Genomic DNA, 55230 nt, shown 5'->3' on the forward strand with positions numbered 1-55230 from the left:
TTAGCGTTAGCGGAACGGGACTCGGGGGAGAACCGCAGATGAAACGCTTAATCGCCGCCGTGGGCGTCTTGGCCGCCGTGGCCGGTCCGGCTCAGGCTCAACTCGTCACGCGCGCGCCCGTCGGCGCGGCCGTCGGCAGCGAAGGGCCCCGTGTCGACATCACGCGATCCAGCGCCGGTTACGCCTATTTCAACCGCGCGGGCGCGGACATCGACCAGCACGACGCCGCCGTCCGCGCCTGTGTGGTCGAGGCGCGGCGGATGCGCCAGCCTGACGACAACGGAGCGGCGGGCGCTGCGGCGGCTGGGGGCCTGTTGGGCGCCCTGGTCGTCGGCGTCATCCAGGGCGCCGTCAACGGCATGCAGGAACGGCGGGGCGTCGCCGCCAATCTGGAAAACTGCATGGTCGTCAACGGCTGGCGCGTCGTGCGGCTGGAAGAGGCAGACGGCAAGACCCTGGCGGACTTGGAGCAGCCGGCCCTGCGCGCCGCACTGGCGACCCGCGTCGGCGCCGATCAGCCCGCAGGCGAGGTGGTTCGGGTCTACGACAATGACGCCGCACGCGGCACGACGGTGGTGATCGGTCGTTCGGGCGACCTCGACAAGCCGTCCCTCAGCCTCCAGTCCCTGGCGCCGGACACGACCGAGCCCGCTGCCGCGCGGAAGGGCCCCGAGGCGCCGCGCAGCGCCCGCCCCCCGCGCGCCCTGAAGCCCGAGGATGTCGCCCTGACCGAGGGGAGCGCCCTTGTGACCGTTCGGTTGACCGGAATGGCGGAGCAGGGCGGACGCACCCTGTTCTTCACCCGCGCGGGGCCGCGACCCGACGTCTATGGCTGGGAGGCCGACGGCCGGCCGGCGCTGTTCGCCGTCGCCTTGCCGACCCGTGGCGCGGTGCGCGGCGACCGCACGCGCGCCGTGACCCAGACCTTCTCCGTGCCGCCCGGCCGCTGGCGGCTCAGCGCCCTGAATGTCGGACAGTACATCACCCACTTCTGCCTCGGCGCCACCGGCTTCGACGTCAGGGACGGTGAGGCGGTCTACGCCGGCGCCTTTGACCTGTCGGGCGAGCGGCTGGCGCCGGACATGCGCGTGCCGGACGACCTGCTGGCGCCGTCGGCGCCCGCCGCCACGGCCGGAGTGCGCCATAGGGCGGCCGAATGGTCCTATGGCGACCGGGAACAGTGCCAGGGCGCCTATCTCTACGCCCTGGACGTGACTCCCGCCCCAGCGTCGCCTGCGCCTTCGGTCACGGTCGAAGCGACGCCGGTCGTCGTGGTGGAAACATCCCCAGCCGAGGCTTCGCAATGATGTCCGAGCCCGTTTGGTTGACGCGCTGTTAAGAACCTGCGCGGCATCCAGACAGCTCTGGAGCCGCCGATGACCCGCGCAATCAAAGACCTTCATGTCGCCGTCCTGATGGGCGGTCTTTCCGCCGAGCGGGAGGTGTCGCTGACCTCCGGCGAACAGTGCGCGCAGGCGCTGGAGCGGCAGGGCGTGCGCGTCAGCCGCGTGGATGCGGGCCGCGACCTGGCCAATGTGCTGTCGGGTCTGATCAAGCCGGACGTGGTGCTGAACTGCCTGCATGGGGCCTGGGGCGAGGACGGCTGCGTCCAGGGCGTGCTCGAGACCCTGCGGATCCCCTATACTCATTCCGGCGTCCTGGCCTCGGCCCTGGCCATGGACAAGAACAAGTCCAAGGCCGTGCTGAAGGCGGCGGGCGTCAAGGTTCCAGGCGGGGGTCTGTACGACCGGCATGAGGTGGCGGCGCGCCACGTGATCGAGCCCCCCTATGTGGTCAAGCCCAACGCCGAAGGCTCGTCCGTCGGCGTCTATCTGGTTAGCGAGGGCGCCAATCGGCCGGTCGCCGAGGTGGGCGAGCCCGGCTGGGCCTATGGCGAACAGGTGATGGTCGAACCCTATATCGCCGGCAAGGAGCTGGCCGTCGCCGTGATCGGCTATGCGGACGGGCCGCGCGCCCTCACCGTGACCGACATCACCCCGACCAAGGGCTTCTACGACTACGAGGCCAAGTATGCGCCCGGCGGTTCGGTCCATGTCCTGCCCGCCGTCCTGCCGCCCGCCGTGTTCGAGGCGGCCCTGCGTCAGGCGGAGGCGGCGCACGTCGCCATGGGTTGCCGAGGCGTGTCCAGAAGCGACTTCCGTTATGACGATGTTAAGGACGATCTGGTTCTGTTGGAGGTCAACACTCAGCCGGGCATGACGCCGACCTCGCTCGCTCCCGAGCAGGCCGCCCATACCGGAATGAGCTACGAAGACCTGGTTCGGTGGATGGTGGAGGACGCCTCATGCCCGCGGTAGTTCGCGGCGGTCGGCGACAGAGTTCGGGTTCCTCGCGTGGCGTCGCCTCCAAGAAGGGCGGGCGGCCGCGCGGCGGCGCGCCCAAGCCCGCGTCCGCCATCCCCGGCAAGATGGCCGCCATCGGCCGTATCGATGTTTCATCCCGCACCGTCATGATCGCCCTGGGCGCCAGCGCCCTGCTGGTGATCGGGGTTCTGGCGACCGGCGCCCGCGCCGAACGGATCGGCCAGTCGGTTTCGCACGGGATCGACGGGGTGACGGCGGGCATGGGGCTGACGCTGAAACGGGTTCATATCACCGGCGCCTCGGCCGAGGCCGAGCCGGCGATCCAGCAGGCCCTGGGCCTGTATTCCGGCCAGCCGATCACCAGCCTGGACCTGAACGCCATCCGCGAACGCGTGCAGGGCGTCGGCTGGGTGCGCGAGGCGCGCGTGGTGCGCCTGTTGCCCGACACCCTGATCGTCGAGATCAAGGAACATGATCGTCTGGCCGTCTGGCAGGACGCCGGCCAGATCAAGGTCATCGACGCCCAGGGCCAGGTGATCCAGGGCGCCGACGCGCGCCGCTATCCGACACTGCCCCTGGTCGTCGGCAAGGGCGCCGACCTGGCCGCCGGCGAGGTCCTGCCCCTGCTGGCCCAGCGCCCGCGCCTGATGAGCCGGGTGGACGCCCTGGTGCGGGTGGACGAACGCCGTTGGGACCTGCGCCTGAAGGACGGCAGCCTGATCCAGCTGCCCGCCGTCGAACAGGAGGCGGCCCTGATCCGTCTCGACGCGCTGGATCAGCGCGAACGCCTGCTCGACCTGGGCTTCGCCCGGGTCGATCTCAGAACGCCGGACGAGGTCGCCGTGCGACCCGCCGCCGACGCTTAAAGGACCAGTACGACATGTCGGGCAAGCAGCGCGGATCGGCGAATGACCAGGGCCGGGGCATGGACCCCCGCGCCGGCCGCGCCCCCGTGATCGCCGCCCTGGACATCGGCCAGTCCAAGGTCTCGTGCTTCATCATGAAGCCGGACGGCGTGCGTCACGCCGACCGCACCATCCGCGTCGCCGGCGCCAGCCATGTCCAGTCCAAGGGCGTGAAGGGCGGCGCCATCATCAATATGGACGAGGCCGCCCAGGCCATCGGCCACGCCGTCGAACGCGCCGAGCGTGCGGCCCAGAGCCCCGTCTCCGGCGTCGTCGTCACCACCGCCATCGGCCAGATGGCCAGCCACCGGGTCCAGGCCCGGGTGTCCCTGGGCGCCAATCCGGTCGGGGACGCCGATCTGGCGCGCGCCATCGGCATGGCCCTGGCCCAGATCCGTCTGCCCAACCGCCGCCCGATCCACGTCCTGCCCATCGCCTGGTCGGTCGACGGCGCGCGCGGCGTCCATGATCCGCGTTCGATGCGCGGGGGTTCTCTGGGGCTCGACCTGCTGGTCGTCTCCATGGCCGAGAATGTCTTCACCACCCTGAGCCACTGTCTCGAGCTGGCGCACCTGGACCTGCAGGGCGTGGCCGCCGCGCCCGTCGTCTCGTCCCTGGCCGCGCTGGAAGAGGACGAGATGGACCTGGGCGCCGTCTGCATCGACATGGGCGGCGGCTCGACCAGCGCCGCCGTCTGGGGCGGCCGGTCCCTGCTGCACATCGAAAGCCTGAACGTCGGCGGCGACCACGTCACGTCGGACATCGCGCGCGGCCTGTCGACGTCCAAGGCCGGCGCCGAACGGCTGAAGACCCTGCACGGCTCGGCCATGGCCAGCGCCAACGAGGACCGCGAGATGCTGGAGGCCCCGCCGCGCGGCGAGGACGCCTCGGCCGGCCCGGTCATCGTCCCGCGCGCCATGCTGAAGACGGTCATCGCGCCGCGCGTGGAAGAGACGCTGGAACTGCTGCGCGACCGGCTGAAGAACGCCGGCGTGGGCCTGGAGCCCGGCGCGGGCCTGGTCCTGACCGGCGGCGCCAGCCAACTGAACGGGGTGCGGGAGCTGGCTGTGCGGGTGTTCGACCGCCCGGTCCGCCTGGGCAAGCCCCAACGGGCGCCCCATTTGGCCGACGCCGCCTCCGGTCCGGCCTTCTGCGCCACCGCCGGAGTCCTGCTGCGCGCCGCCTACGGCCCGCGCGAAGCCGTGTCGGCCAGGAAGCTTATGGCGCGGCAGATCACGGCGGCGGACGCGCCGAAAATCCATCGCGGGAATGTGGTGGGGCGTGTCGCGGGCTGGTTGCGCGACAACCTATGAAAACGGGTGGTGTCGCTATCAGAACTGGGCTTTCGCAGCAATACAGCGACCATCGAGAGCTTTGCGCCGTTGACCATTGGCGATCAGTATCTTCATGATCTATCCTTGGCTTAAACTTGGGAAAACAGCTTCGGCATTGGCGCGCGTGATCTCACGCCCGTCTCCAAGTGTGCAATGTGCTCGACAGCGAGCCGCTCCTTGTGCACTAACTGCGTGGGCGTTTATGACCTCACCGGACGCTATTATCAGGTCGGCCTGACGGCTCGCTTCTAGGTCCAGTCTTTCTAAAATAAGGAAAGGGCTGCTCTCACGGGCCGCCCTTTTTCCTGAAGGTCGTCGTTTTTCGAAGAAACTGCAGCCAAGCTCGCAGTTTGTGCTTTCCTCGAGTCCGACTCACATTATCGCCGTAACCTTCTCTTAACCCTCATGGGTGCAATCCTTAACACGCTCATAACCAATGTGATTCGGCGGGGCGGTCGCATCGGTTTGAAGGGGTCAGGGTCGGAAGGTCGGAAAAGAAATGTCGCTCTCATTGGTCAAGCCGCAACACACTGAACTGAAGCCCCGTATCGTCGTGTTCGGCGTCGGCGGCGCCGGCGGCAACGCCGTGAACAACATGATCGACGCCGGCCTCGAAGGGGTCGAGTTCGTCGTGGCCAACACCGATGCGCAGCACCTCAGCTTCGCCAAGACGGATCGCCGCATCCAGTTGGGCGAGACCATCACCCAGGGCCTGGGCGCCGGCGCACACCCCGAAGTCGGCATGAACGCCGCCGAGGAATCCGCAGACGAGATCCATCAGCACCTCGAAGGCGCGCACATGGTGTTCATCACCTGTGGCATGGGCGGCGGCACCGGCACCGGCGCGGCCCCCGTCATCGCCAAATGCGCGCGCGATCGCGGCATCCTGACCGTCGGCGTCGTGACCAAGCCCTTCACCTTCGAAGGCCGTCACCGGATGCGCCTGGCCGATGCCGGCGTCGCCGAGCTGCAACGCTATGTCGACACCCTGATCGTCATTCCGAACCAGAACCTGTTCCGCGTCGCCAACGAACGCACCACCTTCGCCGACGCCTTCGGCATGGCCGACCAGGTGCTGCACTCGGGCGTGCGCTCGATCACCGACCTGATGATCCTGCCGGGCCTGATCAACCTCGACTTCGCCGACGTCCGCGCCGTCATGTCCGAAATGGGCAAGGCGATGATGGGCACCGGCGAGGCCTCCGGCGACGACCGCGCCCTGCTGGCCGCCCAGAACGCCATCGCCAACCCGCTGCTGGACGAGACCTCGCTGAAGGGCGCCAAGGCTGTGCTGGTGAACATCACCGGCGGTCTGGACATGACCCTGCTGGAAGTCGACGAGGCCGCCAACGCCATTTCGGCCGAGGTGGACGGCGACGCCAACATCATCTTCGGCGCCGCCTTCGATCCGGCGCTGGACGGCAAGATCCGCGTCTCGGTGGTCGCCACCGGCATGGACGAGAGCGGCGTGCAACGCGCCGAACCCTCGGCTCCGGCTGCGCCCTCCCAGACCGCGCCCCTGGCGGATCACGGCGCGCGCCGTTCCGCCGGCGGCCTGTACGGAACCCAGGCTTCGCGTGCGCCCGAGCCCGCCCGCGAACCCTACCGTGAGCCGGTCCGCGCCGAACGCGCGCCGGAACCGCGTCCTGAGCCCCGGATCGAGGCGGCCCCCGTCGTCCCCAGCTTTCAATCCCCTCCCGCGCCGGAGCCCCGGCCCGAGCCGGTGATCCGTGTCGCGGAACCGACCCCGCGCGCCCTGGACCCGATCGTCGATCCGTGGGTCGAGGAGTACGAAACCACCCGCGCGCCGGCCGCGCAGTCGAGCCGCGCGCCCGAGCCCCAGGGCGACCTGTACGCCGCCCGTTCGCCCGAGCCGGCCGTCGATGACTATGACGACCGTGACCACCGCCGCAGCGGCTGGAGCCTGTTCGGTCGCGGCAAGCGCGCCCAGCCGCAGCCCGAGCCGACCTACAGCCCCCGTCCGACCTCGCAGATGCGGTCGGCGGCCCAGCCGCAGGCCCAGGCCGAGCCCGAGACGGGCCATGCGGACGACGATCTGGAGATTCCTTCTTTTCTCCGCCGTCTCGCAAACTGACCGACTGAAATTCTGAAAGCCGCGCCCCGAAGCCACTGGCTTCGGGGCGTTTTCAATTGCGACGGTCCCATAACGAAACAATCCGAAACCCGACTTTCATTTCGCACTTGCGGGGGCAGGGCTAGATCACTCGAGGGGCGTAATCCGCACTTAGAGGCGGGACCCAATCAGATTGAAGCGAGTTTGAGTTTGTCGGTCAGAAACGACCATCACGAGCGCACCATCATCGCGCCGGCCATCATCGCCGGCGTCGGGGTGCACACCGGCCGCCGGGTGCGGCTGGCGGTTCGTCCTGCGCCTGCGGGGGCGGGGATCGTCTTCGTGCGCACCGACGTGACCGACCGCGACAACCGCATCCCCGTCTCGGGCGAGGCCGTTGTCGACGCCCGCCTGAACACCATGATCGAGAACGCCGCCGGCGTGCGGCTGTCGACCATCGAACACCTGATGGCGGCTTTCTGCGCTCTGGGCGTTTCGAACGCCGTGGTCGAGGTGGACGGGCCGGAACTGCCGATCCTGGACGGGTCGGCGCTGGAGTTCGTGCAGTTGCTGGACCGGGCGGGCTTCCGTCCCCAGGCGCAGCCGCAGCGCTATATCGAGATCCTAGAGACGGTTCACGTCACCGAAGGCGACAAGCACGCGGCCCTGTTGCCGTGCGACCGCTATGAAATGCGGTTCGAGATCGACTTCCCTTCGGCGGTGATCGGCAACCAGATCATCGATTTCGTCGTGGACGAGCCGACCTTCCGCAAGGAAATCATGGCCTGCCGCACCTTCGGCTTCGCCCATGAGGTCGAGGCCCTGCGTCAGGCGGGTCTGGCCCGCGGCGGCTCGCTGGAGAACGCCGTGGTCATCGACGGCGACGAGATCCTGAACCCCGGCGGCCTGCGCATGGAACGTGAGTTCGTGCGCCACAAGGCGCTGGACGCCATCGGCGACCTGTATGTCCTGGGCGCGCCCCTGCTGGGCCGTTACGAAGGCTACAAGGCCGGGCACGCGGTCAACAACAAGCTGGTCCGTGCGCTGCTGGCTGCGCCCCATGCGTGGCGCGAGGTCACGCGCGTGCCTGAGATGGCGCAGGCGGGCTGACAAGCGCATCAGCCTTTCCCTCCCCAGCGGGGGAGGGGGGGCGAAGGCGTAGCCGAAGCCGGGTGGGACGGGCAGGGCGCCGGTCCACTGATTTATCTTTTCGGAAATAGTGCGTCCCTGCCGGGCCGCCCCCACCCCGTCGCTGCGCGACGCCCCTCCCCGGACGGGGAGGGAGAATTATCGTGCGCGCGCCTAAACCCCGATCACGCTGATCAATCGGCCGAAGTCCGGTTCGCCCTGCTGAAACGCCCGGCGGTTGGAGTAGAAGCGCGCCGCGTCGGCGCAGGTGTCGTGGCCGGTCCAGACGGCCTGGCCGACGCCGGCCTGTTGCAGGCGCCACAGGACGAAGCCGGGCAGGTCGAACCGGCGTTTGTCGTCGGTCTCGCCGGGGTGGAAGAAGCGTTCGCTGCCGGGGTCGTGGTGGGCGAAACGGTCCTGGAAGTCGAGGCCGACCTCATAGCTGGCGGGGGCGATGCAGGGGCCGACGACGGCGCGGATGTGACGGGGATCGGCGCCCAGGGCCTGCATGGCCGCGACAGCGGAATGAACCACGCCGCCCAGGGCCCCCTTCCAGCCGGCATGGACGGCGGCGACGATCCGCGTCTCGGGATCGGCCAGCAGAATCGGCGCGCAGTCGGCGGTCAGGACCGAGCACAACAGGTCGGGTTCGGCGGTGACGACGGCGTCGCCCTCAGGCCGGTCGCCCTGCCAGGGGCCGTCGGCGACGCGGGCGACGGCGGAATGGATCTGGTAGCAGCCGTTCAGATGATCGACGTCGGCGCCGAAATGGGCGGCGACGCGACGGCGGTTCTCGGCCACGGATGCGGGATCATCCTTCGAACCGACGCCGGCGTTCAGGCCTTCATAGATGCCGGTGGAGACGCCGCCGGCGCGGGTGAAGAAGCCGTGGTCGAACCCGGCGGCGGTCAGCAGCGGATGGGTGATGGGGGCCAGGTCGCTCACAGGTCCCACCCCGGCACGATCAGCGCGCGGGGGGAGAAGATCGCGGCGGCCTTGAACAGGCTTCCCATCTGGTCCTCGGCGGTCAGGCGATGCAGTTGGCGGTCGATCACGGGGGCGGCGTCGGGCCGTCCCGCCTTCAACCGTTCAGCGCGCGCTTCGATCCCCAGCCGTCTCAGGAACTCGCCCTGGGTCAGGCAACCGGTGACATCGGCGCCGGCGCGGACGGCGGCCTCAAGCACGCGCGGAAAGTCGGCCCACTGGGTCAGGTCGGCCTCGCCGGGACTGTCCAGCGGATCGACCTTCTGGTGGCGGCGCAGGGCCTGAAGCGTGTCGCCGGCCTCGGGCCGTGCGCGGCCGTAGTCGATGAGCAGGGCGGCGCCCGAGGCGGCCTTCATCAGCCCGGCCAGGTCGCGGCCGAAGATGGCTTGTTGTTCCGAAATCTCGAACACCTCGCCGGGCGCGATGTCGAAGCCGGGTTTTTCGAACCCGCCGGAAATCGCGGTCAGGCCGAAGATCAGGTCATTGTCGTCGGTGACGCCGATGCGGCGCTCGGCCCAGCCGCCGTCGGTGCGGACGAACTGGCGTGCGGGCAGACAGTCCAGAACCTCGTTGGCGATCAGGATGACCGGGGCGTCGGTCTCGATCCGCGTCAGGTCGCGCACCCAGCGCGGCGACAGGTCGGCGCCGGCCAGGGCCTTGGCCTGGAGGTCGCGCAAGGGGCCGCTGGGCTCGATCAGGATCAGGTCGCAGGCTTCGAGGAAGCCGGGGACCAGGCGCGCCGCGCGCAAGGCGTCGCTCATCAGGGTTCCGTCGCCGGGCCCGACCTCGACCAGGCGGAACCGTTCGGGCGCGCCCAGCCGGTTCCAGGTCTCGACCGCCCACAGGCCGATCAGTTCGCCGAACATCTGGCTGACCAGGGGCGCGGTGATGAAGTCGCCGCCTTCCCCCAGAGCAGGGCGCGAGGCGTAATAGCCGCCCTTGGGATCATGCAGGCAGCGGGTGACATAGTCGGCGACCGTCATCGGCCCCGTCAGGGCGATCTCGCGCGCCAGACGGGTTTTCAGGGTTTCGGCGTCGCTCATGCCTGGACGGGCGGCCGGTTCCAGGCGCGCCAGATCAGCCAGCCGCCGACCAGGATCATCGGGATGGACAGCATCATCCCCATGGTCAGGCCCAGCGGGAAGTCGGGCATGCCGAAGTCGGGCTCGCGCACATTCTCCAGCGCGGCGCGGCAGACGCCGTAGCCGACCAGGAACAGGCCGGTGATATAGCCCGGCTTCTTCAGCAGATCGAACTTCCAGATGCCCAGCGACAGGATGGACAGCAGGACGATCCCCTCAAGGCCCGCCTCATAGAGCTGGCTGGGGTGGCGAGGCGCGTCGCCGGCGGGGCAGAAGCCGTACATCTGCTGGATGCGGGCGTTGCAGAAGCGGACGGCCCAGGGAACGGTCGTCTCGCGACCCCACAGCTCGCCGTTGATGAAGTTGGCCAGACGGCCGAACATCAGGCCGATGGGCACGACCGGGGCGATGACGTCGCCGAGGCGCAGCATGTCGATCTTCTGGCTGCGGGAATAGAGGACGATGGCCAGGCAGACGCCCAGGAAGCCGCCGTGGAAGCTCATGCCGCCGGTCCAGAGCTGGAACAGTTCGAACCGCTCGCCCAGGGTCTGGCCGGTGAACAGCTGGGCGTACATGATCGGCTTGTAGAACAGGGCGTAGCCCAGGCGGCCGCCCAGGATGATGCCCAGCACGATCCACAGGACGAGGTCGTCCAGCTGGGTGGTGTTGATCGGCGGCTTGCCCGGCGCCCACAGGCGTTCGGTCTTGACCAGACGGGCGGCGTACCACCAGCCCAGGACGATGCCGGCGACATAGGCCAGGGCGTACCAGCGGATCGGAAGCGGTCCGAGATGGATCAGGACCGGATCGAATTCGGGAAAGGGCAAGGGGCGTTCCTGTGCAAGCCTGTCTCAGAAGGGCGGTTTAGCAAGCGTCGCCGGCTGCGTCGCCTGTGAAGAAAGATCACGACGCCTTGATGGCGTCCGCGAAGCAGCAGAAAGAAAGGTTTCATTCACCATAGTCGGTGAAGCTTCGTTAACGACGTTGAAGTCGGAGACCGCCATGCAGACCCGCAATCCCATCCTGGGCGAGTTCGCCAAACTGACCACCGGCGCCATGGGCCTGGCCCAGGCGGCGGGAGAAGAGGCCAAGACCGCCTGGCGGGCCCAGACCGACCGGATCGCCGCCGAGATGGACCTGGTCCGCCGCGACGAATTCGATGTGCTGAAGGACGAGATCGCCGCCCTGCGGGCCGAGATCGCCGAACTGAAGGCGGCCCAGAAACCTGCCAGCAAGCCCGCCGCCAAGGCTTCCGGCAAGCTCGCGACGGGAACGTCCACAGATGGAACTCAACCCGGGGACGCAGCCGGTTGAGCCGAATCCGCGAACAGGCTTACCACTCTGTTAACGGCCGCGATTCTCGCGGACGCAGCGCGAATCGAGAGACTTGATGGACATCGCCCGGCCCGAGGAAATGGACACGCCCTTCGACCCGCTTGAGGTCGTCGAGCATGTCCTCACGGCCGAGAACCTCCCGTTCGACCGCACCGACGACGGCGACCTGGCCTTCGCCCTGGCGGGGGACTGGAAGGATTACGAGCTGTGGTTCGCCTGGCGGCCCGAGGGCGATTGTCTTCAGCTGTGCTGCGCCCTGGATCTGCGTGTGGCCAAGAGCCGCAAGACGGCCGCCTATGAACTGGTCGGCCTGATCAACCAACGCACCTGGATGGGGCATTTCGAGGTCTGGGCCGAGGACGGGGAGATCGTCTTCCGTCATTCGCTGGCCCTGCCGATGGGCGAGCGCCCGACCCTGGCCCAGGCGGCCTCGATGATCGATGCGGCCATCGAGGCGGCGGATCGCTATTACCCCGCGTTCGACTTCATGGTGCGTGGGAACAAGAAGCCGCAGGAGGCCATCGACGCCTGCCTGTTCGAGACCGTCGGCAACGCCTGATGGCGGGGTCCGTCCGGTCCGGGGGACCTGTCGTCCTGGTGGGCTGCGGCCGGCTGGGCTCGGCCATTCTGGAAGGCTGGCTGCTGACGGAGACGGTCGCGCCGGCCGATCTCATCATTCTCAGTCCGTCGGAAAAGCCCGCCGCCGAGGCGGCGCGGGCCCACGGCGCGCGGATCAATCCACCGCTTGAGGCCCTGACGGAGGCGAGCGTGATCGTGCTGGCGGTCAAGCCGGCGATCTGGCGCGAGGTGGTGAGGCCCCTGGCGCCCTTCCTGAGCGATCAGGCCGTGATCCTGTCGGTCATGGCGGGGGTGACGGCGCCCACCCTGGCCGAGGGGATCGGCGGCTGGCCCATCGTGCGCGTGATGCCGACGACCGGGGTGTCGCGCGGGCGCGGCGTGGCCTCGATCTGGTCGGCGGATGATCGCGCCCAGGCCCTGGGACGGGCCTTGTTCGAGCCGATGGCCGAGACGGTCGTTCTGGCGGACGAGGCCCTGATGGATGCGGCCACGGCGGTGGCCGGATCGGGCGCGGCCTATTTCTACGCCTTTACCGAAGCCCTGGCCCGGGCGGGTCAGGCCAGCGGCCTGGACGCGGCGACCGCCGACGTCCTGGCGCGAGCCACCCTGCGGTCGGCGGCGGATTCGATGGGCGACGATGATCTGGAAGCCCTGATCGGCCGCATCGCCTCGCCTGGCGGCTCGACCCGCGCCGGGCTGGACGCCCTGGCGAAGGACGGCCGCCTGACGCGGATGCTGGACGAGACGGTCGCGGCGGCCGTGCGGCGAAACCGCGAGATGGGCTGAAACCCGGCGCCTCTCTCCCGTCGCGAAACGGGAGTGAGGCCTGCGGGATCAGAATCGGCCCTGTTCGATCTGGTCGCCCAGACGTCCGAAGGCGCGGTCCGCGTCATGCCAGACGCCGTAGCCCCAGACGTCGCGGATGTTCGGCGAAAAGTAGGAGAAGTCCACCGGCCGGGACTGGCCGTCAGCGGTGACGATCTCGCCCTTGATCGCCGCGCCGCCGATGGACACGCTGCGGATCGGGTCCAGGCCCGGCGTCTGGCGGATCTGTTCGAAGGTGGGGCGATTCGGCTTCAGGTCGACCAGGACCAGATTGGCGGTTGCGCCGGGATAGCGGTGCTCCAGCGCCTGACCGACTTCAGCCTTCAACTCGTCGATCTGTTCATTGACTTCACGTTCGCCGAGCTTCTCGATCTGGCGTTGCAGTTCCGGGCCGACGGTGACGTTGACCGTGGGGGTTTGCGCCTGGGCCATGGCGGCGACGGCGAGCGCCGCGGCCAGAGGCGCGAAGAAGGCGAGTTTACGCATCGTGTTTTGTCTCCATGCCCTGTCGGCATGAAGATGATCCTTCCTGCACGGTTCCGCTAGACGCCGGACATCCAAATCTCGCTCCGTCCGCCCGTTTCAGCGCCCCGGTTCAAAAAATACGCCGTCAGGCGGCGGGAACGACGGTCGCCTGGCCGGGCACGCGGATGATCGCCTTCAGCCCGCCGAGGTCGCTGCGCTCCAGGGTGACGTCGCCGCCGTGGCCGCGCGCCACGTCGCGGGCGATGGCCAGGCCCAGGCCGACGCCCTTGCGGTTCTGGTTGCGGGACTCGTCCAGACGGGAGAAGGGGCGGAAGGCCTCGTCATACAGATCTTCGGGAATGCCGGGGCCGTCGTCCTCGACGGCGATCTCCAGCCCGCCCGAGGCCAGCGACCGCGCCGAAAGACGCACATGCTCGCCGTGAGAGGCGGCGTTTCCGGCCAGGTTGACCAGGGCGCGCTTGAAGGCGAGCGGGCGAAGCGAAGCGGTCAGGCCCTGGGCGACCGACAGTTCGACCTCGGCCCCGGCGCGCCTGGCGTCTTCGCCCGCCGCCTTCAGCAGGTCGAGGATCGACACCGGTTGGGGCGGTTCGCCGGCCTCGCCGCGGGCGAAGTCCAGATATTCGTCGATCATATGCTCCATCTCGTCCAGGTCGCCGCGCATGGCGGCCTGACGCTTGAACGGCGGGGCCAGGGCCAGTTCCAGCCGGAGCCGGGTCAGGGGGGTGCGCAGGTCGTGGCTGACCGAGGCGAGCAGGGCGGTGCGCTGGTCGATGTGGCGCTGGATCCGGTCGCGCATGGCCAGGAAGGCCACGGCGGCGGCGCGAACCTCGCGCGCGCCGTGCGGCTTGAACCGGGGCACGGTCTCGCCCCGACCGAAGGCCTCGGCCGCGTCGGCCAGGCGTTCGATGGCGCGGACCTGATTGCGGATGAACAGGATCGCCACCCCCATCAGCAGGACGGTGGCGATGGTCAGCCACAGCACGAAGATATGGGCCTGGGTGGCCACGGCGCGCTCGCGCGGGGCGATGATGCGCAGCACGCCCTGCGGCTCCTGCACCTGGATGTCGACATAGGCGGGGTAGCGGGTGGTGTCGAACCAGTAGGGGCGGTCCAGTCGGGCCGCCAGCGCCTTGTCCAGCACGCGGTCCACCACCCCGATGGGGCCGCGCCTCTGTTCCGTCGGCAGGGTTCGCCCCTCCTGCAGCGCGATCGACAGGGACATGGACCGCTCGGCCCGATCGGCCAGTCGCTCCAGATTGCGTTGGCTGGGGTCGTCCTCATAGCTCTCGACGGCCCAGGCGATATCGCCGGCCAGGCCCTCGGACAGGCGCGCCGTCACGGTCTGCCAGTGGGCGTCGAAGAAGATCCAGGTCACCACCACCTGCATGACCAGCACCGGCAGGACGATGATCAGCAGCGACCGCCCCCAGAGCGAGGTCGGCAGGCGCCGCTTCAGAAAGCGCGGCCACAGATAGGCGGGCAGCAGCCGCATGGTGTTCGTCGCCGGCTCAGTCGGGCGCGAGCATATAGCCCACGCCGCGCACGGTCTGGAGATAGCGCGGATTCTTGGGGTCGGCTTCCAGCTTGCGCCGCAAGCGGGTGACCTGAACATCGACGGCGCGGCCGGTGATGTCGGCCGTGTCGGGCGACAGGCTCATGCGTTCGACCGGGGCGTGGGCGTGAAGCGCCAGGGTCTTCAGCAACTGGGCCTCGGCCTCGGTCAGGCGCTGGGGCGCGCCGTCGCGGATCAGCTCCAGCCGTTCCATGTCGAACACGGCCGTGCCCAGCTTGATCTCGCGCGGGCCGATGGGCTTGCCGCCCGTGCGGCGCAGGATGGCCTCGATCCGCAGCACGAGTTCGCGCGGTTCGAACGGCTTGGACATATAGTCGTCGGCGCCCCGCGACAGCCCCTCGATCCGATCCTCGGGATCGCCGCGCGCCGTCAGAAGCAGGACCGGCGTCTTCGAGGTCTCGGCCTTGGCGCGAACCCAGGAGGTCAGGTCCAGGCCGCTTTCCCCCGGCATCATCACGTCCAGAACGACCAGGTCGAACTCGATCAGCTCCATCATCCGCTTGGCCGCCGCCGCGTGGGCGGCGCCGGTGACGCGGTAACCCTCGCGCGACAGATACTCCTTCAGCAGTTCGCGGATGCGGTCGTCGTCGTCGACGATCAGCAGATGGCGACCCACGCCCGGCCCGGCGATGGGACCCGAGCGGCCATATGCGCGCGTTTCGGCCATGCTCATCCGCGATTCTCCCGATCCCGGCCGTTGACCTGAGCGATTCGGGGAGCTCTAACAGACAGAGTTCTGCAGGAGACGTGTTTCAATGGCCTTCGTTCCTTTCGACGATCGTGATGGATGGATCTGGTTTGACGGCGATTTCGTGCCCTGGCGGGAAACGAAGACGCATATTCTGACCCATGCCCTCCACTATGGCTCGTCGGTATTCGAGGGTGAGCGTATGTACGGCGGCGAAATCTTCAAGCTGACGCCGCATTCGGAGCGCCTGAAGCGGTCCGCGAACCTGCTCGATTTCGAGATACCTTACAGCGTCGCTGAAATCGACGCCATCTGTAACGAAACCTGCGCCAAAAACGGCTTGCAGGACTGCTACGTGCGCCCGGTCGCCTATCTCGGCCCGGAACAGACCAGTGTTTCGGCCCTGAACAACAAGGTCCATCTGGCGGTGGCCGTCTGGGACTGGCCCAGCTATTTCGACCCTGAGGTCAAGGCGCGCGGCCTGCGTCTGGAATGGTCCAAGTGGCGTCGCCCCGATCCGAGGACGGCGCCGACGACCGCCAAGGCGGCCGGCCTGTACATGATCTGCACCATGTCCAAGAACACGGCCGAGCGGAACGGCTTCGCCGACGCCCTGATGCTGGACTGGCGCGGCTATGTGGCCGAAGCCACCGGCGCCAACGTCTTCTTCGTCAAGGACGGCGTGCTGCACACGCCCAAGGTCGAGCACATCCTGGACGGCATCACCCGCCAGACGGTGATCGAGATCGCCCAGGCCAAGGGGATCGAGGTCGTGGTGCGCGACATCCTGCCGGAAGAACTGTCGGACTTCTCGGAGTGCTTCCTGACCGGCACCGCCGTCGAGGTGACGCCGGTGGCCGAGGTGGGCGACTATCGCTTCACGCCGGGCGCCCTGTCGCTGGACCTGATGGAGACCTACGGCCGGCTGGTGCGCCGCCAGGCCTGAGGCGGCGTCACCAACGCAGGGCGAAGCGGCCGACGGCGGCGCCGATCAGGCCGGCGGCCGCGACCCCCAGCGTATACCAGGTGGCGACGAAGGCGGCGGTCGCCTCGCCACAGTGCAGCAGACCATAGGCGGTGGCGGCGATGCCGCCCGTCGCCAGGCCCAGCGCCAGACCGGCCGTCGTCGGCCGTGTCGGCGCCAGCCGTCGCGCCGACAGGAAGACCAGCGGCGCGGCGAAGGCCGAGACCAGCACGATGTTGCGTCCGCAGATGGTCCAGGTTCGGCCCAGCCAGTCGGCCATCCGCTGTTCGGGCGGCGTCAGGCTCATCTCGATCAAGCCCCAAAGCACCGCCCCAGCCACGACGGCGAGCAGGGCGAAGGCGGCCGGGCGCGGATCGACGCCGGGTCGCCCGAGCCGTGTCGCCAGCCAGATCCCGGTTCCCGCCAGGGCGGCGGTGTAGATTCCCTTCAGCCAGGGGATCGGCCCCTGCAGCGCCTGCGCCAGATCAGGCCGGACGCCCAGCAGCAGGGCCACGGCCGCCACGGCTGCCGCCGCGGCGGCGCCCAGCAGGGCGGGGCTGGGCCGTGCGGGCTTGGCCGGCTCAAGTCCGGCGGCCAGGGCGTCGATCAGGTCTTCAGTCTTCATTTGGGTTCACGCTGGCGACCAGCGTCTTCATGGAGCGGTGGACGCTGACCTTGGCCGCGCCCTCGGTAAAGCCGTTGCGTTGGGCGGCCTCAGCCAGGCTGAAACCGCCGACGCGGACATCCTCGATGAGGCGGCGCTGGCGCAGCGGCAGGATGGACAGGACCTTCTTCAGATCCCGGCGGACGACGCCGTCCTCGACCGTGTGATCTGCCAGCAGGACCGACGCCTCCTCCAGCGGCACGTCGTGACGGCGGCCCTGGCGGCGGAAATGATCGATCAGCTTGTAGCGCGCGATCGCATAGGCCCAGGCTGTGAAGGGCAGCGACCGGTCATAGGTCGCGCGCTTGGCGTGAATGGCGATCAGGCAGTCCTGCACGAGATCCTCCGCATCGGCTTCGCAGCCGGTCAGCCGACGTTTGAAGAAGGGGGTCAGGGCGCCGCGCATTTCGGTCAGCAGGGCGCGCCAGGCCGCGGGGTCGCCGTCGAGACCCCGCAACATCAGACGTTTGAGCTCGGCTTCCTTGTCGACCACGCAGCATCCCATTCGCGCCGGACGGGGCGAAGGTTACACGCCCGGCGGCGGACGACGACGAAATATTTCTCGTAACCTTCGCCGCGCCGGGACCGAAACCTCTGCTGTCAGGCCGCTCCGCCCCGGACGGCTGTCACACAGGAAATCGTCCCATGAATATCTCCGCCAAGATCCTGGTCGGCGCCGGCGCCTTGCTGGCCCTGGGCGCCAACGCCGCCGCCGCGCAGAACCGGCCTACGGCCCAGCAGGAAAACGCCATGGAGAAATGCTATGGCGTGGCCAAGGCTGGCCAGAACGACTGCGCCGCCGGGCCCGGCACCACCTGCGCCGGCACCTCGGTGCGCGACTATCAGGGCAATGCCTGGAAACTGGTCGCCAAGGGCACCTGCGCCTCGATCCAGACGCCCAAGGGCAACGGTTCGCTGACCCCGATCCCGAACCGCTGATGCCCCCGCTTCCGACCGCCGGACTGGGCCTGAAGCCCCAGCACTATTCGGAGGCCGCGGCCTGTCCGGCGGCCGGAGCCCAGCGCGGCCTGTGGTTCGAGGTTCATCCCGAGAACTACATGGTCGCGGGCGGCCCCCGCCTGTGCTGGCTGGAGACGGTGCGCGCCGTTCACCCGCTGTCGCTGCACGGGGTGGGCCTGTCCCTGGCCGGTGACGAACGCCCGGATCGCGACCATCTGGCCCGGTTCCGCGCCCTGATCGACCGGTTCGAGCCCTTTGTGGTGTCCGAACACCTGGCCTGGTCGCAGCGCGGCGGCGTCTATCATCCCGATCTCCTGCCCGTCCCGCGCAGCCGCGAGATGCTGAACCTGGTGTGCGACCATGTCGACGAGGCGCAGCGCGTCCTGGGGCGGCGGCTGCTGATCGAGAACCCGTCCGCCTATCTGGCCCTGGCCGGTCATGAGTGGGACGAGGTCGAGTTTCTGGTCGAGATCGCCCGGCGGACCGGGTGCGGCCTTCTGATAGACGTCAACAACGTCCATGTCAGCGCCTCGAACATGGGCTTCTCCGCCGAGGCCTGGCTGGACGCCGTCCCCGGCGAGATGGTGGGCGAAATCCATCTGGCGGGCCATCGCCCCGATCCGGTCTGGGGCGAGGCCCTGCTGATCGACAGCCACGACGCCCCCGTGTCCGAGACCGTCTGGGCGCTTTATGATCGTCTGATCGCGCGCATCGGCCCTCGGCCGACCCTGGTGGAGCGTGACGGCGATGTTCCCGAATTCCCGGTCCTTCTGGCCGAACAGGCGCGCGCCGCCGCAGCGATGACCGCCGTGGAGGCCGTGGCGTGACCGGGTTTCACGCCGCTTTCGACAGGGCGTTGACCGGCGACCTGGAGCCTTTATGGCCGCACCTGGAGGCCGGGGACCGGACGCTGGGGGCGCTGGCCGTCTATCGCAACACGACGATCAAGGCGCGGATCGACGCCCTGGAGGCCAGCTATCCCACCGTGTTGCAGATGGTCGGCGAGGACTGGTTCCGCGCCGCCGCCGCCCCCTTTGTCGCAGAACAACCGGGCGATACGCCGGTCCTAGCTGACTACGGCGCAGGCTTTCCCGACTGGCTGGCCCGCTTCGAGCCGGCGCGGGACATGACCTATCTGGCGCCCTGCGCCCGGCTGGACCGGGCCTGGACCCAGGCCCATCTCGCGGAGGATGCGGCGCCGTTAGAGGCGCAGGAGGCCGCCGCGCTCGGACCCGCCCTGGCGGGGGCGACGGCGGCTCTGCACCCATCGGTCCAGCTGTTCTGGTTCGAGTGGACGGCGCCCTCGCTCTGGCTCGCGCATCGCTATCCCTCCCCGGACGCGTCTCTCGAATGGCGGGCCGAGGCGGAAGGCCTGCTGGTGCACCGCTCGGGCGCCGAGGTGCAGGCGCGGCGGTTGGGTCGCGCGGAATGGGTCTTTCTGGACGCCTGCCGCCTCAGCCGGCCGTTCGGCGTCGCTGCGGCTGCGGCCCAGGCCGCCTCGCCCGGTCTGGATTTGTCCGCCCTCTTCGCCGGCCTCATCGCGCTCGGCGTCTTTACTTCACCCTCGATCCCGAAGGACCGACCATGAACCGCATCGCGGATATTCACAGCCGCATCACCGCCGCCGCGCCCGAGGCTGGTCTGGCCCTGCTGCTGCGTGTCGGCATAGCCACGCCCTTCTTCCTGTCGGGGCGGACCAAGGTCGAGGGGCTGCTGACGATCACCCCCTCGACGCGCTATCTGTTCGCCGAGGAATACCGCTTGCCCCTGCTGCCCGCTGACCTGGCGGCGCATCTGGCGACCTATGCCGAACATCTGGCGCCGATCCTGATCGTGCTGGGTCTGGCGACGCGGCCGGCGGCGGCGGGCCTGCTGTTCATGACCCTGGTGATCCAGGTCTTCGTGGAGCCGGGCGGGTGGCCTGTCCACCTGCTTTGGGCCGGACCGCTGGCCTATCTGATCGCGCGCGGGCCGGGTGCGATCAGTCTGGACCGTGTGCTGAAGATCGACTGATACGCGCACGCCCCTTGTCAGCCGCGTCACTTTGTCCTTGAAGCGGATGAAGCCGGCGCGGGCCGGTCAGGGATCCATCTTTCATGTTCAGCCTTCTGAACCTCCAGAGCCTGTTCGGCCTGGTCGTCATCATCACCCTGTGCTGGGCGATTTCAGAGAACCGCCGTGTCTTTCCCTGGAAGCTGGCCCTGGGCGCCGTGGCGGTTCAGGCCGGGCTGGTGCTGGCGCTGTTCGGCATTCCGGGGTCGCGCACGGTGCTGGCGGCGGTGACGGGCGCCATTGACGGGCTGGCGGTTGCGACGGCCCAGGGGACGCGGTTCGTGTTCGGCTATCTGGCCGGCGGGGACCAGCCCTATGCGGTTCAGAACGAGGGGGCGCTGTTCACCTTCGCTTTCAACGTCCTGCCGCTGATCATGGTGATCTCGGCCCTGTCGGCCCTGTTGTGGCACTGGAAGATCCTGAAGTGGCTGATCCGCGGCTTCGGCCTGCTGTTCCAGCGCACCATGGGCCTGGGCGGCGCCTCGGCCCTGGCTGTGGCGGCCAACATCTTCCTGGGCACGATCGAGAGCCCCATCGTCATCAAGGCCTATCTGGACAAGCTGAGCCGGTCCGAGATCTTCCTGATGATGACCGTGGGCCTGGCGACCGTGGCCGGTTCGACCATGGTCGCCTACGCCAGCATCCTGTCCCAGACCCTGCCCAACGCCGCCGGCCACGTCCTGGTCGCCTCCATCGTTTCGGCCCCGGCCGGGGTGCTGCTGGCGCGGATCATCGTGCCCGAGCCGGACAAGGAGGCCATCCAGTCGATCAGCTATGACTCGGCCCTGAAGTATGACAGCGCCATCGACGCCATCTCCAAGGGCACGTCGGACGGCCTGATGGTGGTGCTGAACATCTCGGCCGTGCTGATCGTCTTCGTGGCCCTGGTGGCCCTGGTCAACCTGATGCTGGGCGGCATCATCATCTTCGGCGAGCCGCTGACGGTCGAACGGATCCTGGGCGTCCTGTTCACCCCCTTCGCCTGGCTGATCGGGATCGAGGCGCGCGAGGCGGCCCTGGGCGGCTGGCTGCTGGGCGTCAAACTGACCCTGACCGAGTTCGTGGCCTTCATCAATCTGGGCAAGCTGCCGGCCGAGGCGATGAGCGAGCGGACGCGGATGCTGATGACCTACGCCCTGTGCGGCTTCGCCAATATCGGCTCGGTCGGCATCACCGTAACCGGTCTGTCGGTGCTGATGCCTGAACGCCGGCACGAGGTGCTGAGCCTGATCTGGAAGGCCCTGTTCGCCGGCTTCATGGCCACCCTGATGAGCGCGGCCGTCGTCGGCGCCTTGCCAGCGGCGGTGTTTGGGCAGTAGGTTTTTCAAAAGAACGGAGGCGCCCGATGAAGCTCTACACCTCGCACCGCGCGCCCAATCCGCGCCGGGTCCGCTGGGTCATGGCCGAGAAGGGCGTCGAGGACGTCGAACTGGTCGAGATCGACATTCTGACGGGTGATCACAAGAAGCCGGAATATCGCGACAAGGTCGGGGTGCCCCACCTGCCGGCGCTGGAGCTGGACGACGGCACGACCATTTCGGAATCCGTGGCCATCGGCCGCTACCTGGAAGCCCTGTATCCGGAGCCCAATCTGTTCGGTCGCGATGCGCGCGAACAGGCGGTGGTCGAGATGTGGACCCGCCGGTGCGAATTCTATCTGTCCAACCCGATCATGCTGAACGTGCGCCACTCGCATCCGGCCCTGGCGGCGCTGGAGGCGGTGCAGATTCCCCAGGTGGCCGACTACAACCGGCTGTCGGCGGAACGGTTCATGAAGACCCTGGACCGGCATCTGGCCGAGCGGGAGTTCATCGCCCTGGACCGGTTCACCATCGCCGACATCGTCGCGGTGGTCGGCCTGGATTTCGCGCGGATGGTTCGCTATCGCCCCCCGGCCGAGTTCGAGAACCTGCACCGCTGGTTCGACGCCTGCCGAGACCGACCGGCGGCCAAGGCCGGGGTCTGAACGGCCTTGCGGTTGCTGACGCCTTCGGATCGTTGGCTGGCCCTGCTGCTGGCGGGGTTGGCGGGCTATGTGGACAGTCTGGGCTTTCTGCATCTGGGCGGCGTCTTCGTCTCCTTCATGAGCGGAAACTCCACCCGGTTCGCCGCCAGCGTGGCCGAGGGACAGTGGCCGGCGGCGGCGCATCTGGCCGCCATACTCGGCCTGTTCGTCCTGGGATCCTTCGCCGGCGCCCTGGTCGCGGGCGGCGAGGACGTACGCTCGCGTAGTCGGGTGCTGATGTTCGAGGCCTTGCTGCTGGCGCTGGCCGCCGCTGCGGCGGGCGCGGGGCTGACGCCTGCCGCCGTCGGCCTGATGGTCATGGCCATGGGCGCCGAGAACTCGGTCTTCCTGAGAAACGGAGAGGTCGGGGTCAGCCTGACCTATATGACCGGAACCCTGGTCAAGCTGGGGCAGGCCCTGGCAGGCGCTGTGAAGGGCGGAGACCGATACGCCTACAAGGCCTATCTGACCCTGTGGGCAGGGCTGAGCTTCGGGGCGGTGCTGGGCGCCCTGACCTTCGGCCGTCTGGGACTGGCGGCCCTCTGGCCCGCCGCCGGCTTCGCCGTGCTTATGGCCCTGATCGTGCGGCTCAACCGCGCGGCGTGAACTTGCGGATGACGCCCGAGAAGGTCATCAGCAGCCGCTCTCCCGTGTTGATCTGGCCGCGCACGAAGATCAGGCTCTTGCCCGCCTTGGTGACCTGGCCGGTCGCCTCGATCAGTTCGCCGACATAGGCGCCGTCGATGAAGGTGGAGTCCAGCTGGACCGTGACGCCCGAGGCGCCCTCCATCTCCTGATAGGCGATCTGGAACATGGCGATGTCGGCGAAGGTCATCAGGCATCCGCCATGCATCCGCCCGCCGGCGTTCATGTGCTTCTGCTCGGCGCGGAAGGCGCAGCGCATGTGACCGTCAGGATCGAGCTTGCCGTAGAAGGGCCCCACCACGACGTCGAAGGTGTCGTGGAGGTCATAGGTCTGCCAGCCGGCGAATTCGCCCTCGGTGACGGTGATTTTCTTCGGCATGACGACTCGGCCTTACTTCTGGTCTCGCTGTGCAGCATATAGGCGCAATGAGCGATCCGATCGAAACCGCAATCCTGAACAAAATCGCCGGGCTGGAGCCCGGCAAGAGCATCGAGCCGGCTGAAGTGGCCAAAGAGCTACAGCCCGAGCAGTGGCAGCGCATGCTGCCCAAGGTGCGCGCCCTCGCCCTGAGCCTGATGCGCCAGGGCAAGCTGACCATCACCAAGAAGGGCAAGCCGGTCGATCCGGACAATTTCCGAGGGGTGACGCGTCTGCGCCAGCCGACCGAGGAAGAGACGGCCCTGGCGCTGAGCCGCCGTCCGCCGGTCGTCGAGGATGATGACGACTGATCTCGATGCAGTCCTGAGCGACATCCGCGCCTGTCGCGCCTGCGCGGGCATGCTGCCGCATACGCCGCGCCCGGTGGTGCGGGTCTTTCCCGAGACGCGGCTGCTGATCTGCGGCCAGGCGCCGGGGCGGCGGGTGCATGAAAGCGGCCTGCCGTTCACCGACCCGTCGGGCGACCGGCTGCGCGACTGGATGGGCGTGGACTACGACAGCTTCTACGCCGACCGCCGCATCGGCGTGGCGGCCCAGGCCTTCTGCTATCCGGGCACGGCCCCGAAAGGGGGCGACCATCCGCCGCCGAGCCGGTGCGCCGACCTGTGGCGGCCGCAGTTGCTGGACGCCCTGCCGCAGATGGAGCTGACCCTGCTGGTTGGCGGCTACGCCCAGGCCTGGGCGCTGGGCGAGCGGGCGAAGCGGAACATGACGGAGACCGCACGGGCCTGGCGGGACTATGCGCCGGACATTCTGGCCCTGCCGCATCCGTCCTGGCGCAACACGGCCTGGCTGAGAAAGAACCCCTGGTTCGAGGACGAGGTGGTTCCCTATCTGCGGGAACGGGTGCGTTCGATTCTGACGCCCCCCGCAAGGATGCGCGCATGAAGCCCGCCTTCCCCGCCGCCGCCATCGCTCTGACCTTGGGAGCGTCCGCCTGCGCCGCGCCCCACATCCAGCCGCCGCTGACGCCGCCGCCGGGGTTCGCCGGCGCTCACGTCGAGGACCGCGCCCTGGTCATGTCGGACGGGGCGCGGCTGCCCTATCTGCGCTGGGGGCCGACCGATCGGGCGCCCTGGGCGGTGATCGTGGCCCTGCACGGCATGAACGACCACGACGCCAGCTTCCGTCTGGCCGGCCCGTGGTGGGCCGAGCAGGGGATTGAGACCTGGGCCTATGACCAGCGTGGCTTCGGCGCCGCGCCGGGGCGGGGCGTCTGGGCCGGGCAGGCGCGGATGACCGACGACCTGCGCGAGGTCACGGCCCTGGCCCGCGCCCGCTATCCCGACGCCGTCATCGCCGTGGTGGGCGAGAGCATGGGCGGATCGGTGGCGGCGGCCGCCTTCGGTTCAGACAATCCGCCGGACGCCGACCGGCTGGTGCTGCTGGCGCCGGGGGTCTGGGGGTGGTCGACCCAGGGGCCGCTGAACAGCGCGGCCCTGAACATCGCGGCGCGCGCGCTCGGCGATGTGGCGCTGGAGCCGCCCGAGTTCATCACCCGCGACATCCACGCCTCCAGCAATACGCTGGAGCTGATCCGCAACGGGCGTGATCCGATGAACATTCTCGCGACCCGGTTCGACACGGTCTACGGCCTGGTCGATCTGATGGAGACGGCGTCGCGCAGCCTGGGCCGCATCCGGGGCGACGCCGTGCTGATGTATGGCGCGCACGACGAGATCGTGAAGCGGGGGCCGATGCGTCTGGCCCTGGAGCGGGCGCAGGCTGACGGCGGCGCCCTGAAGACGGCCTGGTATCCAAACGGCTGGCATCTGCTGAACCGCGATCTGGACGCCGAGATCGTTTACCGCGACGTCGCCGCCTGGCTGAGGAATCCCGACGCGGCGTTGCCGTCGGGCGCGCCCGCGGTGCTGCCGGAGCTGGAGAAGCCGGCCGCTCCCGACGGCCGAGCGGCGAGCCGGCGGTGACCCCGTAAACGTCTCTTAACGTGACGTTTACCATCCAGGCGGCATTTTCTGCCTAGCGGGGCGTCAGTGTCTCCCGCGAGTTTGGGGCGGGAACGCGTGGGCGGCTTTACAGCGGCGTTGCAGAAGTTCGGGATCGGCCGTCTGGCGGCCGTCCTCGGCGTCGCCGCAGGCGTGACCGCCGTGCTGGTGGCCGTCATGCTGCGCATGGGTCAGGCGCCGGACGCCCTGCTGTATTCCAATCTGGATCTGCGCGAGGCCGGCGAGATCACCACGGCCCTGCAACAGGCCGGCATCAAATACACCTCGAAGGGCGACGGTTCGACCGTGATGGTGAACCGGGACGACGTCGGCACCGCGCGGATGCTGATTGCAGGAAAGGGTCTCGTGACCTCGGGGTCGGTCGGCTACGAAATCTTCGACAACCAGTCGGTGCTGGGCCAGACGGAGTTCCAGCAACAGCTGAACGAGCAGCGCGCCCTGCAGGGCGAACTGTCGCGCACCATCATGTCCATGCGCGGCATCACCGCCGCTCGCGTCCACATCACCATGCCGCGTCGCGAGATGTTCACCGCTGCGGCCGGAGATCCCACAGCGGCCGTTCTGGTCGGGCTGGGCGGTCGGGATCTGACGCCTGACCAGGTGCGGGCGATCCGCAACCTGGTGGCCTCGTCCGTGCCGAACCTGAAGCCTGACCGCGTCACCGTCGCCGATCAAAACAACCGCACCCTGGCGGCCGGGTCCGATGATGGAACCTTCTCGTCCGCCTCCGCCGCCGAGACCAAGGGCAATACCGAGGCCCAGCTGCAGTCGCGGATCAAGGATATCGTCGAAGGCGTGGTCGGCATCGGCGCTGCGCGCGTCCAGGTCACGGCCGACATCGATCAGAGCCGTTCCACCACCCAGGAGCAGAAGTTCGATCCCGACGGTCAGGTCGTGCGCTCGACCACCGCCAATGGCTCGCAATCCTCGGACACCACGGGCCAGAACGACGGCGGCGTGACGGCCGCCAACAACATCCCCGGCGGCGCGCCGCCTGCCACCACGCCGGCCGGCGCGACCAGTGCGGAAAACGCCGAGACGACAAATTACGAGATCTCGAACACCACCACCACGACGACCAAGGAGCCGGGCGAGGTCAAGAAACTCGCCGTCGCCGTCGCTGTCGATGGCAAGTGGACCCCGGCCGCAGACGGCAAGGGCGAGCCGACCTATGCGCCGAGAACCGCCGAGGAGATCGCCCAGATCAAGTCCCTGGTCGCCGCCGCCGCAGGCATCGACGAGGCGCGGGGCGACAAGATCGAGGTGATCAATGTCCGCTTCAACCACGACACCGGCATCGCCGGCGGTCTGGAAGGCAAGTCGTCGCTGCTGGACTTCTCCCGCACCGACGTGATGCGTCTGATCGAACTGGGCATCCTGGCCGTCGTGGCGTTGCTGCTGATCTTCTTCGTGCTGCGTCCGCTTCTGAAGACGGCGGGCGGCGCGGCGCCTGGGGCTGTGGCCGCAGCCCCCGCCGGCCTGCCTGTGGCCACGGTGACGACGACCGTCATCGGCGCCGACGGTCAGCCCCAGCTGGTGCAATTGCCGGCCCCGAACGAGATGGATCAGAAGATCGACATCGCCCGTATCGAGGGTCAGGTGAAGGCGTCTTCGGTCAAGAAGGTCGCGGATTTCGTCCAGGCGCACCCGGATGAGGCCGCCGGGATCCTGCGCAACTGGGTGGCCGAAGGCTGATGGCCAAGCTCGTGACCAAGAAGCTGTCGATCGACGATCCCAACAAGTTGACGGGGCCTGAAAAGGCGGCCGTCATCCTGCTGGCTCTGGGCGAGGAGCACACCGCCCTGTGGGAACGGCTGGACGACGAGGAGGTCAAGGAGATCTCCCAGGCCATGGCCACCCTGGGCAATGTCACCGCCGAGGCGGTCGAGGCCCTGATGATTGAATTCGTCTCGGGCCTGGCCGGCTCGGGCTCGGTCATGGGCAGTTATGAACAGACCCAGAGGCTGCTGGCCGCCTTCCTGCCCAAGGACCGCGTCGATGGCCTGATGGAGGAAATCCGGGGTCCGGCCGGCCGGACCATGTGGGACAAGCTGGGCAATGTGAACGAGGCGGTTCTCGCCAACTATCTGAAGAACGAATACCCGCAGACCGTCGCCGTCATCCTGTCCAAGGTGCGTTCGGACCACGCCGCCCGCGTGCTGACCGCACTGCCGGAAGATTTCGCCCTGGAATGCGTGCAGCGGATGCTGCGCATGGAGCCGGTCCAGCGCGAGATCCTGGACAAGATCGAAGCGACGCTGCGGACCGAATTCATGTCGAACCTGGCGCGCACCTCCAAGCGCGACAGCCACGAGATGATGGCCGACATCTTCAACAGTTTCGATCGCCAGACCGAGGCGCGCTTCATCGGCGCTCTGGAAGAACGCAGCCGCGAATCCGCCGAACGGATCCGCGCCCTGATGTTCGTGTTCGAGGATCTGTCCAAGCTGGACCCCGGCGGCGTGCAGACGCTGCTGCGGGCGGTGGACAAGGACTCCCTGGGCCTGGCCCTGAAGGGCGCGTCGGAGCCGCTTCGCGAGATGTTCTTCTCCAACATGTCCGAGCGCGCCTCCAAGATCATGCGCGAGGACATGGAATCCATGGGGCCGGTCCGGCTGAAGGACGTCGACACCGCTCAGATGGCCATGGTGCAGGTGGCCAAGGATCTGGCCGCCCGCGGCGAGATCATGCTGGCCGGCCAGGGCACCGACGACGAGTTGATCTACTGACATGAGCACTCCCTTCGCCTTCGATACCGAGTTCGACGCCGACGGTTCGGTGGTGCGCGAAAGCGCCTGGAAGCCGACCAAGCGCAGCTATCTGCCGGCCGAGGTGGACGCCCTGGTCGCCCATGCGCAGCTGGAGGCGCGCCAGCAGGCGCTGAACGAGATCGAGAACATCCGGGCCATGGCTCTGACCAATATCGCCCAGGGCGTGGCGGCGGCCTTGCCCTCGCTGAGGAACGTGGCCCAGACGCATCGTGAACAGTCGGCCGACCTGGCCCTGGCGGCCGCCCGGGCCATCGGCGGCGCGGCGCTGGAGCGTTTCCCCCAGGCCCCCTTGCGCGCCGCCCTTGAGGCGCTGGCCCAGGAGATCGACGCTTCGCCGCGTCTGGTCGTGCGTGCAGCCGGTCTGGACGACGAGGGCCGCGCCCAGATCGAGCGGGCCTGCGCCGACAGCGGTTTCACCGGCGTCGTCGCCTTCCGGGACGAGCCGGGCATGGGTTTTGCGGCCTTCCAGCTGGAATGGGCCGATGGTCGCGCTGACCACGATCCGGAAGGCTCGGCCACACGCGTGGCCGAAGCCCTGACCGCCGCCCTGGCCGCCGAGGCCGGGCACGCCGAACCCCCTATCAATACTGACCGGAGTGATTTCTGATGGCCTCCGACGATCTTTCGCTCGAGGAGTTCCCGGACTCCACCGCCCTGGCCGTGGTCGATGATCATGGCGACAAGACCGCCGCCGACCTGGCCACGGTCTTCGAGGTGCCGGTGAACATCTCGGCCGTGCTGGGCAAGTCGCACATGTCGGTGGCGCAGCTGCTGAAACTGAACAAGGGGTCGGTGCTGGAGCTGGACCGCAAGGTCGGCGAGGCCATCGACATCTTCGTCAACAATCGTCTGATCGCGCGCGGCGAGGTCGTCGTCGTGGACGACCGGCTGGGCGTGACCATGACGGAAATCATCAAGACCGAGGACTCGGGGGGCTGAAGCGACGCCGCGCAGGCTCTGCGCGGCTGAACGACGGCGACCCGGATGAAAGTTTAGAGGAGAAGAACAATGCGTCTTCTGGTGGTAGGCAGACTGAGCGGACAGCTCGCTTCGGCGGTGAAGATGGCCATGGCGCACGGCGCCAAGGTCAGCCACGTCGAGCGCGCGGACCAGGCGACCGAGCAGTTGCGACGGGGGCAGGGCGCCGACCTTCTGATGGTCGATTACCAGCTCGACATCGCGGCCCTGATCGCCGCGAACGAGGCCGAACGGATCACGGTGCCGGTCGTCGCCTTCGGCGTCGACGCCGACGCCCGCGAGGCTGCGGCGGCGATCAAGGCGGGGGCCAAGGAGTTCATCCCCCTGCCGCCCGACGCGGAACTGATCGCCGCCGTCCTGGCCGCTGTCGCCGACGACGAGAAGCCGATGATCTCGGCCGACCCGTCGATGAAGGCGGTGTTGCAACTGGCCGACCAGGTGGCGCGCTCGGAAGCCTCGATCCTGATCACCGGCGAAAGCGGCGTCGGCAAGGAGGTGATGGCGCGCTACATGCACGACAACTCGCGCCGGTCGGAACGCCCCTTCATCAGCGTCAACTGCGCGGCCATTCCCGACAACCTGCTGGAATCCGAGCTGTTCGGTCACGAGAAGGGCGCCTTCACCGGCGCCGTCGCGCGCCGGATCGGCAAGTTCGAAGAGGCCGACGGCGGCACCCTGCTGCTGGACGAAATCAGCGAAATGGACGCCCGGCTTCAGGCCAAGCTGCTGCGCGCGATCCAGGAACGGGTCATCGACCGCGTCGGCGGCTCCAAGCCGGTGTCGGTCAATATCCGCATCATCGCCACGTCCAACCGCGACCTGGCCCGCGCCGTGTCGGAAGGCACGTTCCGCGAAGACCTGCTGTACCGGCTGAACGTCGTCAATCTGCGCCTGCCGGCCCTGCGGGAGCGGCCGGGCGACATCGGGGTTCTGGCCGAGCATTTCATCAAGAAATACGCCGCCGCCAACGGCGTGCCGGTTCGGCCGATCTCGGCGCGCGCACGCCAAGCCATCAGCGCCCACCGCTGGCCCGGCAACGTCCGGGAGCTGGAAAACGCCATGCACCGGGCGGTGTTGCTGGCGACCGGGCCGGAGATCGACGTCGACGCCATCCGCCTGCCGGACGGTCAGCCCCTGACCCCGGCCTCGGGCATGATGGGCGCGGCCTCGACGGGTCAGGAAAACCCCTACGGCGGCGGCGTCGCGGCGCGGGCGGCCCAGGCGGCCGATGCGGTGACGCGCAGCTTCGTCGGTCAGACGGTGGCGGCGATGGAAAAGACCCTGATCCTGGACACCCTGACCCACTGCCTGGGCAACCGGACCCATGCGGCCAACATCCTGGGCATCTCGATCCGCACCCTGCGCAACAAGCTGAACGAATACGCCGACGAGGGCACGACCATCCCGGCGCCCCAGTCGGGCGTCTCCGCCTCGGGCTACGCAGCCTGAGCATGGGGCGCGGTGTGGACAGACGAAAGCTGATCGCCGGCGCCGGTGCGCTGGGCCTGGCCGCCTGCACGCCGCGCACACAGGACGAGATCCCGGCCGAAAAGGCGCCGGACTTCTTCCTGAACGATCTTGAAGCGCGTCACGGCGGCCGGCTCGGCGTCGCGGCCCTGGACGTCGCCAGCGGCCGACGCGTGCTGTGGCGCGGCCAGGAGCGGTTCGCCTTCTGCTCGACGTTCAAGGCCTTTCTGGCCGCCGCCACCCTGGAGCGGGTGCAGCGCGATGAGGAGAGCCTGGATCGCGCCGTCGCCGTCACCCGCGCCGATATCGTCCCCCATGCGCCTGTGACCGAAAAGGCCGTGGGCCGCACGCTGACGATCCGCGAACTGATGCAGGCGACGGTGGAGGTCAGCGACAATCCGGCCGCCAACATCCTGATCCGCGAAATGGGCGGAATCGCCGTATGGCGTTCGTGGTGGCCGACGTTCGGCGACACCACCACCGTGATTTCGCGCCTGGAGCCGGACCTGAACACCGCCCTGCCCAACGACCCGCGCGACACCTGCCTGCCCGAGCAGACGCTGGCCAATATCCGCGAGATGGCCTTCAGCGAGCGGCTGACGCCGGAGAACGACGCCCTGCTGCACGGCTGGCTGACGGCCTCGCCAACCGGCCCGAACCGGATCAAGGCCGCTGCGCCCGAAGGCTGGACCGTGGCCCACAAGACCGGGACCGGCGCCAACGGCACGGCCAACGACATCGCCATGCTGACGCCGCTGAGCGGTTCGCCGGTCATCGTCGCCGCCTATTTCACCGGCGCGACCGAGGCGACCGACGATCAGCGCGACGCCGTGATCGCCGAGGCGACCCGCCGCGCCCTGAAGGCGCTGGGCCGTGACTGATACGCCCATGATGATGAAGGACGGCATGGCGCGCCCCACCGGGCGCGACGTCCTGGGCTGGGTCAACCGCGGCGAAGTGCTGATGGCCGTCGGCGTGATCGGCGTGATCATGCTGCTGATCCTGCCGGTCCCGAAGATGCTTCTGGACCTGCTGCTGGCGATCTCGCTGGTGTCCAGCGTGCTGATCCTGATGACGGCCGTGATGATGAAGCGGCCGCTGGACTTCGCCATCTTCCCGACCGTGCTGCTGGTCTCGACCCTGTTCCGCCTGGGCCTGAACCTGGCCTCGACGCGCCTGATCCTGACCCACGGCCAGGAAGGCCACGACGCGGCGGGTCAGGTCATCAACGCCTTCGGCCAGCTGATGATGGGCGGCAACTTCATCATCGGGGTGATCATCTTCGCCATCATCCTGGTGGTGAACTTCGTCGTCATCACCAAGGGTTCGACCCGGATCGCCGAGGTCTCGGCCCGCTTCACCCTGGACTCCATGCCGGGCAAGCAGATGGCGATCGACGCCGATCTGTCGTCGGGGCTGATCACCGAGGACCAGGCCAAGCTGCGCCGCAAGGAGCTGGAGCAGGAATCGACCTTCTTCGGCGCCATGGACGGCGCGTCCAAGTTCGTGCGCGGCGACGCCGTGGCCGGTCTGATCATCACCTTCATCAACGCCATCGGCGGCGTCCTGATCGGAACCCTGACGCACGGCATGCCGGCGATGGAGGCCGCCAACACCTATGTGCAGCTGACCATCGGCGACGGTCTGGTGACGCAGGTGCCGGCCATCATCATCTCGATCGCCGCCGGCTTCCTGGTGTCCAAGGCGGGCGTCGAGGGGACGGCGGACAAGGCCATGGTGACCCAGCTGGCCACCAACCCGGTGTCGCTGGGCGTTGTGTCCGGCGCGGCCGGCCTGATCGGCCTGATCCCCGGCATGCCGCTGATCCCCTTCGCCGCCCTGGCCATCGGTTCGGGCTTCATGGCCTGGAAACTGGGACGCAGCCGGCTGAAGCCGCAGCCGACGGAGGCCGAGATCGCCGCCGCAGCGGCCAAGCCCAAGGAGGAGGTCGAAGAGCCGATCTCCAGCATCCTGACCATCGACGAGGTGAAGATCGAGCTGGGCTATTCGTTGCTCAGCCTGATCAATGATCTGGAGGGGCGTCGCCTGACCGACCAGATCAAGGCCCTGCGCCGGTCGCTGGCCCAGGAATACGGCTTCGTCATCCCGCAGGTGCGCATCCTCGACAATATGCGCCTGCCGACCCAGGGCTACGCCATCCGCATCAAGGAGATGGACGCCGGCGCAGGCGAAGTGCGTCTGGGCCATCTGATGGCGATGGACCCCGCCGGCCGCCAGGTGGAACTGCCGGGCGAACACATGCGCGAACCCGCCTTCGGCCTGCCGGCCACCTGGATCAACGAGAACCTGCGCGAGGAAGCCACCTTCCACGGCTACACCCTGGTCGATCCCTCGACGGTGCTGACGACCCACCTGACGGAGATCCTGAAGGAGAACATGGCCGACCTGCTGTCCTACAGCGAGGTGCAGAAGCTGCTGAAGGAACTGGGGGTCGAGGAGAAGAAGCTGGTCGAGGAACTGATCCCCAGCGTCGTCACCGTCACCACCCTGCAGCGCGTGCTTCAGGCTCTGCTGCGCGAAAAGGTCTCGATCCGCGACCTGCCGGCGATCCTGGAGGGCCTGGCCGAGGCGGCGCCCCACAGCACGAGCGTCACCACCCTGGTCGAACACGTCCGCGCCCGCCTGGCCCGCCAGCTGTGCTGGCAGCACCAGGGCGGCGACGGCGCCCTGCCCATCGTCACCCTGTCGCCGGAGTGGGAGAGCGCCTTCGCCGAGAGCCTGGTCGGCGGCGGCGAGGACAAGCAACTGGCCATGGCGCCGTCACGGCTTCAGGACTTCATCCGATCCGTGCGCGAGACCTTCGAACGGATCGCCATGTCAGGCGAAAATCCCGTCCTGCTGACCGGGCCCCAGACCCGCCCCTATGTCCGCTCGATCATCGAGCGCTTCCGCGGGCAGACGGTGGTGATGAGTCAGAACGAGATCCACCCGCGCGCCAAGCTGCGCACCCTGGGGCAGGTTTAGACCAGACTGGATCGCGGCCTAGTTCGCGATGGTCCAACCGCCGGCCGAGGCGTTGCGTGCGACGTCGTTGACGGGGCGGGCGACCAGGCCCGACTGGGTGATCCAGACCTCGTAACGGGCGCCGTCGGCCATCGGCATGTAGGCGGCCGAGCCGTACAGGGTGTCCGCAGCATCAACATAGCGCCGGTAGCGGCGGATGGCGTCCCAGGCCTCGACCTTGAAGGGGACGGCGCCGTTGCGGGCGTTGGCCTCGGCCGCCGCCAGGTCATAGGCGCTGCGTTCGCCGTGCAACTCCTGTTCGATGGCCCGATACCGGCCGGACAGCCGGTCCAGCCGGTATTGCGCATCCAGCCCCAGAACATTGGCCCAAGGCTTCCACTTCAGGACCTGGGCCTCGATCCGCCAGTCGTCGCCGTGAACCGGATAGAGGGCGCCCGCAGCGGCGGCCTGGCCCTCGCGCGGGGGCTGGACCAGGTTGATCTCGTAATACTGCGGCCCGATCTGGCGCAGGGTCAGGGTGGCGACCGGACGCTCGTAGGTGAGGCGGGCGTAGGTCTGAATATTCATGCCGAACAGGGCGGCCAGGCAGGCGGCCCAGAGAATGGCCCCGCCGAAGACTGCGCCCAGGCCCCCGCTCAGAGGCTTGCCGCCGAACAGGGCCCGCAAGCCCCGGATCAGCAGCACCAGCCCGATCAGCGCCACCGCTGTCGGCAAAATCCACCACCACCCGATCATCGTCCCGTCCCCGATTAAGCCCCGCCCCCGCAAGGTCATGCCGGGCCATATTAACCACAAGCCGCGAAAAGCCCGCAGGTTTCGTGCAACAGGCGTTTGACGCACGCCCCGGCGCCGCTAATGCTCGTGGCATGACACCTCGACAAAGCCAGAACTGGTCGCGTTTCAGCACCTTCCTGCGGACGCCGTCGCTTGTGCGATCCGTCTCGGGTTTGCTGATCCTGGCCTTCGTCCTGCTGCTTACGGTGAATATCTCGACCTTCGTCATGATCCGGCGCACCGCGACGGTGAACGACACGATCGAACATGCACAGCAGATGCGGCGGGCATCGCGCACCGTCCTGATCTCCATGCTGGACGCCGAGACGGCGCAGCGCGGCTTTCTGCTGACCGGACGGAGCGACTTCCTGCAGCCCTTCGAGGCCGCAAGGGCGGAGCGGGAGCCGGCCCTCAGCTTTCTGGAGCAGGGCGTGGTCGGCGACCCTGTCCTGGAGGAACCGGTGGCGCGCATACGACGCCTGGCGGACGCCAAGCTTCAAGAAATGGAGGGCACGCTGGCCCTGGCGCGCGCGGGCCGCATAGGGCAGGCGATCCAGTCCGTGCGCTCCGGCGAAGGCAAGCGCTACATGGACGAACTGCGCGTGGCCATCGACGACTTCGACGCCCTCAAGTCCGCCCGCATCGCCGACCGCACCCATGCCTCCGAGCGGTCCGCCTTCGTCACGGTGTTGATGAACGCCCTGACCGGCCTTCTGGTGCTGATTCTGGCCCTGCTGTCGGCCTGGATGGTGCGTCGCTACGTCGGCGAGATCCAGAGGGCGCGCGAGGAACTGGATGCGGTGAACGCCGGCCTGGAGGACACGGTCCGCGACCGCACCGCCGCCCTGACCCGCGCCAACGACGAGATCCAGCGGTTCGCCTATATCGTCAGCCACGATCTGCGCGCGCCCCTGGTCAATGTCATGGGTTACACCTCCGAACTGGAGCAGGCGGGCAAGGTGATCGATGCGGCGATCCGCGAGGCGGAGGCCGAAGGCCCTGTCAGCGCCGACGTCGTCACGGCCGTGCGCGAGGACATGCCGGAGGCCCTCGGCTTCATCCGGGCCTCCACGGAAAAGATGGACCGGCTGATCAACGCCATCCTGAAACTGTCGCGCGAGGGGCGGCGCAATCTGGCGCCGGAGCGGCTGGACATGACCGCCATGGCCCAGAACATCGCCGACAGCGTCCACCATCAGACCGAGGCCTCCGGCGCCCGGATCGTCGTCGAAAGCCTGCCGCCGATCGAGAGCGACCGTCTGTCGATGGAACAGATCCTGGGCAATCTGATCGACAACGCCGTCAAATATCTGGACGCCGGCCGGCCGGGCGAGATCGTCGTCTCGGGCGAAGAGGTCCCCGGCGGCTGGATCGTCTATCGGGTCGCCGACAATGGACGCGGCGTCGCGCCCAGGGACCATGAACGAATCTTCGAACTGTTCCGTCGTTCGGGCAAGCAGGACCGCGCCGGGGAGGGACTGGGCCTGGCCTTCGTGCGCAACAGCGTGCGCAGGATCGGCGGGGTCATCGATCTGGAGTCCGAGCTTGGCAAGGGCTCGACTTTCCTTCTGAAATTCCCCAAACGACTGATCCTGTCCGAACCCGGAGGCGTGCTGTGACGCAACCCGTCAAAATCATCATGGTCGAAGACGACCACGGTCATGCCAAACTGATCGAGAAGAATATTCGCCGTGCGAATATCAGCAACGAGATCAAGCATTTCGACGAGGGCGGCGCGGCGCTCGACTATCTGTTCAGTGCGGAAATCCTGGCCAACGGCCCGCTGCTGATCCTGCTGGACCTGAACCTGCCGGATATGTCGGGCACCGACATTCTGGAGAAGGTGAAATCCGACGACCGACTGAAGCGCGCGCCCGTCGTGGTTCTGACGACCACGGACGACAAGGTCGAAATCCAGCGCTGCTACGATCTGGGCTGCAACGTCTACATCACCAAGCCGGTCGATTATGAATCCTTCGCCGGCGCGATCCGCCAACTGGGTCTGTTCCTGTCGGTGATGCAGGCCCCGGAGATCGAGTGACCGCAATCTCCGGCGCCATTCGACTGCTCTATATCGACGATGACCGCGGCCTGTCGCGGCTGGTCGAGAAGGAGTTGAGCCGCCACGGCTTCGCCGTCACCTGCGCGCCCGATGGTGACGCCGGGCTGGCGCTGCTTGCGGCCCATGAATACGACGTCTGCGCCCTGGACCACTATATGCCCAGCCGCGACGGGCTGGACGTTCTGCCGGACATCCTGACCCTGAACGCGCCGCCTCCGGTCGTTTACGTGACCGGCGCCCAGGAAGGCCGGATCGCTGTGGCCGCCCTGCGTGCGGGCGCTGCGGACTATGTCATCAAGGACGTGTCGGAAGACTTCACCTCCCTGTTGCGCTCGGCCCTGGAAGACGCCGTTCTGCGTCGCCGGCTGCAGCGTGAGAACGACATCGCGCAGGAGGAAGTCCGTCTGGCCCGTGACCGTGCCGAGGCCATGTTGCGCGAGGTCAATCACCGGGTCGGCAATTCGCTGCAACTGGTGTCCAGCTTCATGTCCCTGCAGATGCGCCAGATCACCGACGAGGGCGCGCGCGAGGCCTTGCGGGAATGCCAGGCGCGGATCGAGGCCGTGGCCCACGTCCATCGCCGCCTCTACACCTCGGGCGACATGAGCCGGGTGGCCATGGACGAATATCTCGAAGGCCTGATGCACGAACTGTCCAAGTCCGTCGGTCCGGGCGAAGGCTCGCCGCGCCTGGTCGTGGACGCCGCGCCGATGTGGGTGACGACAGATCAGGCCGTGTCCCTGGGCGTCGTCGTCGCCGAACTGGTCACCAACGCCGTGAAATACGCCTATCTGCCGGGCCAGGGCGGCGAAATCCGCATCAAGCTGCAGCCCGAGGGCGAACATCGCGCCATATTGACGGTCGAGGACGACGGCCCGGGCCTGGGCGACGGCGCGCCCAAGGGCACGGGTCTGGGCGGCAAGATCATCTCGGCCATGGCCTCGGGACTGCGTTCGGCCGTCGAGTTCGACGCCGCCCACAAGGGCGTACGCGCCCGGCTGGCCTTCGACCTCTAGGGTCAGTTTAGTCATGCTTCAGTTCGGCGTTCGCAATCCTGCAATCGACTACCGCCACCGGGCGACGGCGTTCGGCGTCGTCGAACGCGACGGCCTGATCGCCTGCGTGCGGGTCGAGCGGACGACCGGAGCCTATTTCGACCTGCCCGGCGGGGCCGTGGACGGGGAGGAGAGCGAGGTTCAGGCCCTGGTGCGAGAATTCGTCGAGGAGACCGGCCTGGACGTCAAGCCGCTGAACCGCATCGCCGAGGCGGGCCAGTATCACCTGAAGAGCAATGGCGAGCCGTTGTGCAACATCGGCGGATTCTGGACCGGCGTGGTCACGGGCGAAAACCCTGACGCCAAATGCGAGGACGACCACACCTTGGTCTGGCTGGACCCGACCGTCGCCCTGTCGCGCCTGCGGCACGACGCTCACGCCTGGGCGGTGGCGGTCTGGCTGCGTCGCGCAAGCTGAGCCTTACGGAACAAGCCTCGCGGCCATCCCGTTCTTCCTGCACGTCGCGGCGCTATGACAGCGCCGCTCGAAAAGGAGAATTCCCATGGCTGATCAAGACCGTATCGAAGGTTCCGCCAAGAACATGGGCGGCAAGATCAAGGAAGGCGCGGGCAAGCTGACCGGCGATTCCAAGCTGCAGGCCGAAGGCAAGGCCGATCAGGTCGAGGGCAAGGTCCAGAACGCCGTCGGCGGCGTGAAGGACAGCTTGAAAGACGACAAGTAAGCCTTACCCCGGTCCCTAACCGCCCGAACGCCGTCCGCGAAAGCGGGCGGCGTTTCGGTTTGGGCGGACCCTGTTTTCAGTCGTCCTTGCCGCCCCAAAGACGTAGCGACAGACCCTTGTTTTTGGCTTCATCGACTGGCCGGCATTCGGAACTGAAGCCGCCTTCGACAGGCCGGGGACGACAGTCCATTTCCTGCGGGGTGGACGACGCGGCGGGCGTCCGCGACTGCGGCCCGCATTGCAGGCCATAGGGCGATCCGCGCTCCGTCGCCTGCGTCATCTGGCAATCGCCCGCCATGCCGACGGGTCGCAGCGCATCCGGCAAATCCTCACCCAGGGCCAAGGCGAGTTGTCCACGCACCTCGGCCTGACAGTCCTCCAGCGTCTTGGCGCCGCGCAGTTGGGGGCTGCAGCGCGCGCGCTCATAGCCGAAGGGATCCGCCAGGCCCCATTCCGGCACCGTATGTCGGGGCGCCGCGACCGGCGTCTCCGCAGCGGTCTCGGCGGCGGGCGCCTCCCACACGACCGAGGGGGCGGTCTGTTGCAGCAACAGCAGGGCGAAGGCGGCGGCGATCATCGGTCAGGCCCTTCGTAATGGGGCGCGTTCGCTTCGAACGCGAAAATCTACCTTGTCAGGGCGCGCATCGCCTTGTCGAGGCCTTCCAGCGTCAGGGGGAACATCCGCTCGTCCATCACCTCGCGCAGCAGGCCGACCGAGGCGGTGTAGCTCCAGTATCGTTCCTGCACCGGGTTCAGCCAGATCGACTTTTCCCACTGTTGACGGGCGCGTTTCATCCAGACCGCGCCGGCCTCCTCGTTCCAGTGCTCGACCGAGCCGCCCGGCATGGTGATCTCATAGGGCGACATGGTCGCGTCGCCGACAAAGATGGCCCGCCAGTCGCCGGGATATTTGTGCAGCAGGTCCCAGGTCGGGATCCGCTCGGTGTGACGCCGCCGGTTGTCCTTCCAGACGCCTTCGTACAGGCAGTTGTGGAAGTAGAAGAACTCCAGGTTCTTGAACTCGGTCCGGGCCGCCGAGAACAGCTCCTCCACCAGCTTGATATGGCCGTCCATCGACCCGCCGATGTCCAGGAACAGCAGGACCTTGATCGTATTGCGCCGCTCGGGCCGCATCTGGATGTCCAGCCAGCCCTGGCGCGCCGTGCCGTCGATAGTGCCGTCGATGTCCAGTTCTTCCGCCGCCCCCTCGCGCGCGAACCGGCGCAGGCGGCGCAAGGCCACCTTGATGTTGCGCGTGCCCAGTTCGACCGTGTCGTCCAGGTTCCGGAATTCGCGCTTCTCCCACACCTTGACCGCCCGGCCATGCTTGCCCGGCCCGCCGATCCGCACCCCCTCGGGGTTATAGCCGCCGTGACCAAAGGGGCTGGTCCCGCCCGTGCCGATCCATTTCGAGCCGCCGGAATGGCGTTCCTTCTGCTCCTCCAGCCGCTGCTTCAGCGTCTCCATCAGCTTGTCGAAGCCGCCCAGCGCCTCGATCTGCGCCTTCTCCTCGTCGGTCAGATATTTTTCGGTCAGCAGCCGCAGCCAGTCCTCGGGGATGTCGGTGGTCAGATCCTCGCCCGCGCCGATCGACTCCACGCCCTTGAACACGGTCCCGAACACCTGGTCGAACCGGTCATAGTGTTTCTCGTCCTTGACCAGCAGCGCGCGCGACAGGTGGTAGAAGGCCTCGATCTCGCGCCCGGCCAGATCGCGATCCATGGCCTCCATCAGATGGAGCCATTCCTTCATCGACACCGGAACCTTGGCGTCGCGCAGGGCGGTGAAGAAGGGGAGGAGCATCAGATGTCGCTCAGGCTGCGAAGCGCCTGGTCCAGTTCTGGCAAGCTTACGCTGGCGATCAGCCAGAGGACTTCCGGCTTCAACGTTTCGTAGCTGTGCGCCACTCGATTTCGCAGACTGACGATGTCGGGCCATGGAATGTCCGGCAGGCGCGTCTTTACGGCCTCGCTCAGGAAGCGGGCGCATTCGCCTGTCCGCAACAGGTTCATGCAGACGGCGTCATAAACCAGCGTCTGACGCATGAAGCCCTCCCGGCCTTCAGACGCGATGTAGGATTTTACACGGCTGGCGGCGTCCAGGATTTCCGCGATCAGGTTCGCGTCGGCTTCGTCAGACAAGGATCAGGTCTTTCTCGACCTTTGTTCTGACATAGGGCCGCATGACTTCCCAGGAACAGAACTCGACCGGCGTCTCCAGTCTTTCCGCCAGCAGGCGTTCCGCGGTCAGAAACTCGATGCCCATGGGCCTGGAAGTATCCACCAGCAGGTCCACGTCGCTGTCGGGTCCCGCCTCGTCGCGGGCGTAGCTGCCGAACAGGCGCAGGTTCACGATGCCCTGCTCCTCGAGCCAGGGCTTCAGCTCACGCAGCTTTTCCAGCAGTTCGGCGCGGGTCATGCCCGCACCATAGTCTATCCGCGTCGCAAGATGAACTCGTGGTCGCGCCAGGCGCCGACCGGGTATTCGTATTCGCCCGCCTTCTCGAACCCATAGGCGGCGTACAGACGCTGGGCCTTTTCATTTCCGCTCCAGACGCCGATCCAAAGCGGCCCCTGGGTATGGGCCTCCATCCAGTCCAGCGACAGGGTCAGCAGTTTCGTGCCCAGGCCCAGGCCTTGCGCGGCCTTCGACACATAGAGGCGGCGCAACTCCATGTGCTCCGGGCGCGCCTCGGGGTGGGGCAGGCCGTTGGGACCCGCGTTGGCGAAGGCCAGCAGTTCGCCCTCCCGCTCGGCCACCCACCAGGCGCAGCCGGACTCGGCCAGCTTCTTCAACGTCGGTTTGGGATCGAAACTGGCGTCGAGAAAGGCGTTCAGGTCGTCCTGCGGATAGGGGATGCTGAAGCCGGTGACGAAGGTGTCGATGAAGGTCTGGCGGCCCAAAGCGCCCAGGGCGGCGGCGTCTTCGGGTCGGGCGGCGCGGATCACGGTCTCGGTCATGGCTCGGCTCTACATTGCGCCGCGTCGCGCGTCACCGGCGACAAGGTCCGGCCGACGGCGTATCGTCGTCGGAATGTCCGCGCCGCTCTTCACCCACCCGTCCATGCTGGATCATACGCCCGGCGCCGGCCACCCCGAGAGCCCGGCGCGGCTGAAGGCGGTGCTGGAGGCGCTGGAGGACGCCGGTCTGGCCGGTGACCGCCGCGCGGCGACCCTGGCCGAGGTCGCGGATCTGGAGCGGGTGCATCCGGCCGCCTATGTCGCGCGCCTGCTTGAGGCGTCCCCTGCCGAGGGATTGAACCGGCTCGACGCCGACACCGTGCTGTCTCCCGGCAGCGTTCCGGCGGCGCGGCTGGCCGCAGGGGCGGCGATCGACGCGGTCCGGGCCGTGGCGCGCGGCGAGATGAACCGCGCCTTCGCCGCCGTCCGACCGCCCGGCCACCATGCGGAGCCGGATCGCGCCATGGGCTTCTGCCTGTTCTCCTCCGTGGCGGTCGCGGCGCGGGTCGCCCAGTCCGAGGGCATGGCCCGGGTGGCGGTGGTCGATTTCGACGTTCACCACGGCAACGGCACCCAGGCCGCGTTCGAGCATGACGACAGCCTGTTCCTGGCCTCCATCCACCAGATGCCGCTGTATCCCGGCACGGGCGCGGGGGATGAGGTCGGCGTCGGCAATATCGTCAATGCGCCGGTGGCGCCCCATGCGGCGCGCGAGGCGTGGCGCGCGACCTTCGCCGGCGGCCTGATGCCGGCGCTGGAATCTTTCCGGCCGGACCTGATCCTGATCTCGGCCGGTTTCGACGCCCATCGTCGCGACCCGCTGGCGCACCAGTCGCTGGAAGCGGAGGATTTCGCCTGGGCGACCCGCGCTGTTCTGGAAGTCGCGCGCCGGACCTGTGCAGGCAAGGTTGTGTCCGCGCTCGAGGGCGGTTACGACCTTGAAGGACTAGGCCGCTCCGCGGTCGCACACGTCGCCGCGCTCGGGGAGGAATAGGACGTCTAAAGCCTTGAAACTTAAGGGCCGTCCGATCGCCATGTCATCCCCCGCCCTGTCCCTCGATTCGACCGATCAGCCTGCGCCGCAGGCCGCAGGATCGACTGAGTCCGGCGCTGTAACGGCTCTGCGCCCGGGCGCCATCACCCTGACGCGTCACGGCGAGCCCGCCCTGTCGCGCAAATGCCTGATCACCGCGCGTCAGTACGGCGACTGGTGGGCCAAATACGAGATCGGCGGCCTGCTGGCCGGCCAGACCCCGCCGCCGGAACTGGTCGCCACCGCCCAGGGCGCCGGCGCCATCTACGCCTCGACCCGCCAGCGCGCCCAGGAGACCGCCGCCGCCGCCGCCGCCGGACGTGAGGTCATGTCGGACGTCCTGTTCATCGAGGCGCCCCTGCCGCCGCCGCCGATTCCCGACTGGATCAAGCTGTCGCCGAAATGGTGGGGCGTGGTGTCGCGCTTCTGGTGGCACGCCTTCGACCACCACGGCGGCCAGGAAACCCGCGCCGAGGCCGAGGCCCGCGCCGAACAGGCGGCGCGCAAGCTGATCGCCCGCGCCGAAACCGGCCAGGACGTGCTGGTCTTCGCCCACGGCTATTTCAACCATATGGTCGGCGCCCGGCTGAAGGCCGACGGCTGGAAACTGGTGCATAACCAGGGCTTCAAATACTGGTCCCAGCGCCGATACGAGAAGCGATAGCCGCATCCACCGTTGATGCAGGCTTCGCCCCCCTCTAGGGTCCGCGCCATGACCGATACCGCCGCCGCCATCCCCGCCGACCTCAGCTTCGAAGACGCCCTGCAGCGCCTGGAGACCATCGTGTCACGCCTGGAATCAGGCCAGGCTCCGCTGGAGGAATCCATCGCCCTGTACGAAGAGGGCGCCAAGCTGAAGGCCCATTGCGAGGCCCGTCTGAAGGCGGCCCAGCTGCGCGTCGAGAAGATCGTCGTTGGACCGGACGGCCAGGCCAAGGGCGTCGAGGCGGCGTCGTTCGAATGACGCCGACCATCGCCTTCGACGACTTCATGAAGGTCGATATTCGCGTCGGCCGGATCGTCAAGGCCGAGCCGTTTCCTGAGGCGCGCAAGCCGGCGTTCAAGCTCCAGATCGATTTCGGCCCCGAGATCGGCGTCAAGAAATCCTCGGCCCAGATCACCCGCCACTACACGTTGGAAGAACTGGAAGGCCGCAAGGTCGCCGCCGTCGTCAACTTTCCGCCGCGCCAGATCGGGCCGGTGAAGTCCGAGGTTCTGACACTCGGCTTTCCCGATGCGGACGGCGAGGTGGTGCTGGTCGGGGTGGACCGCGACCTGCCGCTGGGCGGGCGACTGTTTTGACCCCTATGCTCGCCGCCAATTCGCCCGAACAGGCCGTGATCGACCGGGTGGCCGAGGTCGCAGATCTGGTCACGGTCGCGCTGGACCAGTTGTTGCCGCGCGCCGACGGACCGGAAGCCCGCCTGACCGAGGCCATGCGTTACGCGGCCCTGGGCCCCGGCAAACGGCTGCGCCCCTTCTTCGCGCTTGAGGCCGCGCGCCTGTTCAATATCGACGAACGGTCGGTGCTGCGCGCCGCCTGCGCCCTGGAATGCGTCCACGCCTACAGCCTGGTGCACGACGACCTGCCGTGCATGGACGACGATGACATGCGGCGTGGGCGCCCAACGGTCCACCGCGCCTATGACGAGGCCACGGCGGTCCTGGCCGGCGACGCGCTTCAGACGGCGGCCTTCGACATCATCCTGCACGAAGACACCCACGAGGACGCGGTCGTGCGGTGCGAACTGGCGGCGCGGCTGTCGATGGCCTCGGGCGCGCGGGGCATGGCCGGCGGTCAGATGATCGACCTGCTGGGCGTGCGCGACGATCTGGGCGGCGTCGCCCGGATGCAGCGGCTGAAGACCGGCGCCCTGTTCGCCTACGCCTTCGAGATTCCGCTGATCATCGCCGAGGCCTCGGCCCAGCACCAGCACGCCCTGATCAGCTTCGCCCACGATGTCGGCCTGGCCTATCAGATCGTCGATGATCTTCTGGATGCGGAAGGTTCGGCCGAAGAAATGGGCAAGGCCGCCGGCGGCAAGGATGCGGCCCTGGGCAAGACCAATTTCGTCACCCTGCTGGGGCTCGAGGCGGCGCGACAGAGGGTCGCGCACCTGTCTGACCAGGCCAGGGCTCACCTGGAGCCGTTCGGGCACGAGGCGGAAATCCTCAAGGCGAGCGTGGACTTTGTGCTAAAGCGCCGGTCCTGATACGAAACATTGATCTCCCCCAGGGGTTGATTGATCAGACTTTCAAGGTTTTCCCGGCTGATGCCCGACACCCCGCTTCTCGACACCGTCAAGTTTCCCGCCGACATGCGGGGCTTCGACATCGCCCAGCTGAAACAGCTGGCGCAAGAAGTGCGGGCCGAGACCATCGACGCCGTATCGGTCACGGGCGGCCACCTGGGCGCGGGCCTGGGCGTGGTCGAGCTGACTACGGCGCTTCACCATGTGTTCGAGACGCCCAAGGACATCCTGATCTGGGACGTCGGCCACCAGTGCTATCCCCACAAGATCCTGACCGGCCGTCGCGACCGCATCCGCACCCTGCGCCAGCCCGGCGGCCTGTCGGGCTTCACCAAGCGCAGCGAGAGCGAGTACGACCCCTTCGGCGCCGCCCATGCCTCGACATCGATCAGCGCCGCCCTCGGCTTCGCCGCCGCACGCGACCAGAAGGGCGAGAAGAACAAGGTCGTGGCGGTCATCGGCGACGGCTCCATGTCGGCCGGCATGGCCTATGAGGCGATGAACAACGCCGCCGAGGCGACCAATGGCCAGTTGATGGTCATCCTGAACGACAACGACATGTCCATCGCCCCGCCGGTCGGGGGCATGAGCGCCTATCTGGCCGGTCTGGTGTCCGGCGGCGCCTATCAGAACGTCCGCCGCCTGGGCCGCTCGGTCGCCCAGCATCTGCCACGCCCGTTCCGCAACGCGGCCAAGAAGGCCGAGGAATACGCCCGCGGCATGGTCACCGGCGGCACCCTGTTCGAGGAGCTGGGCTTCTACTACGTCGGCCCCATCGACGGGCACGACATGGAGAATCTGGTCCCGATCCTGAAGAAGGCGGCGGCCATCGAGGACCGGCCGGTGCTGGTCCATGTCGTGACGCAGAAGGGCAAGGGCTACGCCCCGGCCGAGAGCAGCGCCGACAAGCTCCATGCGGTGGTCAAGTTCGACGTGATCTCGGGCAAACAGGCCAAGTCCGTGTCGAACGCGCCCAGCTACACCAAGGTGTTCGGGACCGAGCTGATCAAGCACGCCGCCCTGGATCCCTCGATCGTGGCCATCACCGCCGCCATGCCCTCGGGCACGGGGTTGGACCTGTTCGGCCAGGCCTTCCCCGACCGCACCTATGACGTCGGCATCGCCGAACAGCACGCCGTCACCTTCGCCGCCGGCCTGGCCGCTGACGGGATGAAGCCGGTCTGCGCCATCTATTCCACCTTCCTTCAGCGCGGCTATGACCAGGTGGTCCATGACGTGGCGATCCAGTCGCTGCCGGTGCGGTTCGCCATGGACCGGGCCGGTCTGGTGGGCGCAGACGGCGCGACCCACGCCGGGTCGTTCGACATCGGCTTCATGGGCGCCTTGCCCGGCATGGTGCTGATGGCCGCCGCCGATGAGGCCGAACTGGCGGGCATGATCTCGACCAGCCTGGCCATCGACGACCGCCCCAGCGCCTTCCGCTATCCGCGCGGCGACGGCGTCGGGGTCGAGATCCCGGAACTGGCCGCCCCGTTCGAGATCGGGCGGGGCCGGATCGTGCGCGAGGGGACGTCGGTCGCCATCCTGTCTCTGGGCACCCGTCTTCAGGAATCGCTGAAGGCCGCCGATCTGCTGGCGGCCCGGGGCGTGTCCGCCACCATCGCCGACGCCCGCTTCGCCAAACCGCTGGACGCCGACCTGATCCTGCGCCTGGCGCGCGAGCATGAGGCCCTGATCACGGTGGAGGAGGGGGCCATGGGCGGCTTCGGCGCCTTCGTGCTGCAGCTTTTGGCCGAGAAGGGCGCGCTGGATCGCGGGTTGAAGGTCCGCACCCTGAACCTGCCCGATGTCTTCCAGGACCAGGACGCCCCCGCCGCCATGTATGCTCTGGCGGGGCTCAACGCGGACCATATCGCCGCCGCCGCCTTGCGCGCGCTGGGCGTCGAGACGGCGCGGGCCGCCCGGGCCTGAGACCCGCAGCATGACCGCCGGCGTGTCTCCCCGGCCGGTCGGGTCGGCCTTCCTGATCGGTTACGCCGTCGCCTATATCGGCGCCTTCATCGGCGTGGCGCCCCTGCTTCAGGTGCTCGCGCCCCTCCACGCCGAGATGATCGACGGTCAGGCCAAGGGGCCGTTGCTCAGCCAGGCCCTGTTCTGGGGCTGTATGGCCGCCGGGCTCGGCAATATCGTCGGCGGCGCCCTCAGCGACCGGACCCGGTCGCGGCTCGGCCGGCGGCGCCCCTGGATCGTGGTCGGCGCGGTGCTGACCATCGGCAGCTACGCCGCCATCCAGCAGTCCTCGACCCCGCTGGGCCTGGTGCTGAGCCTGGTCGCTTTCCAGCTGACCTTCAATATCCTGCTGGCCCCTCTGATCGCCCTGTTCGCGGACCGGGTGCCCGAGAACCGGCGCAGCGCCATGTCCGCGGTCATGGGCATGGGCTATCCGCTGGCCGCCATGATCGGTTCGGTCGTGATGGCCTGGGGGCCGCAGGGCGAGGTCGCGCGGTTCGCGACCCTGGCCGCCGTTGTTCTGGCGGCGACCGTGCCCTTCGCCCTGCTGTCGCGCGAGGATCCGGCGCCCGCCGACCGGGTGCGGGCGCCCTTGTCAGGGTTTTCTCTGCCCAGCCTGCTGCACCCCTTCGCCGTTCGCGACTTCACCCTGGCCTGGACCTATCGGTTCCTGGTGGTGACCGGCTATTCGCTGGTGGCCTTCTATCTGCTCTTCTACATCGCCGACGCCATCGGCTTTCCGATCCTGTTCCCCGGCCGCTCGGCCGAGGCCGGCCATTCGCTGCTGACCGCCATCGCCGTCGTGGGGGTGGTCGGGGTCAGCACCGTCGTCGCCATGGGCGGCTCGCGCATCACGCGGCGCAAGCCGCTCGCCATCGCCGGCGGGGTGCTGCTGGCCATCGCGGCGGCTGTGCTGGCGACCACGCAGGACTGGACCACCGTGGTCGTCGCCTTCGCCCTCTATGGGGTGGGCCAGGGCTGCTATGGCGCGATCGACATCGCCCTGATGACCGACGTCCTGCCGTCGGTCGAGGACCGGGGCAAGGACCTGGGCCTGATCAATCTGGCCGTGACCCTGCCCCAGGCGATCGCGCCCCTGATCGCCCTGGTCCTGCTGGAGAACCTGGGTCTGGACTTCCGCAGCCTGTTCCTGGCCGCCGCCGCCTGTTTCGGCGGGGCGACCCTGGCGGTGGCCTCGATCAGGCGGGTTCGGTGACGTCTTCCAGCGGACCCAGACCGGTCGCGGTCTGAGCCAACCGATAGCGTTTCACCGTCTTGTTCTGATACGGCTTGGCCAGGATGGTCGAGACGGCGCGCAGTTCGCCGACCGCCTGATCCCGGTCCAGGGTCAGCAGGACATAGCCCTTGGACGCCTGGTCGCAGAACTTGACCTCGGGATTGGCGGCTTCCAGCGCCAGGCCCAGCGGCAGGCCGCCGACCATGTCGCCGGGCGACGGACTGGAGATGGCCGAGGTCCCGAACTCGACCGCGCGACGCTGGCCGCCGTTGTCATACAATTCGTTGACCCAGAAGGCGTGGCTGTCGCCGGCCAGGACGATCGGCTCGACGCCCGCCTGTTTCATCGTCTCGTACAGACGCTCGCGACCGGCGGGATAGCCGTCCCAGCTGTCCAGGTTGAACGGCAGGCCCAGCTTGAACAGCTGGATCGCGGCCTCGACCTGGGGCTGGATATCGGCGGGCAGGCTGGCGATCATCTGCGCCACCTGGGCGGGCGGCAGCATCTGTTCGATGTTCGGGCCCTTGACCCGGGCCATGACGACCTGGTTGCCCAGGATCTGCCACGGACGACCGGCGGCCTTGGACTGGCTCATGGCCTCGCCCAGCCAGCGGCGTTGACCCTCGCCCAGCAGGTCGCGCGACGGCTCCTGACGCTGGGCCTCGAAGGCGGCGATGTCCGGGCGGCCGTCGGCGGTCTTGGGGATGTTGGCGAAGTCCATCTGTTCGGCGCGGGCCGTCAGACGGGTTTCGACCATGTGCAGGCTGGCCAGATCGCCGAAGTGGAAGCTGCGGTTGATCGCTTCCTTCATCGCGCCGGCCTTGGCCTCGCGGATCGGCATCCATTCGTAATAGGCGCGCAGGGCCGCCGCCTTGCGCGTGGCGAAGTCGCCTTCGGTCGCCGGCTGATGGTTCTCGGCCCCCATCATCCAGACGTCGTTGGCGACCTCGTGGTCGTCCCAGACGCAGATGAAGGCGGCGCGGGCGTGGGCGGCCTGCAGATCGGGATCGGTCTTGTATTGAGCGTGGCGCGTCCGATAGTCGGCCAGGCTGACGATTTCGTGGGGCGGCAGGGGCGCCCGGTTCAGCGGCGCGCCCGTCGCCATGCCGTAGTCGCCCGGCGCCGCGCCGTATTCGTAGATGTAGTCGCCCAGGTGAACGACCGCGTCCAACCGGTCCAACTGCGAGATGGCCTCATAGGCGTTGAACAGGCCGCCCGGATAGAGCTGGCAGGACACCACGGCCAGGTTCACCTGCGGCGTCGCGCCCTGGGGCAGGGTGCGGACCCGACCCGCCGGCGAGGTTACGCCATTGGCGATGAAGCGATAGAAATACTCCCGACCCGGCTCCAGGCCGCGACCGTGCAGGTCGTGCTTGACGGTGAAGTCGCGCTCGGCCCGGGCGGTCAGGTCGGGGAAGCGACGCACCATGTCGGTGAAGTCGGCGTCCCTGGCCACTTCAAGAACCACCGCAATCTCCCCGACCGACGGATCGGCCGGGGTGACGCGGGTCCAGAAGACCGCGGAATGCTGATCCGGATCGCCGCTGGCCACCCCGTGGAGGAAGGCGACCTGACCGGCATGGGCGGTCTGGGCGACGGCGGGCGTCGCCGCCCCCGCGCCGATCAGTCCCAGAAGGCTGCGGCGATCCAGATTCATCGTTCGATCCTCAGAGTTTCAGTTTGAACACCAGGCCGTACGCCGCCGGGCGACCGGCGATGAAGGTCGGCATGCCCAGGGCGTCGCCGGTGTTGCCGGCGTCCTTGATGTATTCCTCGTCGAGAATGTTCTCGCCGAAGGCTTCGACGCCCCAGTTGGTCGAGTCCGGGGTGTAGCGGATACGCAGGTTCAACAGACCGTAAGCGTCCTGATATTCGTCCTGGATCAGGTCGGCGACGAAGTTGGCCTTCTGCAGCGCCGGGATGTCGTTGTCGTCGCTGAAGAAGACCTTGGACTGCCAGGTGTAGGTCGGCTGGACCTCGATCTCGCCGCCGGTCACCGGCAGGCGCCAGGTCGCGCCGATCGAGGCGGCGTTGTCTGGCGACAGGCGGAACTGGTTGCCGTCGTAGATGCCGTTCTCGAAGCGCGAGTGGTTGTAGGCGTAGGTGGCGAACAGGTCGAGCATCGAGGCCACGGCGAAGTTGGCCTGGCCCTCGAAGCCGTAGGACTTGGCTTCGCCGGCGTTGGTGGTGATGAACTGCGTGCCTTGCTGGATCGTCGTCTGGAAGTTTTCGTAGTTGTACATGAAGACCGCGCCGTCCACGCGCAGGCGCCCGTCCAGCAGGGCCGATTTGGCGCCGATCTCGTAGCTGTCGACCGTTTCCGCATCGACCGGGCTGAAGCGCGCCGCGCCGCCGGGGGCGGACGGACCCGAGGCGCTGATCACTTCCGGACGACGGCCCCGTGCATAGTTGGCGTAGACATTGGTGTCGTCGGTCAGTTCGTAGCGGGCCGTGACCCGCCAGGTGACGCCGTCGTCTTCCGAGTCATAGTAGGAGAAATCGCCGTTGTTGGCCGTCGGCTGCGATGTCAGGCCGAACAGCGGGAAGACGCTGGCGGGCAGGTTGGCGAAGGCCGGATTGGCCATGGCGGCCAGGAAGGCCGGCACCTGGGCCGCCGGGATCGCGCCGGCCTGGATCGCCAGCAGGGCGCCGAGGGCCGACCGGCTATCGACCGAGCTGGCATAGCCGGTGGTCTTGTCGTCGCGGGTGTAGCGGACGCCAGCCGACATTTCGAACTTGTCGGTGAAGGCGTAGGTGGCGTCGGCGAAGACGTCATAGGACGTCAGTTCCGAGCTGTTGGTCGAGGTCTCGATATGGTTCGAGTCGAGATTGGCGGTGATCGGAGCAGCGTAGGCGCCGGCGCCCAACGGCGTCAGCATAGAGGTCAGCACGTTGCGCGCCACCGTCGGATAGACCGACAGCGGCAGGGTGTTGTCGCCGACCGCCGTCGGCGATCCGTCCAGCAGCCCGGCCAGTTGTGCCAGAACCAGACGTTCGTCGAACTGGGCCGGGGCGCGCTGGTAGCCTTCCTCGTGGAACCAGCCGGCGCCGACGAAGCCCGTCAGGCGACCGCCGTTGTCGAAGCCCAGGCGCAGGTCCTGGCTCCATTGTTCGCCATGGGTCTCTTCCGCCGCCGTCAGGATGGGCAGGGAGACGCCGTCCGCGTCGAAGGTCTCGTAGTTGTCGAACTCGCGATAGGCGGTGGTCGAGTTCAGGGTCCAGGCCGAATTCAGATTGATCCGGGCCAGACCCGTCACGCCCCAGACTTCGCGGCTCAGGCCCAGCGTCTTGCCGCCGTCGAAATCGCCGCCCGGCGTCAGGGCCGCGCCCTCCCAGGGCTCCTTGCCGCCCAACACCGCGCCGGTGTTCGGATCGGCCGGTTCGTAGGCGATCGACTTGAACGAGGTGCCCGAGGCGTGGTCGTTCTGATAGTTGCCGATCACGTCGAACCGCATGGCGTCCGACGGCGCCCAGGCGCCCGACAGACGCACGGCCTTGGTCTCGATGGCGTTATAGTCTTCGCCGCCCAGCAGGTTCTCGACCGAACCGCCGCGCGTCTTCAGGCGGGTGGCGAGGCGCAGGCCGCCCGTCTCGCCGACGGGCAGGTTCAGCGCGCCCTCGACCATCCGATAGTCTTCGTTGCCGGCCTCGATATTGGCGTAGGCTTCGGTCTCACCCGGCTGAGCGCGATTCTGGACCAGGTTGACGGCGCCGATCAGGGCGCCGCGGCCGTACAGGGTCGATTGCGGACCCTTGGCGATTTCGACGCGCTCCAGGTCGAACAGTTCGACATAGGAGCCGCGCGACTTGGAGATCGACACGCCGTCCTGGAACACCGACACGCGCGGCTCGGCCGTGGCGGCGCCCGAGTCCGAGGTGATGCCGCGCATCACGAAGCCGGGATTGTTCGGCGACTGGTTCTGCACCAGGAAGCCGGGCACGAAGGCCGACAGCTGTTCGAACTCCTGAATGCCCAGGTCCTCGAGGAATTGGCCGGAATAGGCGGTCAGGGCGAACGGGACCTCAATGGTCTTCTGTGCGCGCAATTGGGCCGTGACGATGATCTCGTCCAGCGTCGCCGGCTCCGCCGACTGGGCCTGGGCCCCGTGCGCCGCCGCCATCACGCCGGTCAGCGCCGCCGCAGCCATAAGCCGCGTCTTGAATTCATTCGCCATCGTTTTTCCCCAAGCTTGGCCTGAACGGCGATCAGTAACCGGCGGTGATGTCGCCGAGGCGACACTGCGAACGCCGATGCATGACGTTGAGGCGGCGGATGAAAGACAATTAAGCCGTGTACGTTTCATTAACCGCCCAGGCCGCGACGACAGCGGCGTCGGGCGTTTGGCCGAGCGGGTCCCGACGACGGATCAGGACTTCGGCGGCGCCGTGGAGCCTCTGGGGGCGAAGCCGAAATCGACCATGCTCTGCCGGGGCAGGTCGGCGTCGCCGGCCGTGGAGCGGATCAGCAGTTCGGCGGCGACGGCGCTCATTTCGGCGATCGGCTGAATGACGGCGGTCATGTCGGCGAACCGGGCCAGGGGCGTGTTGTCGAAACTGATGACCGACAGGTCGGCCGGGACCGCCAGGCCGTTCCGTCTGGCCGTGCGCAGGGCCGCGTGGGCCATGCGGTCGTTGCTGGCCAGAACGGCGGTGGGCCGCGACGGCAGGGCCAGCAGGGTCTCCATGGCGGCGACGCCGGACTCGTAGGAAAAATCGCCGCGCGCGACCAGCGTCTCGTCCAGGCCGTGCGCCGAGGCCGACATGGCGCGGCGATACCCCTCCAGCCGCGCCCCGCTGACCGCATATTCCTCACTGCCGGTGATGAAGCCGATGCGGACATGGCCCAGGCCCAGCAGGTGATCGACGGCGAAGGCCGACGCCTTGGCGTCGTCCATCGACACCGCGAATCCGTCCCCTTCTGCGATCGAGGCGATCCGGGCGAAGGGCAGGCCCAGTTGGCTCAGCAGGCCGGTGATGGCCGGGTTCTCAGAGTGGGGCGGGGTCAGGATGACGCCGTCGGGGTGCAGCGCGGCGATGGCCCCGCGCACCGCCGCATCGACGTGGTCCGAATGGGTGTCGACCAGTTCGAAGATCATCCGATAGCCGTGGGCCTCGCACTTCAGCATGCCGCCCATCAGCATCTGGTCGACCCAGTCGGTGCCCTCGCCGGACTTCCAGCCCTCGATGGTCCGGTCCCGGTCGTTCAGCGCCATCAGCAGATAGGAGCGCGAGCCGCCCATCCGCCGCGCCGCCAGACTGGGGACATAGCCCAGCTTGGCCACGGCGGCGCGCACCCGCTCCTGCACCACCGGACGTACATTCGGCTCGTTGTTGATGACTCGCGACACGGTCTGCAGCGAAACGCCCGCCTCGGCGGCGACGTGTTTGATGGTGACGGCGCGACGCAAACTCTGATCCCTTATCCCCTGCGCCATTGTGTCAGCCTTGGCCGCGCGAAGGCAAGCACGCCGGTATCAGGCCGGCACGACCAAAGGCGCGGGCGCCGCCACGGGCGGGGCCTGACAGTGGGTGTCGATGAAGGCCTGATGCGTCGGCAGATCGGCGACGAAGGCGTTCAGGATATTGGCGGCGCGGTCCATCTCGTCGGTCAGGCCGTTGAAGTCGATCCGGTCCACCAGCGGCGGATAGGACCGGGGCCGCACGCCCATCCCGTCCATCACCGCATACCAGCTGACATTGCGAAACAGCGGGTCCAGCGCCTCGACCAGGCTGCCGTTGGCGCGGAAGACCTCCAGCTTGTGCTGCAGCCCCTCGGGCAGGACCATGTCGCGGCAGGCGCGCCAGAAGGCCGTGTCGTCGCGTCGCGTCAGGGCGTAGTGCAGGATGATGAAGTCGCGGATCTCCTCGTAATCCACGGTCATCCGCCGATTGTACTCGGCGATCAGATTCGGATCGCAGTCCAGGTCGGGCATCAGCCGGAACAGGAAGTCCATGCCGCGATAGATCAGGTGGATGGCCGTCGATTCCAGCGGTTCGATGAAACCGCTGGCCAGGCCCAGGGACAGGACGTTCTTGTCCCAGATCTTCTCGCGCACCCCGGTCTTGAACGGCACCACCATCGGATTGACCACCGGCCGGCCTTCGACCTGCTCCAACAGGCGCGCCGTCGCCTCGTCGTCGGACATGTAGCGGCTGCAGAAGACGTGGCCGTTCCCGGTCCGGTGCTGCAGCGGAATCCGCCAACGCCAGCCGCAATCCTGCGCCTGGGCCAATGTATAGGGCTTGGGCGGGCCGACATTCTCGGTCTGGACCGCAATGGCCCGGTCGCACATCAGCCATTCGGACCAGTCCGTGTAGCCGACGCCCAGGGTCTTGCCGATCAGAAGGGCGCGGAAGCCGGTGCAGTCGATGAAGAAGTCCGCCTCGACCGTCTGGCCCGACTTCAGCTTCAGGCTGCTGACGAAGCCGTCGGGCCGTGTCGCCACATCCTCGACGATTCCCTCGGTGCGCTTCACCCCCCGCGCCTCGGCGAAGTCGCGCAGATAGCGCGCCACACGTTTCGCATCGACGTGAACGGCGTAGGATGCGCCACCGATCGGGGTGCGCTGGGCCTTGAACGGCAGCATGAACCGCCCCTGGGCCGCCATCCGCGCCGCTGCGGCGAAGTCCATCAGCGGCCGGTCATAGCCGTTCATCCGCGCCTTCAGCCAGACGGGATAGAAGTCGCTGACATCCACGGGCGCCCCGATGGCGCCGAACGGGTGGAAATAGCTCTCGCCCTTCTGCGTCCAGTCCTCGAACTGGATGCCCAGCTTGAAACTGGCCTGGGTCTTCTGGATGAAGTCGCGCTCGTCGATGCCCAGCCGCTTCAGCATTTCCAGGAAGGGCGGCACGGTGGATTCGCCGACGCCGATCGTGCCGATGTCGTCGGATTCGACCAGTTCGATCTCGGCCATCCGCCCCTTGAAATGTTCAGCCATAAGGGCGGCGGCGACCCAGCCGGCGGTGCCCCCGCCGACGATGCAGATCTTCTTCAGGGGGCGGCGGGGCTGGTCCATGTCGGGTCTCATGCGGCTGAGGCGGGGGCGGCGGAGGGATCGAGCCCCGCCAGGAAATGGGTGTGGTCGGGGGTGCGTGCGACCAGGTCGGCGATATTGGCGCGCATCTCGGCCAGGCTGCGGCTCAGATAGGCGGGGTCCATGGCGTCCACGGCGGGATCGTGACTGTCCGGGTACAGGCCGAAGCCGTCATAGATGGCCAGCCAGCTGGCCGGGTGGAACATCTCCCACCGATAACGGACGAACTGGCCCCGCGCCGTCCACAGGGCGATCTTGCGCTCCAGCGTCTCGGGGATCGCCATCTCGCGGCAGTCGCGCCAGAAGTCCGTGTCGGTGCGCCGGTTCAGCTTGTAGTGCAGGATGATGAAGTCGCGGACCCGCTCCATCTCGCGCGCGGTCTGGTCGTTGAACTCGTCGAGGATCGGCTGGGCGAAGCGGCGGTCGGGGAACAGGGCCTTCAGCCGTTCGATCCCGGTCTCGATCAGGGCGATACTGGTGCTTTCCAACGGTTCCAGGAAACCCGCAGACAGGCCGATGGCGACGCAGTTCCTGGCCCAAGCCTGGGTGCGCCGACCGGGGCGGAACGGAATCCGCCGCGGCTCCGTCAGCGGATCGCCCAGCAGATGAGGCATGAGCTCGGCCAGGGCCTGATCGTCGCTCAGATGGGCGCTGGAAAACACCAGGCCGTTGCCCGCGCGGTGGCGCAGCGGGATCCCCCACTGCCAGCCGGCCGACCGGGCGGTGACGCGCGTAAAGGGAGCCGGCGCGTCGCCGGGTCGGTTGGCGCTCTGCACCGCATAGGCCGCGTCGCAGGGCAGCCAGCGGCCCCAGTCCTCGAACCCGACGCCCAGGGCCTCGCCGATCACCAGCCCCTTGAAGCCCGAACAGTCGACGAACAGATCCCCCTCGACCTCGCGCCCGTCGTCCAGCGTCAGGGCGCGCACGAAACCGTCCTCGGGCCGCAGCTCGA

General features: G+C 68.0%; 59 protein-coding genes (1 of these 59 cut by a window edge). 39 read left to right on the forward strand and 20 right to left on the reverse strand.

Features of this window, described 5'->3' with window-relative positions; genetic code table 11:
* The first annotated feature begins 38 nt into the window (after positions 1-38).
* The 6 genes from ACP7CK_RS01100 (at position 39) to lpxC (ending at position 7747) form a co-directional block, all read left to right on the forward strand.
* Positions 39-1307 carry a hypothetical protein gene (locus ACP7CK_RS01100; protein WP_008259308.1) on the forward strand — a complete coding sequence of 423 codons (1269 nt, stop codon included), beginning with the start codon at positions 39-41 and terminating at the stop codon, positions 1305-1307.
* Between the two features lie 69 nt (positions 1308-1376).
* On the forward strand, positions 1377-2318 hold the full coding sequence (locus ACP7CK_RS01105; RefSeq protein WP_426024873.1) for a D-alanine--D-alanine ligase: 942 nt from the start codon (positions 1377-1379) through the stop codon (positions 2316-2318).
* Entirely contained in the window at positions 2306-3190 is an 885-nt protein-coding gene (locus ACP7CK_RS01110; RefSeq protein WP_426024874.1) for a cell division protein FtsQ/DivIB, read from the forward strand. Before ACP7CK_RS01105 ends, ACP7CK_RS01110 begins: the two co-directional genes overlap by 13 nt.
* A gap of 59 nt (positions 3191-3249) precedes the next feature.
* Positions 3250-4542, forward strand: coding sequence for a cell division protein FtsA (ftsA, locus tag ACP7CK_RS01115; RefSeq protein ID WP_183198498.1), 1293 nt, complete (start codon positions 3250-3252; stop codon positions 4540-4542).
* A 520-nt stretch (positions 4543-5062) separates the two neighbouring features.
* Positions 5063-6658, forward strand: a complete 1596-nt coding sequence (gene ftsZ, locus ACP7CK_RS01120) for a cell division protein FtsZ (protein WP_292150272.1) — start codon at positions 5063-5065, stop codon at positions 6656-6658.
* 189 nt (positions 6659-6847) lie between these two features.
* Entirely contained in the window at positions 6848-7747 is a 900-nt protein-coding gene (lpxC, locus tag ACP7CK_RS01125) for a UDP-3-O-acyl-N-acetylglucosamine deacetylase (RefSeq protein WP_426024875.1), read from the forward strand.
* A 192-nt stretch (positions 7748-7939) separates the two neighbouring features.
* Here the strand turns inward: lpxC and pgeF are convergent, their stop codons facing one another.
* From pgeF to lgt, 3 genes are read right to left on the reverse strand one after another with little or no spacing between them, the layout of a single operon-like run.
* Positions 7940-8710, reverse strand: a complete 771-nt coding sequence (pgeF, locus tag ACP7CK_RS01130) for a peptidoglycan editing factor PgeF (RefSeq protein WP_292147788.1) — start codon at positions 8708-8710, stop codon at positions 7940-7942.
* Entirely contained in the window at positions 8707-9792 is a 1086-nt protein-coding gene (locus ACP7CK_RS01135; RefSeq protein WP_426024876.1) for a class I SAM-dependent methyltransferase, read from the reverse strand. The genes pgeF and ACP7CK_RS01135 overlap by 4 nt, the downstream gene beginning before the upstream one ends.
* Positions 9789-10658 carry a prolipoprotein diacylglyceryl transferase gene (lgt, locus tag ACP7CK_RS01140; protein WP_292147785.1) on the reverse strand — a complete coding sequence of 290 codons (870 nt, stop codon included), beginning with the start codon at positions 10656-10658 and terminating at the stop codon, positions 9789-9791. Before lgt ends, ACP7CK_RS01135 begins: the two co-directional genes overlap by 4 nt.
* Before the next feature lie 175 nt (positions 10659-10833).
* Between lgt and ACP7CK_RS01145 the strand changes: the two genes are divergently transcribed.
* The 3 genes from ACP7CK_RS01145 (at position 10834) to ACP7CK_RS01155 (ending at position 12531) form a co-directional block, all read left to right on the forward strand.
* Positions 10834-11145: an accessory factor UbiK family protein gene (locus tag ACP7CK_RS01145; protein WP_426024877.1), complete on the forward strand. Its 312-nt coding sequence runs from the start codon at positions 10834-10836 to the stop codon at positions 11143-11145.
* A gap of 76 nt (positions 11146-11221) precedes the next feature.
* Positions 11222-11725: a YbjN domain-containing protein gene (locus ACP7CK_RS01150; RefSeq protein WP_008260608.1), complete on the forward strand. Its 504-nt coding sequence runs from the start codon at positions 11222-11224 to the stop codon at positions 11723-11725.
* Positions 11725-12531 carry a pyrroline-5-carboxylate reductase family protein gene (locus tag ACP7CK_RS01155; RefSeq protein ID WP_426024878.1) on the forward strand — a complete coding sequence of 269 codons (807 nt, stop codon included), beginning with the start codon at positions 11725-11727 and terminating at the stop codon, positions 12529-12531. The genes ACP7CK_RS01150 and ACP7CK_RS01155 overlap by 1 nt, the downstream gene beginning before the upstream one ends.
* Positions 12532-12579: 48 nt before the next feature.
* On the opposite strand, the gene ACP7CK_RS01160 is transcribed toward ACP7CK_RS01155, so the two are convergent.
* The 3 genes from ACP7CK_RS01160 to ACP7CK_RS01170 form a co-directional block, all read right to left on the reverse strand.
* Entirely contained in the window at positions 12580-13056 is a 477-nt protein-coding gene (locus tag ACP7CK_RS01160; RefSeq protein ID WP_035305660.1) for a hypothetical protein, read from the reverse strand.
* A gap of 124 nt (positions 13057-13180) precedes the next feature.
* Complete coding sequence (locus tag ACP7CK_RS01165; protein ID WP_008264280.1) at positions 13181-14548, reverse strand: ATP-binding protein; 1368 nt, start codon at positions 14546-14548, stop codon at positions 13181-13183.
* Positions 14549-14564: 16 nt separating this feature from the next.
* Positions 14565-15296 carry a response regulator gene (locus ACP7CK_RS01170; RefSeq protein WP_369733943.1) on the reverse strand — a complete coding sequence of 244 codons (732 nt, stop codon included), beginning with the start codon at positions 15294-15296 and terminating at the stop codon, positions 14565-14567.
* An 88-nt stretch (positions 15297-15384) separates the two neighbouring features.
* Between ACP7CK_RS01170 and ACP7CK_RS01175 the strand changes: the two genes are divergently transcribed.
* Positions 15385-16263, forward strand: a complete 879-nt coding sequence (locus ACP7CK_RS01175) for a branched-chain amino acid aminotransferase (RefSeq protein WP_008262906.1) — start codon at positions 15385-15387, stop codon at positions 16261-16263.
* 7 nt (positions 16264-16270) lie between these two features.
* Here ACP7CK_RS01175 and ACP7CK_RS01180 read toward each other — a convergent pair whose 3' ends face one another.
* Complete coding sequence (locus ACP7CK_RS01180) at positions 16271-16906, reverse strand: NrsF family protein (protein WP_426024879.1); 636 nt, start codon at positions 16904-16906, stop codon at positions 16271-16273.
* Positions 16896-17438 (reverse strand): sigma-70 family RNA polymerase sigma factor, encoded by a 543-nt coding sequence (locus ACP7CK_RS01185; protein WP_292147776.1) that lies wholly within the window; start codon positions 17436-17438, stop codon positions 16896-16898. The genes ACP7CK_RS01180 and ACP7CK_RS01185 overlap by 11 nt, the downstream gene beginning before the upstream one ends.
* A gap of 152 nt (positions 17439-17590) precedes the next feature.
* Between ACP7CK_RS01185 and ACP7CK_RS01190 the strand changes: the two genes are divergently transcribed.
* From ACP7CK_RS01190 to ACP7CK_RS01220, 7 genes are all read left to right on the forward strand, one after another.
* Positions 17591-17884, forward strand: a complete 294-nt coding sequence (locus tag ACP7CK_RS01190; protein ID WP_292147775.1) for a BufA1 family periplasmic bufferin-type metallophore — start codon at positions 17591-17593, stop codon at positions 17882-17884.
* The gene (locus tag ACP7CK_RS01195) at positions 17884-18732 is read left to right on the forward strand and encodes a DUF692 domain-containing protein (protein ID WP_426024880.1); all 849 of its coding nucleotides are present in this window, start codon (positions 17884-17886) and stop codon (positions 18730-18732) included. Before ACP7CK_RS01190 ends, ACP7CK_RS01195 begins: the two co-directional genes overlap by 1 nt.
* Positions 18729-19493 carry a putative DNA-binding domain-containing protein gene (locus ACP7CK_RS01200; protein WP_426024881.1) on the forward strand — a complete coding sequence of 255 codons (765 nt, stop codon included), beginning with the start codon at positions 18729-18731 and terminating at the stop codon, positions 19491-19493. The genes ACP7CK_RS01195 and ACP7CK_RS01200 overlap by 4 nt, the downstream gene beginning before the upstream one ends.
* Positions 19490-19918 (forward strand): DoxX family protein, encoded by a 429-nt coding sequence (locus ACP7CK_RS01205; RefSeq protein ID WP_426024882.1) that lies wholly within the window; start codon positions 19490-19492, stop codon positions 19916-19918. Before ACP7CK_RS01200 ends, ACP7CK_RS01205 begins: the two co-directional genes overlap by 4 nt.
* A gap of 83 nt (positions 19919-20001) precedes the next feature.
* Positions 20002-21276, forward strand: a complete 1275-nt coding sequence (locus ACP7CK_RS01210) for a NupC/NupG family nucleoside CNT transporter (protein WP_035305644.1) — start codon at positions 20002-20004, stop codon at positions 21274-21276.
* 26 nt (positions 21277-21302) lie between these two features.
* On the forward strand, positions 21303-21923 hold the full coding sequence (locus ACP7CK_RS01215) for a glutathione S-transferase family protein (RefSeq protein WP_008258672.1): 621 nt from the start codon (positions 21303-21305) through the stop codon (positions 21921-21923).
* Between the two features lie 12 nt (positions 21924-21935).
* Positions 21936-22568 carry a YoaK family protein gene (locus ACP7CK_RS01220; RefSeq protein WP_008258710.1) on the forward strand — a complete coding sequence of 211 codons (633 nt, stop codon included), beginning with the start codon at positions 21936-21938 and terminating at the stop codon, positions 22566-22568.
* Here the strand turns inward: ACP7CK_RS01220 and ACP7CK_RS01225 are convergent.
* Positions 22552-22986: a PaaI family thioesterase gene (locus tag ACP7CK_RS01225; protein ID WP_008262173.1), complete on the reverse strand. Its 435-nt coding sequence runs from the start codon at positions 22984-22986 to the stop codon at positions 22552-22554. The two genes, ACP7CK_RS01220 and ACP7CK_RS01225, sit on opposite strands and share 17 nt — an antisense overlap.
* Before the next feature lie 47 nt (positions 22987-23033).
* Here ACP7CK_RS01225 and ACP7CK_RS01230 point away from each other — a divergent pair, with 47 nt between their 5' ends.
* The 10 genes from ACP7CK_RS01230 to flhA all read left to right on the forward strand — a co-directional run bounded on the left by ACP7CK_RS01230 (position 23034) and on the right by flhA (position 33214).
* Entirely contained in the window at positions 23034-23336 is a 303-nt protein-coding gene (locus ACP7CK_RS01230; protein ID WP_035305639.1) for a DUF3253 domain-containing protein, read from the forward strand.
* Positions 23326-23934, forward strand: coding sequence for a uracil-DNA glycosylase family protein (locus ACP7CK_RS01235; RefSeq protein ID WP_426024883.1), 609 nt, complete (start codon positions 23326-23328; stop codon positions 23932-23934). Before ACP7CK_RS01230 ends, ACP7CK_RS01235 begins: the two co-directional genes overlap by 11 nt.
* Positions 23931-24974, forward strand: a complete 1044-nt coding sequence (locus tag ACP7CK_RS01240) for an alpha/beta fold hydrolase (protein ID WP_426024884.1) — start codon at positions 23931-23933, stop codon at positions 24972-24974. Before ACP7CK_RS01235 ends, ACP7CK_RS01240 begins: the two co-directional genes overlap by 4 nt.
* 96 nt (positions 24975-25070) lie before the next feature.
* Entirely contained in the window at positions 25071-26708 is a 1638-nt protein-coding gene (fliF, locus tag ACP7CK_RS01245) for a flagellar basal-body MS-ring/collar protein FliF (RefSeq protein ID WP_008259645.1), read from the forward strand.
* Positions 26708-27742, forward strand: a complete 1035-nt coding sequence (fliG, locus tag ACP7CK_RS01250) for a flagellar motor switch protein FliG (protein ID WP_008262778.1) — start codon at positions 26708-26710, stop codon at positions 27740-27742. Before fliF ends, fliG begins: the two co-directional genes overlap by 1 nt.
* Position 27743: 1 nt before the next feature.
* On the forward strand, positions 27744-28391 hold the full coding sequence (locus ACP7CK_RS01255) for a flagellar assembly protein FlbE (protein WP_292147765.1): 648 nt from the start codon (positions 27744-27746) through the stop codon (positions 28389-28391).
* On the forward strand, positions 28391-28723 hold the full coding sequence (fliN, locus tag ACP7CK_RS01260; protein WP_008258919.1) for a flagellar motor switch protein FliN: 333 nt from the start codon (positions 28391-28393) through the stop codon (positions 28721-28723). Before ACP7CK_RS01255 ends, fliN begins: the two co-directional genes overlap by 1 nt.
* 69 nt (positions 28724-28792) lie before the next feature.
* Positions 28793-30211, forward strand: a complete 1419-nt coding sequence (locus tag ACP7CK_RS01265; protein ID WP_035305627.1) for a sigma-54 interaction domain-containing protein — start codon at positions 28793-28795, stop codon at positions 30209-30211.
* Positions 30212-30225: 14 nt separating this feature from the next.
* Positions 30226-31110, forward strand: coding sequence for a class A beta-lactamase (gene bla, locus ACP7CK_RS01270; RefSeq protein ID WP_052004681.1), 885 nt, complete (start codon positions 30226-30228; stop codon positions 31108-31110).
* A gap of 7 nt (positions 31111-31117) precedes the next feature.
* Positions 31118-33214, forward strand: a complete 2097-nt coding sequence (flhA, locus tag ACP7CK_RS01275; protein WP_426025421.1) for a flagellar biosynthesis protein FlhA — start codon at positions 31118-31120, stop codon at positions 33212-33214.
* A gap of 18 nt (positions 33215-33232) precedes the next feature.
* On the opposite strand, the gene ACP7CK_RS01280 is transcribed toward flhA, so the two are convergent.
* A complete protein-coding gene (locus ACP7CK_RS01280) occupies positions 33233-33949 on the reverse strand; it encodes a hypothetical protein (protein WP_426024885.1) in 717 nt (238 codons plus the stop codon).
* A 131-nt stretch (positions 33950-34080) separates the two neighbouring features.
* On the opposite strand from ACP7CK_RS01280, the gene ACP7CK_RS01285 reads away from it, so the two are divergent.
* From ACP7CK_RS01285 to ACP7CK_RS01305, 5 genes are all read left to right on the forward strand, one after another.
* Positions 34081-35607, forward strand: coding sequence for a sensor histidine kinase (locus ACP7CK_RS01285; RefSeq protein ID WP_426024886.1), 1527 nt, complete (start codon positions 34081-34083; stop codon positions 35605-35607).
* Positions 35604-36029, forward strand: a complete 426-nt coding sequence (locus tag ACP7CK_RS01290) for a response regulator (RefSeq protein WP_231492442.1) — start codon at positions 35604-35606, stop codon at positions 36027-36029. The genes ACP7CK_RS01285 and ACP7CK_RS01290 overlap by 4 nt, the downstream gene beginning before the upstream one ends.
* Positions 36026-37066, forward strand: coding sequence for a sensor histidine kinase (locus tag ACP7CK_RS01295; protein ID WP_008260327.1), 1041 nt, complete (start codon positions 36026-36028; stop codon positions 37064-37066). The genes ACP7CK_RS01290 and ACP7CK_RS01295 overlap by 4 nt, the downstream gene beginning before the upstream one ends.
* Positions 37067-37079: 13 nt before the next feature.
* On the forward strand, positions 37080-37523 hold the full coding sequence (locus ACP7CK_RS01300; protein WP_372705053.1) for an NUDIX domain-containing protein: 444 nt from the start codon (positions 37080-37082) through the stop codon (positions 37521-37523).
* Positions 37524-37608: 85 nt separating this feature from the next.
* Positions 37609-37788, forward strand: a complete 180-nt coding sequence (locus ACP7CK_RS01305; protein WP_035305613.1) for a CsbD family protein — start codon at positions 37609-37611, stop codon at positions 37786-37788.
* Positions 37789-37864: 76 nt separating this feature from the next.
* On the opposite strand, the gene ACP7CK_RS01310 is transcribed toward ACP7CK_RS01305, so the two are convergent.
* Genes ACP7CK_RS01310 through ACP7CK_RS01330 form a run of 5 tightly spaced genes read right to left on the reverse strand, consistent with a single transcriptional unit; the run spans position 37865 to position 40748 of the window.
* A complete protein-coding gene (locus ACP7CK_RS01310) occupies positions 37865-38365 on the reverse strand; it encodes a hypothetical protein (protein ID WP_372705052.1) in 501 nt (166 codons plus the stop codon).
* 47 nt (positions 38366-38412) lie between these two features.
* A complete protein-coding gene (locus tag ACP7CK_RS01315) occupies positions 38413-39591 on the reverse strand; it encodes a vWA domain-containing protein (RefSeq protein ID WP_426024887.1) in 1179 nt (392 codons plus the stop codon).
* Positions 39591-39929: a DUF86 domain-containing protein gene (locus ACP7CK_RS01320; RefSeq protein WP_426024888.1), complete on the reverse strand. Its 339-nt coding sequence runs from the start codon at positions 39927-39929 to the stop codon at positions 39591-39593. Before ACP7CK_RS01320 ends, ACP7CK_RS01315 begins: the two co-directional genes overlap by 1 nt.
* On the reverse strand, positions 39922-40206 hold the full coding sequence (locus tag ACP7CK_RS01325; RefSeq protein WP_426024889.1) for a nucleotidyltransferase family protein: 285 nt from the start codon (positions 40204-40206) through the stop codon (positions 39922-39924). The genes ACP7CK_RS01320 and ACP7CK_RS01325 overlap by 8 nt, the downstream gene beginning before the upstream one ends.
* 14 nt (positions 40207-40220) lie before the next feature.
* Positions 40221-40748, reverse strand: a complete 528-nt coding sequence (locus ACP7CK_RS01330; protein ID WP_426024890.1) for a GNAT family N-acetyltransferase — start codon at positions 40746-40748, stop codon at positions 40221-40223.
* Positions 40749-40821: 73 nt separating this feature from the next.
* Between ACP7CK_RS01330 and ACP7CK_RS01335 the strand changes: the two genes are divergently transcribed.
* From ACP7CK_RS01335 to ACP7CK_RS01365, 7 genes are read left to right on the forward strand one after another with little or no spacing between them, the layout of a single operon-like run.
* On the forward strand, positions 40822-41742 hold the full coding sequence (locus ACP7CK_RS01335; RefSeq protein WP_426024891.1) for a histone deacetylase family protein: 921 nt from the start codon (positions 40822-40824) through the stop codon (positions 41740-41742).
* 40 nt (positions 41743-41782) lie between these two features.
* The gene (locus tag ACP7CK_RS01340) at positions 41783-42445 is read left to right on the forward strand and encodes a histidine phosphatase family protein (RefSeq protein ID WP_008258932.1); all 663 of its coding nucleotides are present in this window, start codon (positions 41783-41785) and stop codon (positions 42443-42445) included.
* A 48-nt stretch (positions 42446-42493) separates the two neighbouring features.
* Positions 42494-42745: an exodeoxyribonuclease VII small subunit gene (locus ACP7CK_RS01345; protein WP_008260204.1), complete on the forward strand. Its 252-nt coding sequence runs from the start codon at positions 42494-42496 to the stop codon at positions 42743-42745.
* Positions 42742-43083, forward strand: a complete 342-nt coding sequence (locus ACP7CK_RS01350) for a tRNA-binding protein (protein WP_035305605.1) — start codon at positions 42742-42744, stop codon at positions 43081-43083. The genes ACP7CK_RS01345 and ACP7CK_RS01350 overlap by 4 nt, the downstream gene beginning before the upstream one ends.
* A gap of 5 nt (positions 43084-43088) precedes the next feature.
* Positions 43089-43994 (forward strand): polyprenyl synthetase family protein, encoded by a 906-nt coding sequence (locus ACP7CK_RS01355; protein WP_008261771.1) that lies wholly within the window; start codon positions 43089-43091, stop codon positions 43992-43994.
* 57 nt (positions 43995-44051) lie between these two features.
* The gene (dxs, locus tag ACP7CK_RS01360) at positions 44052-45965 is read left to right on the forward strand and encodes a 1-deoxy-D-xylulose-5-phosphate synthase (RefSeq protein ID WP_426025422.1); all 1914 of its coding nucleotides are present in this window, start codon (positions 44052-44054) and stop codon (positions 45963-45965) included.
* A 10-nt stretch (positions 45966-45975) separates the two neighbouring features.
* The gene (locus ACP7CK_RS01365) at positions 45976-47220 is read left to right on the forward strand and encodes an MFS transporter (protein WP_426024892.1); all 1245 of its coding nucleotides are present in this window, start codon (positions 45976-45978) and stop codon (positions 47218-47220) included.
* Here ACP7CK_RS01365 and ACP7CK_RS01370 read toward each other — a convergent pair.
* From ACP7CK_RS01370 to ACP7CK_RS01390, 5 genes are all read right to left on the reverse strand, one after another.
* Positions 47204-48898 (reverse strand): alkaline phosphatase D family protein, encoded by a 1695-nt coding sequence (locus tag ACP7CK_RS01370; protein ID WP_426024893.1) that lies wholly within the window; start codon positions 48896-48898, stop codon positions 47204-47206. The genes ACP7CK_RS01365 and ACP7CK_RS01370 overlap by 17 nt on opposite strands.
* A gap of 10 nt (positions 48899-48908) precedes the next feature.
* Complete coding sequence (locus tag ACP7CK_RS01375) at positions 48909-51416, reverse strand: TonB-dependent receptor (protein WP_426024894.1); 2508 nt, start codon at positions 51414-51416, stop codon at positions 48909-48911.
* A 192-nt stretch (positions 51417-51608) separates the two neighbouring features.
* A complete protein-coding gene (locus ACP7CK_RS01380; protein ID WP_426024895.1) occupies positions 51609-52649 on the reverse strand; it encodes a LacI family DNA-binding transcriptional regulator in 1041 nt (346 codons plus the stop codon).
* 66 nt (positions 52650-52715) lie between these two features.
* Positions 52716-54260: a tryptophan halogenase family protein gene (locus ACP7CK_RS01385; RefSeq protein WP_426024896.1), complete on the reverse strand. Its 1545-nt coding sequence runs from the start codon at positions 54258-54260 to the stop codon at positions 52716-52718.
* A gap of 8 nt (positions 54261-54268) precedes the next feature.
* Positions 54269-55230: the 3' portion of a tryptophan halogenase family protein gene (locus ACP7CK_RS01390; RefSeq protein ID WP_426024897.1), read on the reverse strand. It continues 577 nt past the right edge of the window; only the last 962 of its 1539 coding nucleotides appear in the window; the start codon falls outside the window, past its right edge; the stop codon is at positions 54269-54271.

It is taken from the genome of Brevundimonas sp. TSRC1-1 (assembly GCF_049898245.1).
GTDB lineage: Bacteria > Pseudomonadota > Alphaproteobacteria > Caulobacterales > Caulobacteraceae > Brevundimonas > Brevundimonas mediterranea_A.

Bases quoted from the DNA above. Each gene is read 5' to 3' on its own strand.
- ACP7CK_RS01100 (WP_008259308.1), top strand. From the start codon at position 39: ATGAAACGCTTAATCGCCGCCGTGGGCGTCTTGGCCGCCGTGGCCGGT.
- ACP7CK_RS01190 (WP_292147775.1), top strand. From the start codon at position 17,591: ATGAATATCTCCGCCAAGATCCTGGTCGGCGCCGGCGCCTTGCTGGCC.
- ACP7CK_RS01345 (WP_008260204.1), top strand. From the start codon at position 42,494: ATGACCGATACCGCCGCCGCCATCCCCGCCGACCTCAGCTTCGAAGAC.
- ACP7CK_RS01310 (WP_372705052.1), bottom strand. From the start codon at position 38,365: ATGATCGCCGCCGCCTTCGCCCTGCTGTTGCTGCAACAGACCGCCCCC.
- ACP7CK_RS01300 (WP_372705053.1), top strand. From the start codon at position 37,080: ATGCTTCAGTTCGGCGTTCGCAATCCTGCAATCGACTACCGCCACCGG.
- ACP7CK_RS01145 (WP_426024877.1), top strand. From the start codon at position 10,834: ATGCAGACCCGCAATCCCATCCTGGGCGAGTTCGCCAAACTGACCACC.
- ACP7CK_RS01135 (WP_426024876.1), bottom strand. From the start codon at position 9,792: ATGAGCGACGCCGAAACCCTGAAAACCCGTCTGGCGCGCGAGATCGCC.
- ACP7CK_RS01230 (WP_035305639.1), top strand. From the start codon at position 23,034: ATGAGCGATCCGATCGAAACCGCAATCCTGAACAAAATCGCCGGGCTG.
- ACP7CK_RS01340 (WP_008258932.1), top strand. From the start codon at position 41,783: ATGTCATCCCCCGCCCTGTCCCTCGATTCGACCGATCAGCCTGCGCCG.
- ACP7CK_RS01205 (WP_426024882.1), top strand. From the start codon at position 19,490: ATGAACCGCATCGCGGATATTCACAGCCGCATCACCGCCGCCGCGCCC.
- ACP7CK_RS01225 (WP_008262173.1), bottom strand. From the start codon at position 22,986: ATGCCGAAGAAAATCACCGTCACCGAGGGCGAATTCGCCGGCTGGCAG.
- ACP7CK_RS01155 (WP_426024878.1), top strand. From the start codon at position 11,725: ATGGCGGGGTCCGTCCGGTCCGGGGGACCTGTCGTCCTGGTGGGCTGC.
- ACP7CK_RS01160 (WP_035305660.1), bottom strand. From the start codon at position 13,056: ATGCGTAAACTCGCCTTCTTCGCGCCTCTGGCCGCGGCGCTCGCCGTC.
- ACP7CK_RS01305 (WP_035305613.1), top strand. From the start codon at position 37,609: ATGGCTGATCAAGACCGTATCGAAGGTTCCGCCAAGAACATGGGCGGC.
- ACP7CK_RS01285 (WP_426024886.1), top strand. From the start codon at position 34,081: ATGACACCTCGACAAAGCCAGAACTGGTCGCGTTTCAGCACCTTCCTG.
- ACP7CK_RS01105 (WP_426024873.1), top strand. From the start codon at position 1,377: ATGACCCGCGCAATCAAAGACCTTCATGTCGCCGTCCTGATGGGCGGT.
- ACP7CK_RS01180 (WP_426024879.1), bottom strand. From the start codon at position 16,906: ATGAAGACTGAAGACCTGATCGACGCCCTGGCCGCCGGACTTGAGCCG.
- ACP7CK_RS01240 (WP_426024884.1), top strand. From the start codon at position 23,931: ATGAAGCCCGCCTTCCCCGCCGCCGCCATCGCTCTGACCTTGGGAGCG.
- ACP7CK_RS01210 (WP_035305644.1), top strand. From the start codon at position 20,002: ATGTTCAGCCTTCTGAACCTCCAGAGCCTGTTCGGCCTGGTCGTCATC.
- ACP7CK_RS01350 (WP_035305605.1), top strand. From the start codon at position 42,742: ATGACGCCGACCATCGCCTTCGACGACTTCATGAAGGTCGATATTCGC.
- ACP7CK_RS01385 (WP_426024896.1), bottom strand. From the start codon at position 54,260: ATGGACCAGCCCCGCCGCCCCCTGAAGAAGATCTGCATCGTCGGCGGG.
- flhA (WP_426025421.1), top strand. From the start codon at position 31,118: ATGATGATGAAGGACGGCATGGCGCGCCCCACCGGGCGCGACGTCCTG.
- ACP7CK_RS01355 (WP_008261771.1), top strand. From the start codon at position 43,089: ATGCTCGCCGCCAATTCGCCCGAACAGGCCGTGATCGACCGGGTGGCC.
- ftsZ (WP_292150272.1), top strand. From the start codon at position 5,063: ATGTCGCTCTCATTGGTCAAGCCGCAACACACTGAACTGAAGCCCCGT.
- ACP7CK_RS01170 (WP_369733943.1), bottom strand. From the start codon at position 15,296: ATGGCCGAAACGCGCGCATATGGCCGCTCGGGTCCCATCGCCGGGCCG.
- ACP7CK_RS01150 (WP_008260608.1), top strand. From the start codon at position 11,222: ATGGACATCGCCCGGCCCGAGGAAATGGACACGCCCTTCGACCCGCTT.
- ftsA (WP_183198498.1), top strand. From the start codon at position 3,250: ATGGACCCCCGCGCCGGCCGCGCCCCCGTGATCGCCGCCCTGGACATC.
- ACP7CK_RS01325 (WP_426024889.1), bottom strand. From the start codon at position 40,206: ATGACCCGCGCCGAACTGCTGGAAAAGCTGCGTGAGCTGAAGCCCTGG.
- ACP7CK_RS01110 (WP_426024874.1), top strand. From the start codon at position 2,306: ATGCCCGCGGTAGTTCGCGGCGGTCGGCGACAGAGTTCGGGTTCCTCG.
- ACP7CK_RS01265 (WP_035305627.1), top strand. From the start codon at position 28,793: ATGCGTCTTCTGGTGGTAGGCAGACTGAGCGGACAGCTCGCTTCGGCG.
- ACP7CK_RS01215 (WP_008258672.1), top strand. From the start codon at position 21,303: ATGAAGCTCTACACCTCGCACCGCGCGCCCAATCCGCGCCGGGTCCGC.
- ACP7CK_RS01335 (WP_426024891.1), top strand. From the start codon at position 40,822: ATGTCCGCGCCGCTCTTCACCCACCCGTCCATGCTGGATCATACGCCC.
- ACP7CK_RS01235 (WP_426024883.1), top strand. From the start codon at position 23,326: ATGACGACTGATCTCGATGCAGTCCTGAGCGACATCCGCGCCTGTCGC.
- ACP7CK_RS01375 (WP_426024894.1), bottom strand. From the start codon at position 51,416: ATGGCGAATGAATTCAAGACGCGGCTTATGGCTGCGGCGGCGCTGACC.
- ACP7CK_RS01365 (WP_426024892.1), top strand. From the start codon at position 45,976: ATGACCGCCGGCGTGTCTCCCCGGCCGGTCGGGTCGGCCTTCCTGATC.
- ACP7CK_RS01315 (WP_426024887.1), bottom strand. From the start codon at position 39,591: ATGCTCCTCCCCTTCTTCACCGCCCTGCGCGACGCCAAGGTTCCGGTG.
- ACP7CK_RS01255 (WP_292147765.1), top strand. From the start codon at position 27,744: ATGAGCACTCCCTTCGCCTTCGATACCGAGTTCGACGCCGACGGTTCG.
- ACP7CK_RS01280 (WP_426024885.1), bottom strand. From the start codon at position 33,949: ATGATCGGGTGGTGGTGGATTTTGCCGACAGCGGTGGCGCTGATCGGG.
- ACP7CK_RS01370 (WP_426024893.1), bottom strand. From the start codon at position 48,898: ATGAATCTGGATCGCCGCAGCCTTCTGGGACTGATCGGCGCGGGGGCG.
- ACP7CK_RS01195 (WP_426024880.1), top strand. From the start codon at position 17,884: ATGCCCCCGCTTCCGACCGCCGGACTGGGCCTGAAGCCCCAGCACTAT.
- ACP7CK_RS01165 (WP_008264280.1), bottom strand. From the start codon at position 14,548: ATGCGGCTGCTGCCCGCCTATCTGTGGCCGCGCTTTCTGAAGCGGCGC.
- fliG (WP_008262778.1), top strand. From the start codon at position 26,708: ATGGCCAAGCTCGTGACCAAGAAGCTGTCGATCGACGATCCCAACAAG.
- ACP7CK_RS01175 (WP_008262906.1), top strand. From the start codon at position 15,385: ATGGCCTTCGTTCCTTTCGACGATCGTGATGGATGGATCTGGTTTGAC.
- ACP7CK_RS01330 (WP_426024890.1), bottom strand. From the start codon at position 40,748: ATGACCGAGACCGTGATCCGCGCCGCCCGACCCGAAGACGCCGCCGCC.
- fliN (WP_008258919.1), top strand. From the start codon at position 28,391: ATGGCCTCCGACGATCTTTCGCTCGAGGAGTTCCCGGACTCCACCGCC.